Origin of the sequence: Micromonospora sp. NPDC049257, assembly GCF_040678915.1 — a bacterium.
Lineage (GTDB): Bacteria > Actinomycetota > Actinomycetes > Mycobacteriales > Micromonosporaceae > Micromonospora > Micromonospora antibiotica.
Window position 1 is genome coordinate 287,864 of record NZ_JBFAQU010000001.1, and the last position, 54,888, is coordinate 342,751.

General features: G+C 71.9%; 62 protein-coding genes and 2 pseudogenes (1 of these 64 running past the window's edge). 43 read left to right on the forward strand and 21 right to left on the reverse strand.

Features of this window, described 5'->3' with window-relative positions; all coding sequences use genetic code 11:
* The 4 genes from AB0K25_RS01150 to AB0K25_RS01165 all read left to right on the forward strand — a co-directional run.
* Positions 1–800, forward strand: an 800-nt coding sequence (locus AB0K25_RS01150; RefSeq protein ID WP_363817673.1) for a tetratricopeptide repeat protein, incomplete at its 5' end; no start/stop codon positions are given.
* Between the two features lie 172 nt (positions 801–972).
* Positions 973–1,782: a pectate lyase gene (locus tag AB0K25_RS01155; protein WP_219465280.1), complete on the forward strand. Its 810-nt coding sequence runs from the start codon at positions 973–975 to the stop codon at positions 1,780–1,782.
* Positions 1,783–2,050: 268 nt separating this feature from the next.
* A complete protein-coding gene (locus AB0K25_RS01160; RefSeq protein WP_088642370.1) occupies positions 2,051–2,248 on the forward strand; it encodes a hypothetical protein in 198 nt (65 codons plus the stop codon).
* The gene (locus tag AB0K25_RS01165; protein ID WP_219465282.1) at positions 2,245–2,649 is read left to right on the forward strand and encodes a type II toxin-antitoxin system VapC family toxin; all 405 of its coding nucleotides are present in this window, start codon (positions 2,245–2,247) and stop codon (positions 2,647–2,649) included. The genes AB0K25_RS01160 and AB0K25_RS01165 overlap by 4 nt, the downstream gene beginning before the upstream one ends.
* Positions 2,650–2,901: 252 nt before the next feature.
* On the opposite strand, the gene AB0K25_RS01170 is transcribed toward AB0K25_RS01165, so the two are convergent.
* The 3 genes from AB0K25_RS01170 to AB0K25_RS01180 form a co-directional block, all read right to left on the reverse strand.
* Positions 2,902–3,096, reverse strand: coding sequence for a DUF397 domain-containing protein (locus AB0K25_RS01170; RefSeq protein ID WP_363817678.1), 195 nt, complete (start codon positions 3,094–3,096; stop codon positions 2,902–2,904).
* An 8-nt stretch (positions 3,097–3,104) separates the two neighbouring features.
* Positions 3,105–3,308 (reverse strand): Scr1 family TA system antitoxin-like transcriptional regulator, encoded by a 204-nt coding sequence (locus tag AB0K25_RS01175; protein ID WP_363817681.1) that lies wholly within the window; start codon positions 3,306–3,308, stop codon positions 3,105–3,107.
* 85 nt (positions 3,309–3,393) lie between these two features.
* Positions 3,394–3,564 (reverse strand): DNA-binding protein, encoded by a 171-nt coding sequence (locus AB0K25_RS01180; protein ID WP_363817684.1) that lies wholly within the window; start codon positions 3,562–3,564, stop codon positions 3,394–3,396.
* 275 nt (positions 3,565–3,839) lie between these two features.
* Here AB0K25_RS01180 and AB0K25_RS01185 point away from each other — a divergent pair, with 275 nt between their 5' ends.
* From AB0K25_RS01185 to AB0K25_RS01195, 3 genes are read left to right on the forward strand one after another with little or no spacing between them, the layout of a single operon-like run.
* On the forward strand, positions 3,840–4,082 hold the full coding sequence (locus AB0K25_RS01185; RefSeq protein WP_067306496.1) for a hypothetical protein: 243 nt from the start codon (positions 3,840–3,842) through the stop codon (positions 4,080–4,082).
* Complete coding sequence (locus tag AB0K25_RS01190) at positions 4,079–4,249, forward strand: hypothetical protein (RefSeq protein WP_219465289.1); 171 nt, start codon at positions 4,079–4,081, stop codon at positions 4,247–4,249. Before AB0K25_RS01185 ends, AB0K25_RS01190 begins: the two co-directional genes overlap by 4 nt.
* Positions 4,236–5,435, forward strand: coding sequence for a helix-turn-helix domain-containing protein (locus AB0K25_RS01195; protein WP_363817688.1), 1,200 nt, complete (start codon positions 4,236–4,238; stop codon positions 5,433–5,435). The genes AB0K25_RS01190 and AB0K25_RS01195 overlap by 14 nt, the downstream gene beginning before the upstream one ends.
* A gap of 229 nt (positions 5,436–5,664) precedes the next feature.
* On the opposite strand, the gene AB0K25_RS01200 is transcribed toward AB0K25_RS01195, so the two are convergent.
* The 3 genes from AB0K25_RS01200 to AB0K25_RS01210 all read right to left on the reverse strand — a co-directional run bounded on the left by AB0K25_RS01200 (position 5,665) and on the right by AB0K25_RS01210 (position 7,692).
* Positions 5,665–6,057, reverse strand: a complete 393-nt coding sequence (locus AB0K25_RS01200; protein WP_219465291.1) for a type II toxin-antitoxin system VapC family toxin — start codon at positions 6,055–6,057, stop codon at positions 5,665–5,667.
* Positions 6,054–6,338, reverse strand: a complete 285-nt coding sequence (locus AB0K25_RS01205; RefSeq protein WP_308290950.1) for a type II toxin-antitoxin system Phd/YefM family antitoxin — start codon at positions 6,336–6,338, stop codon at positions 6,054–6,056. Before AB0K25_RS01205 ends, AB0K25_RS01200 begins: the two co-directional genes overlap by 4 nt.
* Positions 6,339–6,417: 79 nt before the next feature.
* Positions 6,418–7,692: a glycosyltransferase gene (locus AB0K25_RS01210; protein WP_363817691.1), complete on the reverse strand. Its 1,275-nt coding sequence runs from the start codon at positions 7,690–7,692 to the stop codon at positions 6,418–6,420.
* Positions 7,693–7,716: 24 nt separating this feature from the next.
* Here AB0K25_RS01210 and AB0K25_RS01215 point away from each other — a divergent pair, with 24 nt between their 5' ends.
* The 4 genes from AB0K25_RS01215 to AB0K25_RS01230 all read left to right on the forward strand — a co-directional run bounded on the left by AB0K25_RS01215 (position 7,717) and on the right by AB0K25_RS01230 (position 12,460).
* Positions 7,717–8,577, forward strand: coding sequence for a DNA-formamidopyrimidine glycosylase family protein (locus AB0K25_RS01215; RefSeq protein WP_357538171.1), 861 nt, complete (start codon positions 7,717–7,719; stop codon positions 8,575–8,577).
* Between the two features lie 328 nt (positions 8,578–8,905).
* Positions 8,906–10,417, forward strand: a complete 1,512-nt coding sequence (locus AB0K25_RS01220) for a sugar transferase (RefSeq protein ID WP_219465297.1) — start codon at positions 8,906–8,908, stop codon at positions 10,415–10,417.
* Between the two features lie 40 nt (positions 10,418–10,457).
* Entirely contained in the window at positions 10,458–11,681 is a 1,224-nt protein-coding gene (locus AB0K25_RS01225; RefSeq protein ID WP_208565080.1) for a histidine kinase, read from the forward strand.
* Positions 11,682–11,698: 17 nt separating this feature from the next.
* Positions 11,699–12,460 (forward strand): LytTR family DNA-binding domain-containing protein, encoded by a 762-nt coding sequence (locus tag AB0K25_RS01230; protein ID WP_363818253.1) that lies wholly within the window; start codon positions 11,699–11,701, stop codon positions 12,458–12,460.
* Between the two features lie 235 nt (positions 12,461–12,695).
* On the opposite strand, the gene AB0K25_RS01235 is transcribed toward AB0K25_RS01230, so the two are convergent.
* Positions 12,696–14,777 carry a choice-of-anchor D domain-containing protein gene (locus AB0K25_RS01235; RefSeq protein WP_219465298.1) on the reverse strand — a complete coding sequence of 694 codons (2,082 nt, stop codon included), beginning with the start codon at positions 14,775–14,777 and terminating at the stop codon, positions 12,696–12,698.
* A gap of 289 nt (positions 14,778–15,066) precedes the next feature.
* Positions 15,067–16,452 carry a hypothetical protein gene (locus AB0K25_RS01240; protein ID WP_363817698.1) on the reverse strand — a complete coding sequence of 462 codons (1,386 nt, stop codon included), beginning with the start codon at positions 16,450–16,452 and terminating at the stop codon, positions 15,067–15,069.
* A 320-nt stretch (positions 16,453–16,772) separates the two neighbouring features.
* Between AB0K25_RS01240 and AB0K25_RS01245 the strand changes: the two genes are divergently transcribed.
* The 5 genes from AB0K25_RS01245 (at position 16,773) to AB0K25_RS01265 (ending at position 21,878) form a co-directional block, all read left to right on the forward strand.
* The gene (locus tag AB0K25_RS01245; protein WP_208565788.1) at positions 16,773–17,123 is read left to right on the forward strand and encodes a hypothetical protein; all 351 of its coding nucleotides are present in this window, start codon (positions 16,773–16,775) and stop codon (positions 17,121–17,123) included.
* A gap of 1 nt (position 17,124) precedes the next feature.
* On the forward strand, positions 17,125–18,765 hold the full coding sequence (locus AB0K25_RS01250) for a cation acetate symporter (RefSeq protein ID WP_363817701.1): 1,641 nt from the start codon (positions 17,125–17,127) through the stop codon (positions 18,763–18,765).
* 157 nt (positions 18,766–18,922) lie between these two features.
* A complete protein-coding gene (locus tag AB0K25_RS01255; protein ID WP_208565085.1) occupies positions 18,923–19,687 on the forward strand; it encodes an ABC transporter ATP-binding protein in 765 nt (254 codons plus the stop codon).
* On the forward strand, positions 19,672–21,360 hold the full coding sequence (locus tag AB0K25_RS01260; RefSeq protein WP_363817704.1) for an ABC transporter permease: 1,689 nt from the start codon (positions 19,672–19,674) through the stop codon (positions 21,358–21,360). The genes AB0K25_RS01255 and AB0K25_RS01260 overlap by 16 nt, the downstream gene beginning before the upstream one ends.
* Positions 21,360–21,878, forward strand: coding sequence for an SRPBCC family protein (locus AB0K25_RS01265; protein ID WP_363817707.1), 519 nt, complete (start codon positions 21,360–21,362; stop codon positions 21,876–21,878). The genes AB0K25_RS01260 and AB0K25_RS01265 overlap by 1 nt, the downstream gene beginning before the upstream one ends.
* Positions 21,879–21,891: 13 nt before the next feature.
* Here the strand turns inward: AB0K25_RS01265 and AB0K25_RS01270 are convergent, their stop codons facing one another.
* On the reverse strand, positions 21,892–22,092 hold the full coding sequence (locus AB0K25_RS01270) for a DUF397 domain-containing protein (RefSeq protein ID WP_357538160.1): 201 nt from the start codon (positions 22,090–22,092) through the stop codon (positions 21,892–21,894).
* Entirely contained in the window at positions 22,089–22,937 is an 849-nt protein-coding gene (locus tag AB0K25_RS01275; protein WP_363817711.1) for a DUF5753 domain-containing protein, read from the reverse strand. Before AB0K25_RS01275 ends, AB0K25_RS01270 begins: the two co-directional genes overlap by 4 nt.
* On the opposite strand from AB0K25_RS01275, the pseudogene AB0K25_RS01280 reads away from it, so the two are divergent.
* The 13 genes and pseudogenes from AB0K25_RS01280 to AB0K25_RS01340 all read left to right on the forward strand — a co-directional run.
* A pseudogene (locus AB0K25_RS01280) lies at positions 22,826–23,356 on the forward strand (flavin reductase family protein); the annotation flags it as partial. The gene AB0K25_RS01275 and the pseudogene AB0K25_RS01280 sit on opposite strands and share 112 nt — an antisense overlap.
* 333 nt (positions 23,357–23,689) lie before the next feature.
* The gene (locus AB0K25_RS01285; RefSeq protein WP_208565091.1) at positions 23,690–24,061 is read left to right on the forward strand and encodes a DUF485 domain-containing protein; all 372 of its coding nucleotides are present in this window, start codon (positions 23,690–23,692) and stop codon (positions 24,059–24,061) included.
* Positions 24,039–25,712 (forward strand): cation acetate symporter, encoded by a 1,674-nt coding sequence (locus AB0K25_RS01290; protein ID WP_219465307.1) that lies wholly within the window; start codon positions 24,039–24,041, stop codon positions 25,710–25,712. The genes AB0K25_RS01285 and AB0K25_RS01290 overlap by 23 nt, the downstream gene beginning before the upstream one ends.
* 186 nt (positions 25,713–25,898) lie before the next feature.
* On the forward strand, positions 25,899–26,876 hold the full coding sequence (locus AB0K25_RS01295; protein WP_219465308.1) for an NAD-dependent epimerase/dehydratase family protein: 978 nt from the start codon (positions 25,899–25,901) through the stop codon (positions 26,874–26,876).
* 77 nt (positions 26,877–26,953) lie between these two features.
* Positions 26,954–28,186 carry an LCP family protein gene (locus AB0K25_RS01300; protein WP_219465310.1) on the forward strand — a complete coding sequence of 411 codons (1,233 nt, stop codon included), beginning with the start codon at positions 26,954–26,956 and terminating at the stop codon, positions 28,184–28,186.
* Between the two features lie 250 nt (positions 28,187–28,436).
* Complete coding sequence (locus tag AB0K25_RS01305; RefSeq protein WP_208565095.1) at positions 28,437–29,645, forward strand: LCP family protein; 1,209 nt, start codon at positions 28,437–28,439, stop codon at positions 29,643–29,645.
* Positions 29,646–29,841: 196 nt separating this feature from the next.
* Positions 29,842–30,783: an LCP family protein gene (locus AB0K25_RS01310; RefSeq protein WP_363817717.1), complete on the forward strand. Its 942-nt coding sequence runs from the start codon at positions 29,842–29,844 to the stop codon at positions 30,781–30,783.
* Positions 30,780–30,965: a hypothetical protein gene (locus tag AB0K25_RS01315; RefSeq protein ID WP_363817720.1), complete on the forward strand. Its 186-nt coding sequence runs from the start codon at positions 30,780–30,782 to the stop codon at positions 30,963–30,965. The genes AB0K25_RS01310 and AB0K25_RS01315 overlap by 4 nt, the downstream gene beginning before the upstream one ends.
* Before the next feature lie 11 nt (positions 30,966–30,976).
* Positions 30,977–31,312, forward strand: coding sequence for a rhodanese-like domain-containing protein (locus AB0K25_RS01320; RefSeq protein ID WP_208565789.1), 336 nt, complete (start codon positions 30,977–30,979; stop codon positions 31,310–31,312).
* A 10-nt stretch (positions 31,313–31,322) separates the two neighbouring features.
* Positions 31,323–32,114, forward strand: a complete 792-nt coding sequence (locus AB0K25_RS01325) for a glycerophosphodiester phosphodiesterase family protein (RefSeq protein ID WP_357538155.1) — start codon at positions 31,323–31,325, stop codon at positions 32,112–32,114.
* Between the two features lie 193 nt (positions 32,115–32,307).
* Positions 32,308–33,765: an ATP-binding protein gene (locus tag AB0K25_RS01330; protein ID WP_208565098.1), complete on the forward strand. Its 1,458-nt coding sequence runs from the start codon at positions 32,308–32,310 to the stop codon at positions 33,763–33,765.
* Between the two features lie 94 nt (positions 33,766–33,859).
* Positions 33,860–34,273 carry an ATP-binding protein gene (locus AB0K25_RS01335; RefSeq protein WP_307799007.1) on the forward strand — a complete coding sequence of 138 codons (414 nt, stop codon included), beginning with the start codon at positions 33,860–33,862 and terminating at the stop codon, positions 34,271–34,273.
* 152 nt (positions 34,274–34,425) lie between these two features.
* Positions 34,426–35,307: a DUF5926 family protein gene (locus AB0K25_RS01340; protein WP_219465315.1), complete on the forward strand. Its 882-nt coding sequence runs from the start codon at positions 34,426–34,428 to the stop codon at positions 35,305–35,307.
* 50 nt (positions 35,308–35,357) lie between these two features.
* Here the strand turns inward: AB0K25_RS01340 and AB0K25_RS01345 are convergent, their stop codons facing one another.
* Positions 35,358–36,575 carry an arginine deiminase gene (locus AB0K25_RS01345; RefSeq protein ID WP_208565101.1) on the reverse strand — a complete coding sequence of 406 codons (1,218 nt, stop codon included), beginning with the start codon at positions 36,573–36,575 and terminating at the stop codon, positions 35,358–35,360.
* Positions 36,576–36,739: 164 nt separating this feature from the next.
* Here AB0K25_RS01345 and AB0K25_RS01350 point away from each other — a divergent pair, with 164 nt between their 5' ends.
* The 4 genes from AB0K25_RS01350 to pheA all read left to right on the forward strand — a co-directional run bounded on the left by AB0K25_RS01350 (position 36,740) and on the right by pheA (position 39,704).
* Positions 36,740–37,477 (forward strand): hypothetical protein, encoded by a 738-nt coding sequence (locus AB0K25_RS01350; RefSeq protein WP_219465316.1) that lies wholly within the window; start codon positions 36,740–36,742, stop codon positions 37,475–37,477.
* Positions 37,478–37,653: 176 nt separating this feature from the next.
* On the forward strand, positions 37,654–38,115 hold the full coding sequence (locus tag AB0K25_RS01355; RefSeq protein ID WP_208565103.1) for a hypothetical protein: 462 nt from the start codon (positions 37,654–37,656) through the stop codon (positions 38,113–38,115).
* A gap of 52 nt (positions 38,116–38,167) precedes the next feature.
* On the forward strand, positions 38,168–38,737 hold the full coding sequence (locus tag AB0K25_RS01360) for a hypothetical protein (protein WP_363817726.1): 570 nt from the start codon (positions 38,168–38,170) through the stop codon (positions 38,735–38,737).
* A 10-nt stretch (positions 38,738–38,747) separates the two neighbouring features.
* Positions 38,748–39,704, forward strand: a complete 957-nt coding sequence (gene pheA / locus AB0K25_RS01365; RefSeq protein WP_357538151.1) for a prephenate dehydratase — start codon at positions 38,748–38,750, stop codon at positions 39,702–39,704.
* Positions 39,705–39,783: 79 nt separating this feature from the next.
* On the opposite strand, the gene AB0K25_RS01370 is transcribed toward pheA, so the two are convergent.
* From AB0K25_RS01370 to AB0K25_RS01380, 3 genes are all read right to left on the reverse strand, one after another.
* Positions 39,784–40,503 carry an AIM24 family protein gene (locus AB0K25_RS01370; RefSeq protein ID WP_208565106.1) on the reverse strand — a complete coding sequence of 240 codons (720 nt, stop codon included), beginning with the start codon at positions 40,501–40,503 and terminating at the stop codon, positions 39,784–39,786.
* A gap of 149 nt (positions 40,504–40,652) precedes the next feature.
* Positions 40,653–40,997 (reverse strand): metallopeptidase family protein, encoded by a 345-nt coding sequence (locus AB0K25_RS01375; protein WP_208565790.1) that lies wholly within the window; start codon positions 40,995–40,997, stop codon positions 40,653–40,655.
* 210 nt (positions 40,998–41,207) lie between these two features.
* Positions 41,208–41,639: an OsmC family protein gene (locus AB0K25_RS01380; RefSeq protein ID WP_208565107.1), complete on the reverse strand. Its 432-nt coding sequence runs from the start codon at positions 41,637–41,639 to the stop codon at positions 41,208–41,210.
* A 118-nt stretch (positions 41,640–41,757) separates the two neighbouring features.
* Between AB0K25_RS01380 and AB0K25_RS01385 the strand changes: the two genes are divergently transcribed.
* The 3 genes from AB0K25_RS01385 (at position 41,758) to AB0K25_RS01395 (ending at position 44,364) form a co-directional block, all read left to right on the forward strand.
* Positions 41,758–42,468 (forward strand): hypothetical protein, encoded by a 711-nt coding sequence (locus AB0K25_RS01385; RefSeq protein ID WP_219465318.1) that lies wholly within the window; start codon positions 41,758–41,760, stop codon positions 42,466–42,468.
* 262 nt (positions 42,469–42,730) lie between these two features.
* Complete coding sequence (locus tag AB0K25_RS01390; RefSeq protein WP_363817730.1) at positions 42,731–43,552, forward strand: Cof-type HAD-IIB family hydrolase; 822 nt, start codon at positions 42,731–42,733, stop codon at positions 43,550–43,552.
* Positions 43,552–44,364 carry an HAD family hydrolase gene (locus tag AB0K25_RS01395; protein ID WP_363817732.1) on the forward strand — a complete coding sequence of 271 codons (813 nt, stop codon included), beginning with the start codon at positions 43,552–43,554 and terminating at the stop codon, positions 44,362–44,364. The genes AB0K25_RS01390 and AB0K25_RS01395 overlap by 1 nt, the downstream gene beginning before the upstream one ends.
* A 105-nt stretch (positions 44,365–44,469) precedes the next feature.
* Here AB0K25_RS01395 and AB0K25_RS01400 read toward each other — a convergent pair whose 3' ends face one another.
* Positions 44,470–45,069: a bacterial proteasome activator family protein gene (locus tag AB0K25_RS01400; protein ID WP_208565111.1), complete on the reverse strand. Its 600-nt coding sequence runs from the start codon at positions 45,067–45,069 to the stop codon at positions 44,470–44,472.
* Positions 45,070–45,218: 149 nt separating this feature from the next.
* On the opposite strand from AB0K25_RS01400, the gene AB0K25_RS01405 reads away from it, so the two are divergent.
* The gene (locus AB0K25_RS01405) at positions 45,219–46,064 is read left to right on the forward strand and encodes an alpha/beta hydrolase (protein WP_208565112.1); all 846 of its coding nucleotides are present in this window, start codon (positions 45,219–45,221) and stop codon (positions 46,062–46,064) included.
* A gap of 29 nt (positions 46,065–46,093) precedes the next feature.
* A complete protein-coding gene (locus AB0K25_RS01410) occupies positions 46,094–47,308 on the forward strand; it encodes an ABC transporter substrate-binding protein (RefSeq protein ID WP_219465321.1) in 1,215 nt (404 codons plus the stop codon).
* Between the two features lie 182 nt (positions 47,309–47,490).
* Here AB0K25_RS01410 and ddaH read toward each other — a convergent pair whose 3' ends face one another.
* Positions 47,491–48,324, reverse strand: a complete 834-nt coding sequence (gene ddaH, locus AB0K25_RS01415; protein WP_357538147.1) for a dimethylargininase — start codon at positions 48,322–48,324, stop codon at positions 47,491–47,493.
* Positions 48,325–48,383: 59 nt separating this feature from the next.
* Here ddaH and AB0K25_RS01420 point away from each other — a divergent pair, with 59 nt between their 5' ends.
* Positions 48,384–48,842: an Lrp/AsnC family transcriptional regulator gene (locus tag AB0K25_RS01420; protein WP_208565114.1), complete on the forward strand. Its 459-nt coding sequence runs from the start codon at positions 48,384–48,386 to the stop codon at positions 48,840–48,842.
* Positions 48,843–48,984: 142 nt separating this feature from the next.
* Here the strand turns inward: AB0K25_RS01420 and AB0K25_RS01425 are convergent, their stop codons facing one another.
* From AB0K25_RS01425 to AB0K25_RS01435, 3 genes are all read right to left on the reverse strand, one after another.
* Entirely contained in the window at positions 48,985–50,097 is a 1,113-nt protein-coding gene (locus tag AB0K25_RS01425) for a YbjN domain-containing protein (RefSeq protein WP_219465322.1), read from the reverse strand.
* A gap of 170 nt (positions 50,098–50,267) precedes the next feature.
* Positions 50,268–50,564 (reverse strand): DUF6457 domain-containing protein, encoded by a 297-nt coding sequence (locus AB0K25_RS01430; protein WP_219465323.1) that lies wholly within the window; start codon positions 50,562–50,564, stop codon positions 50,268–50,270.
* Positions 50,561–51,334, reverse strand: coding sequence for an NTP transferase domain-containing protein (locus AB0K25_RS01435; RefSeq protein WP_363817739.1), 774 nt, complete (start codon positions 51,332–51,334; stop codon positions 50,561–50,563). Before AB0K25_RS01435 ends, AB0K25_RS01430 begins: the two co-directional genes overlap by 4 nt.
* A gap of 221 nt (positions 51,335–51,555) precedes the next feature.
* Here AB0K25_RS01435 and fdhD point away from each other — a divergent pair, with 221 nt between their 5' ends.
* Entirely contained in the window at positions 51,556–52,410 is an 855-nt protein-coding gene (gene fdhD / locus AB0K25_RS01440) for a formate dehydrogenase accessory sulfurtransferase FdhD (RefSeq protein WP_219465327.1), read from the forward strand.
* Positions 52,411–52,692: 282 nt separating this feature from the next.
* On the opposite strand, the gene AB0K25_RS01445 is transcribed toward fdhD, so the two are convergent.
* Together AB0K25_RS01445 and AB0K25_RS01450 are read right to left on the reverse strand one after the other, a co-directional pair.
* The gene (locus AB0K25_RS01445) at positions 52,693–52,947 is read right to left on the reverse strand and encodes a flavin reductase (protein ID WP_219465329.1); all 255 of its coding nucleotides are present in this window, start codon (positions 52,945–52,947) and stop codon (positions 52,693–52,695) included.
* 170 nt (positions 52,948–53,117) lie between these two features.
* Positions 53,118–53,297, reverse strand: a pseudogene (locus AB0K25_RS01450) (hypothetical protein); the annotation flags it as partial.
* 296 nt (positions 53,298–53,593) lie between these two features.
* Between AB0K25_RS01450 and AB0K25_RS01455 the strand changes: the two are divergent.
* The 3 genes from AB0K25_RS01455 to AB0K25_RS01465 all read left to right on the forward strand — a co-directional run.
* Positions 53,594–54,340: a helix-turn-helix transcriptional regulator gene (locus AB0K25_RS01455; RefSeq protein ID WP_363817742.1), complete on the forward strand. Its 747-nt coding sequence runs from the start codon at positions 53,594–53,596 to the stop codon at positions 54,338–54,340.
* On the forward strand, positions 54,328–54,522 hold the full coding sequence (locus tag AB0K25_RS01460; RefSeq protein ID WP_363817745.1) for a DUF397 domain-containing protein: 195 nt from the start codon (positions 54,328–54,330) through the stop codon (positions 54,520–54,522). Before AB0K25_RS01455 ends, AB0K25_RS01460 begins: the two co-directional genes overlap by 13 nt.
* A 303-nt stretch (positions 54,523–54,825) precedes the next feature.
* Positions 54,826–54,888, forward strand: partial view of a hypothetical protein gene (locus AB0K25_RS01465; RefSeq protein ID WP_363817748.1) — the 5' portion only. The gene runs 639 nt beyond the window's last position; only the first 63 of its 702 coding nucleotides appear in the window; its start codon is at positions 54,826–54,828; its stop codon lies off the right edge, out of view.

Below are 54,888 nucleotides of genomic sequence, written 5' to 3' on the forward strand. Positions count from 1 at the left end.
GGGAGGTCGGCGACCGGGCCGGCGAAGCCACCACCCTCAACAACATCGGCCACGTGTACGACAGCCTGGGGGATCGGCAGCGGGCCCTGGACCACTACCAGCAGGCCCTCCCCATCCAGCGGGAGGTCGGCAACCGGGCCGGCGAAGCCACCACCCTCAACAACATCGGCCACGTGTACGACAACCTGGGAGATCGGCAGCGAGCCCTGGACCACTACCACCAGGCCCTACCCATCCGGCGGGAGGTCGGCGACCGGGCCGGCGAAGCCACCACCCTCAACAACATCGGCCACGTGTACGACAGCCTGGGGGATCGGCAGCGGGCCCTGGACCACTTCCGCCAGGCCCTACCCATCCGGCGGGAGGTCGGCGACCGGGCCGGCGAAGCCGTCACCCTCCACAACATCGGCAGCGTGTACCACAGCCTGGGGGATCGGCAGCGAGCCCTGGACCACTTCCGCCAGGCCCTACCCATCCGGCGGGAGGTCGGCGACCGGGCCGGCGAAGCCACCACCCTCAACAACATCGGCCACGTGTACCACAGCCTGGGGGATCGGCAGCGGGCCCTGGACTACTTCGACCAGGCCCTATCCATCCAGCGGGAGGTCGGCAACCGGGCCGGCGAAGCCGTCACCCGGTTCAACATCGCGATGCTCCTCAGGGCAGGCGGTGACCTCGACCAGGCGATCCAGGAACTCGAACACGTCGTCGACCTCGACCGACAGGTCGACCACCCCGACCTCGAAGACGACACCCGTGTCCTCGAACAGCTCCGACAGGAACGCACGGAAAGCCAGTAGGGAAGCACTTCGGCCACGGCCGAGCGAGACCCTTTCGATACATCGAAAGGTGTCGTAGTGTGGCGGTCGCAGGCAAGCGCTTTCCTGTCGTGTACGACACGTCGGCGGGTGCTCCTGCGGCGCGGACGCCTGTCCGCCACCACCCCGTCCCATCACCCGTCTCGGAGGACACGTGAGCACACGTGAGAACGGCGCGACGTCGCGCCGCCGACGCTGGCAGGTCGCCCTGCTGCCGTTCGCCACCGTAGGGCTGGTCGCCGCCGGCCTGGTCGTCACCCAGACCGGCGCCCAGGCCGCCACCTGGCCCACCGCCAAGAGCACCACCACCGTCACCACCACCCAGTCGGTCAGCGGCACCAAGGACTACGGCCTGGTGCGCTACAAGGCCGGCGGCGCGATGGGCGACGGCGGCCAGAGCGAGAGCCAGAAGCCGATCTTCGAGCTGGCCGACGGCGCGACGATCAAAAACGTGATCATCGGTTCGCCGGCCGCCGACGGCATCCACTGCAAGGGCACCTGCACGCTGATCAACGTGTGGTGGGAGGACGTCGGCGAAGACGCCGCCACCTTCAAGGGCGGCTCGTCGGCGAACTACACGGTCGACGGCGGCGGTGCCCGGTCCGCCTCCGACAAGGTGTTCCAGCACAACGGCGGCGGCAAGCTGACCATCAAGAACTTCGACGTCAGCAACTTCGGCAAGCTGTACCGGTCGTGCGGCAACTGCTCGACCCAGTACAAGCGGACCGTCGTCATCCAGAACGTCACCGTGACCGCCCCCGGCAAGGTGCTCGCCGGCATCAACACCAACTACGGCGACACCGCGACGTTCTCGGGCATCACCATCTACGGCGACAGCAGCAGGAAGATCTCCATCTGCGACCGCTACACGGGCAACAGCTCCGGTGCCGAGCCGGTCAAGACCGGCAGCGGCCCCGACGGTACGTACTGCAAGTACACGTCGTCGAACATCGTCTACAAGTAGGGCCGACGCTCTTCAGGCATCGAAAGCTCAGCCCCTGCCGAGGCGGGCCGCGCACGCACCGAGGTGGGCGTGCGCGGCCCGTCGCCGTCGCTGGCACCGACGCCCCCAGCGAGCGGGCAGCCAGCTTGTCGCCCACGACAACAGGCCAGGTCACAGCCGCGCGGAGAGTATGACGGAAGACGACTGACAGTTGGCCGTGACATGCGGACGCCTGGACGTCGGAGGTGCGAGAATAGGCGACGATCCAAGACACAGGAGGTGAGCCGGGATGTCGAGCAGCGCCGAGCAGATGCCTGAGTGGCCGACCGCTGAGCACGTACCGGCCGAGGAGATTGCCCGTCGCCAGGGTGTCCGGCCGATCGCCTCCGTCGACGACCTCGCACGGCCGGGCCTGTTCGAGTCCGACGACGAGCTGGACGACTTTCTCGCTGATCTTTATGCCTCCCGCCGGGCCAACGCCGCGTGAGCCTGGTAGTCCTGGACACTGACGTCGCATCGGCCATTCTGCGCGGCCGGCTACACGACAGGCTCCGCACCCGACTGGTGGGTAAGACCCTGTGCATCACCTTCGTCACGCTCGGGGAGCTGACCAAGTGGACTGCGATGAGGAGTTGGGGGCCACGCAAGCTGGCCGACCTCGCGCAGTGGCGGTCCGGCGTGGTGCTGCTCCCCTTCGACGAGGCGGTAGCGACGACCTGGGGCCATCTTCAGGCTCGGGCGCAGCATCGCGGGCGGCCCCGGCCGACGAATGACTCCTGGATCGCGGCGTGCTGTCTCGTCGATCGGCTGCCGCTGGCGACCTTCAACGACAAGGACTACGCCGACTTCGCCGAGTACGACGGCCGCCGGCTCTTCGACGTCTCGTAGGTGGTACGGAAGCGGGAAGTCCGTAAACCCAGGTCAGGCCCAGATGTTCTTGGGCGTCTTCGACCGCCGCACCCACCTTGATCGACGCAGTTGGGGCGAAGTTGCGGTGTCGGCCGCGACGGGACACCGCTACTTCGGCCCACAGGTTTGCCGCTCAGCTCTCGGGCGGCGGTTCGTCCGCACCGCTGCGTGCCCCGGCTCCCGAGACGGGGCCGGGGCGTGCCACTTCCGCAGTCGGTACGACGGGTGGCGTCAGTTGTGCTTGAGGGAGTCGACGAAGGTGCGCCAGCCGTGGGTGTCGAAGGCGAGGGTGGGGCCGGACTTGTCCTTGCTGTCCCGGACGGCCACTCCGTTGCGGAGGTCGGCCACCTCGACGCACGCGCCACCATTTAGGTCGCTGCGGGTGGACTTGCGCCATACCGCGCCGGTGAGGTCCGGGTTCGACATGTCAGCCTCTACTTCATCTCGCCTACTATCCGCAGCATGAGCCTGCGGGACTCCGCCGGCCCCAAGGCCGCAGCCTGGAGACGACCCCACAGCCGATTGTAGGCCCGGAGCGCCTCGGGGCTGTCGAGGTAATCCGCGTCCGTGAACGTCTCCAGGTAGACGACATCCGAGGCGACTTCCTGCCCGAACCGGAGGGTGATTGCCCGCCGCACCAGCCTTGATCGACTCGGTTGGGGTGAAGTTGGGGTGTCAACCGCGCAGGGATACCGCTACTTCGACCCGCAGGTTCTGCTCCGCTCAGATCTCCGGCGGCGGCGGCTCGTCCGCGCCGCGCGCTTTCCACGGCTGGTGCTTGGTGATCCAAGCTTCCACGTCCTCCACGAGCCATACCGCCCCGCCGGCCAACCGGTCGAACGGCTCGGGGAAGTCGGTGCGGCTGGTGAGCTGGACGACGCGGACGCGCGACACCCCCAAGCGCTCCTGAAGCTCCGCGCTTCCGTACAGCCTCCGCCGCCAGCCCACTACCGAAGCATCCTGATTATGCCCCCTTCCTAACTTGGAAGTCCTAGCTGAATCACCGTTATGGGCTTCTAGCAGGTGATGTGAATGCGACCGGCCCCCTTGCGTACTTGACAGGGGGTTGCGAATCGGGTCTTCTGAGTGGGCGGTATACGGGCGCTCTGGCCACTTGCGGCACTCCGTGGCAGAGCCCCGTCCTGTCTCCGAAAGTTGTGGGAGGATCCATGGCTCGGCATGCGAAGGAACCGACGTACCCCGGCCTGCTGGCGCGGCTCTGGCGGCCGTTCCGGCGGCGGCGGGTCGACCCGCTCGACCGCCTCCGGCCGATGCCGAACCACGCGGAGCGCCTGGCGGCGTACCGCGTGAGGGGGGTGGCATCGGTGCCCCACCTGCCGCAACGGCCGCTGCTGCCGGAACGGCCGCTGTTGACGCTGGCGGGGGAATACCGGGCGGGGTGCTGGTCGTGACGGCGCGGCGCGGGCCCGACCACGACGACCGGGGCGAGCAGATCCAGGCGGCGGAACGCGAGGCGGCCCGGCAACGGATCCTCGCCCAGGCCGAGGCGGAGCGGATACCGGCCGAGGAGACCACCCGGGCGGTGCCGGACCGGCGGTGGCGTCGTGGACAGCAGTGAGCTGCTGCCGGTCGGCCGGCGGGTGGCGTACTGGCGGGGGCGGCGGAAACTGTCGCAGCAGGTGTTCGCCGATCGGCTCGGCCGGTCGAAATCGTGGGTCGACAAGGTCGAGCGGGGTGTCCGGTCGCTGGACAAGGTGTCGACGTTGCGGGACATCGCCGCCGTGCTGAGAATCGACACCGCCGTGCTGCTCGGCCGGGACGCCCGACCCGCCACGACGACCGCCCGGATCGAGGGGGTGGAGCGGATCCGGGAGGCCCTGTCGGCGTACGACATCGCGCTCGGTCGCCCGGCGACCCGACCGGCGGCGCCGGCCGGCCGGGTGGTGCGGGACGTCGGGCATGCCTGGGTGCTGTTCCAGCATGCCCGGTACCCGCAGGTGACCACCGTCCTGCCTGGTCTGCTGGCCGGCGTGCAACGGGTCGCCGCCGACGATCACGAGCGGAGCCGCCCGCTGCTGGTGGAGGTGTACCGGCTCGCCGCAGCGCTGCTGGTGAAGCTCGGCGAGGCCGACCTGGGCTGGCTGGCCGCCGATCGGGCCATGGCCACCGGGGCCGGCGATCCCCTGTTGGTGGCCGCCGCCACGGTGCAGCTCGGCCAGGTGTTCCGCGCGTCGGGGCGGGCCCGGGCGGCGCAGTCGGCGGCGCTCGCTGGCGCGTACCGGATCGCCCTGCTCGGACCCGGCGATGGTGGCCCTGGTGAGTTGTCGTTGTGCGGGGCGCTGCTGGTGCAGGCCGCGTTGGGGGCGGCCCGCCTGGGTGACGACCGGGCCGTCGCCGACCTCCTCGACGAGGCCGCCGGGATGGCCGCGCAGGTCGGTGAGGGCCACGACCACCACCGGACCGCGTTCGGGCCGACGGCGGTCGACCTCGCCCGTACCGCCGCCGCCCTGGAGCTGGGCCACGCGGGTGAGGCGGTGGCCTGGCACGAGCAGACGACCCGGCGGGACGCCTGGCGGTGGCTGCCGCTGGAGCACCGGGCGGCGCACCTGATCGATGCGGCCCGCGCCTACCTCCAGGCCGACGACCCGACCAACGCGGGCCGGGTGCTGGCCGACGCCGACCGGATGGCACCCGCCGAGGTACGCCACCGGCCCGCCGCCCGGGAAGTGCTCGGCCAGGTGGCCCGCGCCCCGCACGCCCCGGCCACGATCGTCACGCTCGCCGCCGCCCTCGGGGTGACCTGACCATGACCGCGCCGCACCTGTCGTTGGCGCAGATCCGCAATCGGCTGGTCCTCACCGCCTGCGCGGTCCTCCGCGACCACCGGCCCGACCCGGATGGCCGCTGCCGGGTCTGCCGGGTCGCGGGCTGCCGGGTGTCGGCCGCCGCCCGCGACGTCCTCGCCGCCGCCGCTGCCTGCCGGGAAAACCCTGGCCGGCAAGCCGGCTCCGCCCGGCCAGGAATGCAGGCTGGCTAATCGGTGCCGGGAGCCGCCACCGGCAGGCCCACCGAGGCGGCGATATCCGCCATCCGCTTGTCGTATGTGACCAGCACGTCGAGCGCATCGCCAAGGATCTGGGCGCTTGCCACGTGCAATGCGTCCAATGTTCGAATCCCGGCAGGAAGCGCTGCTGCGGAATCCCGGACCTCCTCGGTCAAGAGGATCTCGGTGAAGTTACGAGCCAGCATCTGCATGGCGTCCGGATAGTCTCCGATCCGGTCGAGGGTGCGTACCGTCTCGACGAACCCGACAGAGCTGGTCGCCATCGGCATGCCGGCCCGGTCTGCCAGAAACTCCTTCAGCTGCGTCACGTGGGTGCGGCCGGAGAGCAGCGTGATCAAGGCGGACGAGTCGAGGTAGATCACCGATCATCGTCCTCACGGTCTGCCAGGAGCAGATCGAGAGGCGACACGTCGGACGGCACGTCGTAACGGGGCAACCGATCGAGATCGCTCGTGGTGGTCGCCTTGAGGCGGATCGCGCCTTTGGCCACCAGGGACGCGTATCTGCCGAGTGTCCCTGAACCCGGCAGCAGGACGGCGATCACGCTGCCGTGCCGCGTCACCTCGATCGACTCGCCCCGCTCGACCCGGGCGAACATCGCGCTCGGGTTGTAGGAGAACTCACGCACGGAAACGGTGCTCACAACACGCCTCCCTTGTGCCGACAACGCCATCATTGTACCTACACGGCTGGCCGCTTGCCTGCACGCCGCGCGATCGGAGTCAGTTGGCGCGGGTGAGGGAGGCGTAGATGGCCAGGTGCCGCTTGAGGACCACGTCCGGATGGAAGGTCTGCTCGTACCGCAGCCGGGCCGGGGCGGAGAGCAGCGCGGCACCGGCCCGCGCGACCGGGAGCGCGGCGGCCAACGCGGCCGGGTCCGGCGGGACCACCCAGCCGGCGGTGCCGCCGAGCAGGCCGGCCGGGACCGCCGGCGGACCGACCGGCGGCGGGGCGTGACCCGCGACCGCCGAGGCCACGGCAGCCGGACCGGTGCCGGCGGGCTCGTGCGGGGCGTCCGCGCCGACCAGGTACGGGATGCCGCCGAGCGCGGTACCGAGCACCGGCCGTCCACTGGCCAACGCCTCGATGATCACGGTGGGCAGCACGTCGTGCCACATCGAGGCGGCGATCACCACGGCACTCGCCTCGACGGCGGCGCGTACCCCGTCCCGGTCGAGTTGGCCCAGGTAGACGACGTCGGCGCGCTCGGCGGCGGCGGCCTCGACCAGTGGGCGCAGCTCACCGTCACCGGCCACCCGCAGCGTGCCGAGGCTGCCCACCGGGTGCCGCCGCCACGCGTCCAACAGCAGGTTGACACCCTTCTCCGGGGTGAGTCGGGCCAGGAAGAGAAAGCCGTCGCCGAGCGGGGTAGGTGCACCCGGGTCGGGCACCGCGTTGGGCTTGACCACGATCCGCTCGGCCGGGATGCCGTAGTCGGTCAGGTGGTCGGCGATGGCCGAGGTGAGCGCGATGAACCGGTCCACCGAACGCCAGGTGCCCCGGTGCACGGCCAGGGTGGCCGCCATCAGCGCGCTCTGCGCCCGCGAGTCGCGGTAGCAGCGGTGCACGATCGACGGCACGGCCAGCGCCCGGCCCTTGCAGTCCTGGCAGATGACGCCGTCGCGGAAATAGATCCCCGACGAGCAGACCTGCCGGTAGTTGTGCACCGTCTGCACCACCGGCACCCCGTGCTTGTGCGCGGTCCGCACCACCCACGGCGACAGCAGCGGGTACGGGTTGTGCAGGTGCAGCACGTCCGGCCGGTGCTCGGTGAGCAGCCGGGACAGCTCCTGCTGGGCGCGCGGGGCGTAGATCGGTGAGATCGGCAGCAGCGCCTTGGCCGACTTCGGCATCGACGGGATCTCATCCGAGCTGCGGATGAACGGCAACACCTCGACCCCGGCGGCGGTGAGCTGCCCGATCTCCGAGTCCACCATCGTGTTCTCACCCGACGGCTGGGCTTCCCGGTACCGGTTGTGCGCCACCACGATTCTCACGGGAACGAAGGCTACCGTGAGGGGGTGCCCGAACTACCGGAGGTGGAAGCGCTCGCCGGCTACCTACGTGAGCGTGCCGTGGGGCGACGCGTCGACCGGGTCGAGGTCGCCGCGATCAACGCCCTCAAGACGTACGACCCGGCGCCCACGGCGGTGTCGGGCCAGGCGGTCGTGGACGCCCGGCGACACGGCAAGTACCTCGACGTGATCTTCGACGGTGACCTGCACCTGGTGGTGCACCTGGCCCGCGCCGGCTGGCTGCACTACCGCGAGGCGTTCCCGTCGACCACTCCGCTGCGCCCCGGCAAAGGTCCGATCGCCCTGCGGGTACGCCTCGACGACGGCTCCGGGTTCGACCTCACCGAGGCGGGCACCCAGAAGAAGCTCGCCGCCTACCTGGTGACCGACCCGGCGCAGGTCCCCGGGGTCGCCAAGCTCGGGCCGGACGCGCTCGACGCCGACCTGGCCACCTTCACCGAACGGCTACGCAGCCGACGGGGGCAGGTCAAGGGGGTGCTGACCGACCAGGCGGTGCTGGCCGGGGTCGGCAACGCGTACTCCGACGAGATCCTGCACGCGGCGAAGCTGTCCCCGTTCGCGATCACCGACCGGCTCACCGACGACCAGCTCGCCACCCTGCACGCGGCCACCCGGGCGGTGCTCGGCGAGGCGGTACGCCGCTCGGCCGGGCACCGGGCGGCGGAGCTGAAAGGCGAGAAGCGCTCCGGACTGAAGGTGCACGCCCGCACCGGGCTGCCCTGCCCGGTCTGTGGCGACACGGTACGGGAAGTGTCGTTCGCCGACTCCAGCCTCCAGTACTGCCCGACGTGTCAGACCGGCGGCAAACCGCTCGCTGACCGTCGGTTGTCTCGCCTCGTACGCTGAGTCACAACCCGCCATTGTTACGGAGAGGTATCGCCTGCGGCGCGTGGAACCTCCCCGTCCGCGCTCTACCCCGGTGGCCGTCCATCGGTATAGTGGCTCGGTCCCCGGCTTCGAAAACTGACGTGAAGTCGGCCGGTTCCTCGTTGGCGACCCCAGACGCAAAGCCCCCCGGCTCCGCGTTTGACCCGCCGCCAGCGTGGGAGACTGGAACGGTGGGCGACCCGGGCCCCTCACGGCGAGTGAGCGGCGCGTGTCATGCGGGAGGACATGGGTTGAGGTGACGACAAGCCTCCAGCGCCCGGTAACCAACACAGGCCGGAGCAGACTCGTGCGGCACGTGGACAGCTTCGAGATCCAGCCGCCGACACCGCCGTCACACAACGGGGTGCCCCGGTCGGCCTGGGCTCGCGCCCGACGCCGGGTGTCCCGCTGGCACCGCCCGTACATCGCCGCGCTGTTGCTGCTCGACTTCGCCGCCGTGGTGTTGGCGGACTGGGTCGCCCAGGAGGCATTCGGCCAGGCACGCGCGGGCTTCTACAACGCGCAGGCGGACCCGACCTGGTTCTACACGGTGGTCTTCCTGCTGGTGCCGCTCGGCTGGTTGGTGGCCCTCTGGGGCAACCGGGCCTACGACCGGCGTTACCTCGGACTCGGCCCGGAGGAATACAAGCGGGTCATCCGGGGTGGTGTCGCGGTCGCCGCGACCGTCTCGTTCGTCGCGTTCGCCACCAAGACCGACCTCTCGCGTTACACGGTGGGGTTCGCCCTCGCCGGGGCCTTGGTGCTGGTCCTCCTCTTCCGGATCACCGCGCGGTTCGTGCTGCACCGCATCCGGGGTCGGGCCGGGCACGCCGGGCACCGGATGGTGCTGGTGGGCACCCTGCCGGAGTGCCTGGAGGTCTACATCGCGGTCACCCGCAACCCGAGCGCCGGCCTGGTGCCGGTGGCCATCCACATCACCGACGGGTACGCCGCCGCCCGGGGCATCGAGACCCCCGTCCCGGTGTACGCCGGCCGGGACGTGCTGGCCCTGGTCCGGGAGGTCGGCGGGGACACCATCGCGGTCTGCGGCTCGGCCAGTGCCGAGCCGGGTGAGCTGCGCCGGCTGGCCTGGCAGCTGGAAGGCTCCGGTGTCGACCTGGTGGTCGCCCCGCAGCTCACCGACATCGCCGGCCCCCGGGTGCACATCCGCCCCATCGAGGGCCTGCCGCTGCTGCACGTGGAGGAGCCGACCCTGTCCGGGCCGGCGCTGCTGGCCAAGAACCTGATGGACCGGGTCGCCGCCGGGCTGGGCCTGCTGCTGCTGGTGCCGGTCTTCCTCGCCGTCGGGCTGGCCATCCGGCTCTCCGACCCCGGGCCGGTCTTCTTCCGCCAGCCCCGGGTCGGCCACGAGGGGCGGACATTCCGGGTCTGGAAGTTCCGCACCATGTACGTCAACGCCGAGGAACGACTGGCCGGCCTGGTCGACCAGAACGAGACCGACGGCATGTTGTTCAAGATGAAGCAGGACCCCCGGGTGTTCCCGGTGGGCCGTTTCCTGCGGGCCTCCTCGCTGGACGAGCTGCCCCAGCTGATCAACGTGCTGTGGGGGGAGATGTCGCTGGTGGGGCCGCGTCCGCTGCCCGCCGACGACGGCGACTTCCTCGGCGACGTACGGCGTCGGCTGCTGGTCCGCCCCGGGATGACCGGGCTGTGGCAGGTGTCCGGCCGCTCCGACCTGTCCTGGGACGAGGCGGTCCGGCTCGACCTCTACTACGTCGACAACTGGTCGCTGGCGTACGACCTGAGCATCCTGTGGCGCACGGTCGGTGTGGTGCTGGCCCGCAAGGGCGCGTACTGAACCCCTTGGCGTGGCGGCCCGGACAGGTCAGGATCGCGGGGTGGGTGGCAACCTCTCCGCCGTGGTCGGCGTCGTCTCGCTGGTGACCGCGCTCGCCGCCGCGCTCTGGGCGGCGCTGCGGCTACGTGGTCGACGGGGCATCGCCACCGCCACCCAACGGGCCACCTACGAGGTGCTGCACACCGCCGGGCTGGCCGCCGAACCACTGCGTACCGGGCTGCACCCGGCGGGCGCGGCGAAGGCCGTACGCCATCTGCGGGCGTTGGTGGGGGCGGCCGGGCTGGCGTTGACGGACGCCGACACGCTGCTCGCCCTCGACGGGCGCGGCGGGCACCACGGCGACCAACTGCTCGCGGCGGCCCGGCGGGTGGCCGAAACCGGGCGGTCGACGGTGCTGGGCGAGTCGGAGCTGCACTGCGACCGGGTGGACTGCCTGGTCCGGGGGGCGGTGGTGGCACCACTGTCAGCCGACGGCCGGGTGGTCGGGGCACTCGTCGCGGTGGCCGACGGGCCACCCGAGCCGGGCCTGGTGCAGGCCACCCTGGAGACCGCGCACTGGGCCGGCAACCAGCTCTCGCTGGCCGAGCTGGACTCGTCCCGGGAGCGGCTGGCCCGCGCCGAGATCCGGGCGTTGCGGGCACAGATCAGCCCGCACTTCATCTACAACGCGTTGACCGCGATCGGGTCGTTCGTGCGCACCGACCCGGAGCGGGCCCGGGAGCTGATCCTGGAGTTCGCCGAGTTCACCAGGTATTCCTTCCGGGCGCACGGGGAGTTCACCACCCTCGCCGAGGAGTTGCGCTCCATCGACCGCTATCTGACCATCGAACGGGCCCGGTTCGGTGACCGGTTGCAGGTGCGGTTGCAGATCGCCCCGGAGGTGCTGCCGGTGACCCTGCCGTTCCTGTGCCTGCAACCGTTGGTGGAGAACGCGGTGCGGCACGGGTTGTCGCGCAAGCCCGGTACCGGCATGGTGAGCATCGAGGCCCGGGACGCGGGTGCCGAGTGTCACATCACGGTGGAGGACGACGGAGTGGGGATGGACCCGGCCACGCTGACCGCGGGGATCGCCGAGCTGACCCGGGCCGGCAGCGACCCGACCGACGACCCCGGCCAGCACGTCGGCCTGTCCAACGTCGACGAGCGGCTCCGCTCGGTCTTCGGCGACGGGTTCGGCCTGGTCGTCGAGACGGGACCCGGCTCGGGTACGAAGGTGAGCCTGCGGATTCCGAAGTTCCACCCGGGCGTACGGGCCGGCGCGTGAACGAGCGGGCCGGCACGGTGAACGCGTCCGGGTTCCTGCGGGTGCTGGCCGTCGACGACGAACCACCGGCGCTCGACGAGTTGGCGTACCACCTGCGGGCCGATCCCCGGGTGGCCCGGCTGCACACGGCCGGGGACGCCACCGAGGCGTTGCGGGTGCTGCGGGACACCGACGTGGACGTGGTCTTCCTCGACATCCGGATGCCCGGACTGGACGGGATGGAGTTGGCCCGGGTGCTGCGCCGGTTCGCCCGGCCGCCCGCGATCATCTTCGTCACCGCGTACGACGACGGGGCGGTCGACGCGTTCGACCTGGGCGCCACCGACTACGTCCGCAAGCCGGTACGCGCCGAACGGCTCGCCGAGTCGCTGCGCCGGGTGATGGGCTCCCGGGTGGTGCCGTCGCATCCGGCGGCGCTGGCCCGCGCCGAGGAGGACCCGACCATCCCGGTGGAGCTGGCCGGGACGACCCGGATGCTGCCCCGCTCGGCGGTGCGCTGGGTGGAGGCGCAGGGCGACTACGCCCGGCTGCACACCGCCGACGGGTCGCACCTGGTCCGGGTGTCGCTGGCCACCCTCGCCGAACGCTGGGCGGACGCGGGTTTCGTGCGCATCCACCGGTCGTACCTGGTGCAGTTGCGGCTGATCGCGGAGCTGCGCCTGGTCAACTCGGGGTACGTGGTGCTGATCGACGCCGCCGAGTTGCCGGTGAGCCGCCGGCACACCCGGGAGCTGAAGGACAAGCTGGTCCGCGCCGCCAAACAGGACTGGAACCGCTGAGCAGGCCCGCGCTGCCGCCACCGCACGGCCGGCCCTGATCGTCGCGCTGTCGGCGAGGTCGCGGTGACGGCCGACCCCTATAACCCGCGCTGTCGGCGAGGTCGCGGTGACTGCCGGCCCGGAACACGCGACGTCGGTGACGGAGTGCCCGGGAGGCCGCGACTTCAGCCCCCTGGCCTGGGGACGGCGAAGGGCGCCCCGGTCTGGCCGGGGCGCCCTTCGCCGTTGGGGCGGGTCAGCGCGGGGAGTGGGTACCCACGCCTGAGTCGATCACCTTGAACCTGCTGCCGGGGGACGTGGCTCGGCCCGTGGGCGGGGTGGCCGTGCCCGGGTAGACCCAGAGCGTGCCGACCACATCGGCGACCACATGTGTGTTACCGGAGTGGTTGTAGACGTTGAATCCCTGCGTGGGGCCGAGGATGCCCAGCACCGCGTTGGAGACCGTCTGCCCGGCGGCCGGGTTGAGGTTGCTCGCCGTGGGCCGGGTCATCGCCGAGTCGGCCGGCCACACCGTGAGCACGGTGTTGCTGGTCGGGGTGACCGCGGTGACGTTCATCGCGAGCACCTGCGTGCTGGGGGTCAGCATGCTCGCCGGCGCGGTGACCTTGCCGACCGCGGTCGGCCCGAGCACGCTCGGCAGGCCCTGGCCGATCCGGCTGTCCGCGATCCGGGTCGGCGACATCGGCGTGAACCGCAGGCCGTCCGGAACCGTGCCGTCGTCGATCACGCCCACCACGTCCACCACCAGGTGGGTGGTCTGCGAGGTGTAGATCGCGAACTGCGGGGCCCGCTTGCCACCGCACTCGGTGCACTCGACCGTCTCCACGATCGCGAGGTTCGGCACCACCTTGCCCGCCGGGTAGTTGACCGTGGACGCGGTGGGCACGTCCCCCTGCCCGGTCCAGGCCGTCAGGTAGCCGGCCTTGCGGGGCGAGACGGCGGTGATGTTGACGACGAGCGCCCGGATGTTGGCGTTGACGTTGCCGAAGCTGAGCCAACTCTCCATGTAGTAGGTGGCGGGCAGGGGAGCGCCGTCGTCCCGGGTGTCGTAGAGGCGGTACGGCTTGATCCACTGGTACTGGCCGCCCGGCCCCCGGCTGGAGAGCGAGTTGTTTCCCGCCCAGACGCCCGCCACGTCGACCACGACGTCCGTCGACCCGGCGTGGTTGTAGACCGACACCTTGCCGCCCGAGCCCACCTTAACGGTGACGCTGTTCGAGCCGAGCCACGACTTCGCGAAGTTGATCGAGGAAGCGGTGGGGCGGCTCTGGCCGGCAGGGTAGAGAGTCAGAAAGCTCCCCGCCGTCGGGCCGACGACTGTCACGTTCAGCACGACCGAGCCGACACCGCTGCTCGGCACGCCGCCCCGACCGGTGACCTGGAGGTCGACCTTCTTACCCGGGCCGATCTTGGCCTTGGGCGCACCCAGCCCGGAACGGGTGTCCATCAACCGCTTCGGCGTCAGCGGGTAGTAGCTGCCGGTGACACCCCGGAAGCCCTCCACGGCCAACTGCACCCGGCGGGTGCCGGAGGCGCTGTCATCGGCGAGCAGCAGGCTCGCCTGCTGCACCCCCTCCTTTGTCGGGTTGGCCGCGACAGAGACGGTGCAGGTCTGGCCCGGGGCCAGCGTCCGACCGGTGCAGTTCGAGCCGAGCAGCGCGAACGCCCCGGGCGTCGGGCCGCCCAGGCTGGCCGCCCCGAACGTGACAGGCGCGCTGCCGACGGACCGGAAGGTCACCGTCCGGGCCGCGCTGGGCACCGCGATCTCCTGGTAGTTGAAGCTCACCGGGTTGGGCTCGCCGTGCGCGACCGCGTAGTCCACGGACGAGTTCCAGCGCAGCTCACCGCTGACCGTGCCGGTGTAGTTGGTGCTGTCCCGGCAGCTGTACTCGTACGCGGCGGCGAAGGCGTCGACCCGGCCGGTGTCGCTGTCCCGGTCGGCCTGCCGGACCTTGATCCAGCCGGAGACGTGGCCGCAGCCGCGCCCGTCGGAGGCCAGGTCCATGGCGGCGGTGCCGCCGTCGCCCTGCCAGGTCGCCTGGTAGGTCTGACCGGCGGTCCACTGCTCGCCGGCCGGCGGCTGGATGCTGAGTCGCACGTAGGAGCCGGCCCGGGTGGTATCGACGGCCAGCCGGTCGTTGCTCTGCGCGACCACGGAGATGGTGGAGTTGTCGCGGTCGAAGACGTCGGACTGGTAGATCGGATAGCCGCCGGTCTGGTCGCCGACGTCGACGGTGAGGACCGTGTACGGCGCGGTGGGCGCGGCCAGCGCCATCCCCGGCAGTACGGCCAGCGCACAGGCCCCGGCAATGCTCATGCCGAGTAGAGCGCGAAAAATGCGCATGAATACCCCGTGAAGAAGGAAGAGTGATTGTGGACCACACACTATGGGCGGTGATCACGAGCGGCAAGGCCGAATCGACGGAATGCCAAGAAAGGGCATTGCGCCCTTACCGGATCGACGACCGGCACCGTGTCCGAAGCCCGTTCACCCTGCATGGCAGGCGCCTGCCATTCATCGTCGGAAAACGCGAGAGCGCCCCGACCGGGTGGTCGGGGCGCTCTGCGGGTGACGACTGACGGTCAGCCGTCGGGGTGGCTGTCGGTCAGCTCCGGTTCGCGGCCGGGACCGCGCTCGGCTTGGCCTTGCCGCCCTTCAGCGACGTGGCCGACTTGGCCGTGGACGCCGGCGGGTAGTAGAACGTGCCCACCACGTCGGCGACCAGGTGCGTGCTGCCGGACAGGTTGTTGACGTTGAACGCGTACTCCGGGCCGATGACGCCGAGCACGCCGTTGGAGACGACCTGGCCCGCGTACGGGTTCAGGTTGCTGGTGGCGGGCTTGCCGATGTCGTCGAAGTCGGCCGGCCAGGTGGTGATGACCGTGTTCTTGGTCGGGGTGACGGCGGTGACGTTCATCGCCAGCACCTCGGTGTCGGGCGTGACCAGCGCGCCCGGGGCGGTGACCTTACGGGTGCCGTTGGCCGGGATGGCCCCGGAGATACCCAGGTTGGAGCGGCTGTCCACGATCCGGGTCGGGCTCAGCGGCGCGAACCGCATGCCGTACGGGGACTCACCGTCGTCGACCACACCGACCAGGTCGACCAGGACGTGCGCCGCCTGCGAGGTGTAGATGTGGAACTTCGGCGCACCCGTGGTGCACCAACCGTTCAGCTCACTGCCGGTGCAGGGGGTGGTCTGCACGAAGGTCAGGTTGGGCACGTTCGTGCCGGCGAGGTAGTTCACCGTCGAAGCGGTCGGCCGGGCGCCCTTGCCGGACCACGCGGTGAGGAAGCCGGACTTGGCCGGCGACACCGCGGTGACGTTGAAGACGAACGACTTGACGTGCGGGTTGTAGTCGTCGCCGAAGTCGAGCGAGTATTCCAGCACCTGACCCGCCGGGGGCTTACCCTCCGGGTCCTCGCGGCTGTCCCACATGCGCTCCGGCAGGTACCACTCGTACTGGCCGCCGGCACGGTTGGTGAGGCTGTTGTCGCCCGCGTAGAAGCCGACCACGTCGACGATCACGTCGGTCGAGCCGCTGTTGTTGAAGACCGAGACCTTGCCACCGGAGCCGAGCTTCACGGTGACGTTGTTGGAGCCCAGCCAGCCCTTGGCGAAGTTGACCGAGGAGGCGGTGGGGCGGGACTCACCGGTCGGGTAGGCGGTGAGGAAGCTGGCGGCGCTGGGACCGGTGACGGTCACGTTCAGCACGACCGCGCCGACGCCGCTGGCCGGTACGCCACCACGGCCGGCGACCTGGAGGTCGACCTTCTTGCCGGCACCGATCTTGCCGATCGGGGCACCCGTGCCGTTACGGGTGTCCAGCAGGCGGGCCGGGGCGACCGGGTAGTAGGCACCGGTCACGTCGTCGAGGGCCGCCGCCTTCTGCAGCGGTGCGGAGACGGGAGCCGCGGAGGCCGTACCCGGCACCACGGCCAGTGCACATGCTCCGGCGAGAGTGACGCCGAGGATAGTGCGAATTTTGCGCATAGAGACCCCGTGTTCGAAGAGGAAAGGATTGGCCGCCCCAGCGTAGGGGCCCGGGTCAATGCCGGCAAGGCCGATACAGATGACCGCCCGGTGACGTTCCGGTGAGGACGAATCACACGAAATGCCACCGGCATCCTCGGCCCGCCGCTGTCGTCCACAGGATGGCCGCCTTGTCCACAGGTTGTCCACACCCCCCGGTGGACGACACTTGACATTCGGGCCGGGCCCGCGAGACTGCCCGGGTGACCGCCCACCACGAGCCCGAACCGACACCCCGGGACCCCGGGCCACCGGCCGCCCGGCCGACCGGGCGGGTACGGATCGTGCTGGCCGGCGTCTCCCGCCGGGACACCCGGGCCGACCACACCCGCACCGAACTGGCCCAACAGACCCGGGTCGGTGAGGCGCTGGTGCGGGGCCTGGTCCGGGCGCAACTCACCCTCGCCCTGCGACTGAGCCTGCTGGTGCTGGTCGGGCTGGGCGGGCTGCCCTGGCTGTTCGCCATCGCACCCCCGGTCGGCCGGGTCACCGTGCTCGGGGTCAACCTGCCCTGGCTGCTGCTCGGGGTGGTCTCCTTCCCGTTCCTCATCGCCGTCGGCTGGGCGTACGTGTGGCTCGCCGAACGCAACGAACAGGACTTCGTCGACCTCGTCCAGCGGCCGGAACGCTGAGATGGGCAACGGGTACGTCGTCCCGGCGATCGTCGCGGTCACCCTGGTCACCGTCGGTATCGGCTTCTACGGCCTGCGCCTGGCCCGGACCACCTCCGACTTCCTGGTGGCGTCCCGGACGGTCAGTCCGACCTGGAACGCCGCCGCGATCGGCGGGGAGTACCTGTCGGCGGCGAGCTTCCTCGGCATCGCCGGGCTGATCCTCAAGTACGGCGTCGACGTGCTCTGGTACCCGGTCGGTTTCGCCGCCGGCTACCTGGCGCTGCTGCTCTTCGTCGCCGCGCCGCTGCGCCGCTCCGGGGCGTTCACCCTGCCCGACTTCTGCGAGCTGCGGCTCGGTTCCCGCCGGCTGCGCACCCTCGCCACCGTGTTCGTCATCTTCATCGGCTGGCTCTACCTGGTGCCGCAGTTGCAGGGCGCCGGGCTGACGCTGGCCACGGTGGCCGGCTCGCCCTACCCGGTGGGGGCGCTGCTGGTCGCGGCGGTGGTCACCACCAACGTGGCGTTCGGCGGAATGCGCGCGATCACCTTCGTCCAGGCCTTCCAGTACTGGCTGAAGCTGACCGCGCTCGCCGTACCCGCGATCTTCCTGGCCCTCCAGTGGCAGGCCGACGCCCGCCCGGCGGTGACCCCGCCCGACGGGCCGGCGTTCCGCACCGCGACCACCGTCGTGGTCGAGCACCGCGCGGCCCTCACCTTCCCCGACGGCACCATCCGGGAGGTACGCCCCGGCGACGAGCTGAGCTTCGCCGCCGGTGACCCGGTGCCCGAGGTGTCCGGGGCCGCCACCGGGGCGGCCGACTGGCTGCTGCCCAGCGCCGCCGGGGACGACGACCGGGGGCTGTTCGCCACCTACTCGCTGATCCTGGCGACCTTCCTCGGCACCATGGGACTGCCCCACGTGCTGGTGCGCTTCTACACCAACCCCGACGGCGCGTCGGCCCGGCGGACCACCCTGGTGGTGCTGGCGCTGGTCGGCGTCTTCTATCTGCTACCCACCCTCTACGGCGTGCTCGGCCGGATCTACACCCCGCAACTGCTGGTCAGCGGGCAGACCGACGCGGTGGTGGTGCTGCTTCCCGAGGCGGCGCTCGGTAGCGGCGTCACCGGGCGGCTGCTTGCCGCTCTGGTCGCCGCCGGGGCGTTCGCCGCCTTCCTGTCCACCTCGTCCGGGTTGCTCACCAGCGTCGCCGGGGTGATCTCCACCGACGTGCTGGGACGCGGCTCGGTACGCGGCTTCCGGCTGGCCACGGTGATCGCCGGCGGAGTGCCGGCGGTGCTCGCGCTGAACGTCTCCGGGCTGGACGTCTCCCAGGTGGTCGGGCTGGCCTTCGCCGTCGCCGCGTCCAGCTTCTGCCCGCTGCTGGTGCTCGGCATCTGGTGGCGCGGCCTGACCGACCTCGGTGCGGCGGCCGGGGTGCTGGTCGGCGGCGGGGCGGCGATCGGCGCGGTGCTGGTCACCGTGCTCGGCCCCCCGTTGTCCGGCTGGCCGGCCACCCTCACCACCCAACCGGCCGCCTGGACGGTGCCGCTCGCCTTCACCGTGATGATCGCCGTGTCGATGGCGACCCGCCGTCGCACCCCCGTCGACGTCGGGGCCACCATGCTCCGCCTGCACACGCCCGAGTCACTGCGCTCCTGACCGTTTCGTCCCGGTCGTCCGGGGCCATGCCAGGATCGACGGGGCGGTCACGTCACGTCTCGGATCCTTCACCGTGCGCGACCGTCCGTCTCGGGGATGAGCCGGGATCGTCCCCCGGCGGGAGCAGCCACTCGCCCGGCCCGGATACGGTCGACACATGACTGGTGAACACCCTGCGCTGGCACTCCGCGGCCTGGCCAAGCAGTTCGACGGCAAGGTGGCGGTCGCCGGGGTGGACCTGGCCGTCCCCGCCGGCTCGTTCTACGGCCTCCTCGGCCCCAACGGCGCCGGCAAGACCACCACCCTGTCGATGGCCGTCGGACTGCTCCGACCCGACCACGGCAACGCGTGGGTGCTCGGGCACGACGTCTGGGGTGACCCGGTCGAGGCGAAACGGCTGCTCGGCGTCATGCCCGACGGCGTCCGGCTGTTCGACCGGCTCACCGGCGCGGAGCTGCTGGCGTACCACGGGCTGCTGCGCGGGATGGACCCGGCGGTGGTCGACCAGCGGGCGGCGGAGCTGCTCGACGTGCTGGCCCTCACCGACGCCGGCCGGACCCTGGTCGTCGACTACTCCGCCGGCATGAAGAAGAAGATCGGCCTGGCCTGCGCGCTGCTGCACGGCCCCCGGCTGCTGGTGCTCGACGAGCCGTTCGAGGCGGTCGACCCGGTGTCGGCGGCGCTGATCCGCGACATCTTGCACCGGTACGTGGTCGGCGGCGGGACCGTCGTCTTCTCCAGCCACGTGATGGAGGTCGTCGAGCGGCTCTGCTCGCACGTGGCGATCCTCGCCGACGGCACCATCAAGCGGGTCGGCACCCTCGCCGAGGTGCGTGGCGAGCGTTCCCTGGAGGACGTCTTCGTCGAGGTCGTCGGCGGCCGGACCGCTACCGGTGAGGAGCTGGCGTGGCTGTCCCGGTGAGCACACCCGCCGAGCGGGTCCGCCCGGTCTCCCCGCGCCACTTCGTCCGGCTCAAGCTGCGGGTGATGGGCAACAACTTCCGGGGCCAGGGCTGGCGGATCGCGCTCTTCGTGGTCGGGGTGGTGGTCGGGCTCTGGTTCGCGGCCGGCGGTTTCCTGATGTTCGCCGCCCCCGGCTTCGCCGACGAACCCCGCTACGCGGTGATGGCGGCGGCGTTCGGTGGCGGGGTGCTCGTCCTCGGCTGGCTGCTGCTGCCACTGGTCTTCTTCGGTGTCGACGAGACCCTCGACCCGGCCCGGTTCGCCCTGCTGCCGCTGTCCCGCCGCACCCTGGTCACCGGCCTGTTCGCGGCGGCGCTGATCAGCGTGCCGGTGTTCGCGGTGCTGGTCGCGGTCGCCGGGCTGGTGGTCAGCGCCGCGCTGCTCGGCGGCGCGGCGGCCGGCGTCGTCGCCGCCGTCGGCGTGGTCGCCGGGGTGCTGCTCTGCGTCGCCGCCAGCCGCGCGGTGACCAGTGCGTTCGCCACCATGCTGCGGTCCCGCCGGGTCCGTGACCTGGCCGCCGTGCTGCTCGCCGTGGTCGCCGCGCTGCTCGGCCCGTTGCAGCTCGTGGTGCTGGCCGCCGTACGCACCGCCGACTGGGACCGGCTCGTCGGGGTGGCCCGGATCGTCGGCTGGACCCCGTTCGGCGCACCCTGGACGATCGGCCTGGACGTGGCCGAGGGCCGGACCTGGGCGGTGCCCGTCAAGCTGCTGATCACCGCGGTGACCATCGGGGCGCTGCTGCTCTGGTGGTCCCGGTCGCTGGAGTCGGCGATGGTCGGCGCGGCGAGCGCCGCCCCGACCAAGACCCGCCAGGCACCGACCGGCGGCGCGATCGCCCAACTCTTCCCCCGCGCGGTCGGCTGGGCCCGCCGGGACCGGTTCGGCGCGCTGGTGGCCCGCGAGTGCCGCTACTGGTGGCGCGACGCCCGACGGCGGGCCAACCTGATCACCATCGCCGTGGTCGGGATCTTCGTCCCGGTGATGGTCAACCTCGGTGGCGCGGGCTTCGCCGTCGGCCAGGAGGGCTTCGAATCCACCGGGGACCCGTCGCCGGTACTGCTCAGCATCTCGATGATCTTCGTCGGCGTGCTCGCCTCGGTGACCCTGGCCAACCAGTTCGGCTTTGACGGCAGCGCCTACGCGGCGAACGTCGTGGCCGGGGTCCCGGGTCGGCTGGAGCTGCGCGCCCGGATGACCGCCTTCTCCGTGTACGTGCTGCCGATGCTCGGTCTCGTCTCCCTGATCATCAGCGGGGTGCTCGGCCGGCCGGAATGGTTCGGGGTGGCGGCGGGCGCACTGCTCGCCTCGTACGGGGTGGGGTTGGCGATCAACGGGTTCATCTCGGTGCTCGGGGCGTACTCGCTGCCGGAGACGAGCAACCCGTTCGCGATGAACGGCGGTTCCGGGGTCGCCAAGAGCATGCTCACCCTGCTGTCCATGGTCGGCTCGGCGGCTGCCGCCGTACCGATGGTGGTGGCCGCCGGGCTGCTCGGCGACGTCTGGCTCTGGCTGGCCCTGCCGGTCGGCGCGGCGTACGGGGTGGGGGCGGCGCTGCTCGGGGCGTACCTGGCCGGGGACGTGCTGGACCGCCGGATGCCGGAGTTGCTGTCGACCGTCACCCCCCGCCGCTGATGCCGGTCGTCGAGGCGGTCACCACCGTCGCGGTCCCGCCGGAGGTGGCGTTCGCGGTGTCGCAGACCGTCGCGCCGGTGCGCTACCGGTGGGACCCGTTCGTCCGCGAACAGCACTTCGTCGACGGTGCCACCCGCCCCGGCAAAGGCGTGCGCACCTTCACCCGGTCCCGGCACGGCCTCGTGATGATCAGCGAGTACGTCTCCTTCGCCCCGCCGACGAACGTGGGGATGAAGATGGTGCGCGGCCCGTGGTTCTTCGAGATGTTCGCCGGTGGCTGGCGGTTCGCACCGGCACCCGAGCCGGGCCACACAGTCGCCACCTGGCGGTACAGCTTCCGTTGCCGGCCGGCGTTCCTGCGCCCGGTCGCCGACCGGGTCGGCGTCTGGCTGCTCACCCGGGACATCCGCCGCCGGATCGCCGGTTACGCGGCCGGTTGCGCCGACCCGCAGGTGCTGGCCGCCGCCCGTGCCGCCCTGTCCGTCGACCCTCCACCCACCGGCCCGGGTACGCCCTAGCGCCGCACCGCCGTCACGGGCGGCGGGTACGGCCGACCCTGACGGTGCCGACGAAGGAACGCCAGGTGTCGGGGGTGAAGTGGAGCGTCGGGCCAGCGCGGTCCTTGCTGTCCCGGACCAGCACCACCCCGGGCAGATTGTCCGCCACCTCGACACAGTTGCCGGAGTCGTCGGAACGCGACGAGGTCCGCCAGCGTGGCTCGTCAGGGGTCATGGCGTCACCTTCAGCTTGTTGACCAGATCGAGCGAGGCGCGCTCGGCCAACGCCTCACCCAACAGACTCTCCCACTTGCGCAGCATCAGTCGAATCCATTCCGGATGGTCCGCGATCTGCCCTCGGGCGGTGTTGTCCAGACACAGGACCTGCTCGCTCCCGGGCAGTTCCGCCAGCACGAACCCACCGCCCAGCGAGACGTGCGCACCGGCATCGAGCGGCAGCACATGGAGCCGCACATGAGGCAGCTCAGCAGCCTCCAGTAGCCGTCCGAGCTGCCGGTCCATCACCGCCGGCCCACCGATCGACCGCCGCAGTGCGCTCTCGTCGATGACGAAGACACACTCGGGTGGGTCGTCCCGCCCCAGTACCGCCTGTCGGCTCATCCGGAGCGCGAGGAGTTCCTCCACCCGCTCGTCGCGCTGGAGCCCGCCGGCCGAGAAGACGGCCCGCGCGTAGTCCTCCGTCTGGAGCAGCCCGGGCACCAGACACGGCTCGAAGTTGCGCAGCCGGGTTGCCTGAGCCTCGTAGCTCTGCCAGGGCAGGAACCATGACGGTGCCCGCTCCCCCTCCTGGTCTCTGGGCGCGCGCCCGGTCGGCGGGAAGGTCCGACGATCGTCTACGCGTGAGCGGCACCGAACCGGCGTGTCGTAGTCGTTTACCCGTGGACGATCATGAAAGCGAGGCCGTCTCTCGCCCCGACCTGGCAACGCGGGACGGGGCGGGGGCCACAATGTTTCACGTGAATCCAGAACCGGGTGCCGAGATCCACCACACCGACCCGTTCGCGGTGCCGACCGGGCAACGCTCGCCGGCCCGTCGGCTGCGGGGACGGCTCGCCGCACCGGTGACGCTCTGGACCGCACCCGGCCCGGCCGGGCTGACCGTGTCGTCCACCCTGGTCGCCGAGGGGGAGCCGGACCGGCTGCTCGGCCTGATCGACCCCGAGGCCGACCTCTGGGCGGCGATCGAGGAGGCCGGCCGGTTCGCGGTGGCCCCACTCGGGCCGTCCCACCGGCAGCTCGCCGACCGGTTCGCCGGGCTCTTCCCCTCGCCGGGCGGCCTGTTCGCCACCGACACGTGGACCGACACGCCCTACGGGCCGGTGCCCGCCGACGCCGGGAGCTGGGCCGGCTGCCGCCTGGACACCGCCCGGGAGTACGGCTGGGCGCTGCTCGTCGAGGCCACCGTCGAAACGGTCGAGATCCTGACCGACACCCCGCCCCTCCTGCACCACCGGGGCCGCTACCACCAACTCCCCTGACCGGGCGGGGTGGCGTCGCAATGTCACCGATATAGCGGCTTCCTGGCCGGCGGATACTGCTATATCGACCCAAGAGAGTGGATCATGGCCGGCCGGGCGGGGCCAGGGCGGCCGGCGGGGCGGGGTCATGGTCCCGGGCGCGGGGCGGGTCGGGGCGGGCGGCGGGAAGCGGGCGGCAGGGGCCGGTGAGCGGGGTGACGTGGGTCACTGGGCGCAGGTGGGGGACCGTTCGGCGCAGGGGACTGCCGGGATCGATCTGCACCTTTTCTCGCAGGCAGGCCGCTCTCTACGGTGCGCGAAACTCCCGATGCCTGTGAAGGTGGTGATCCACAGATGTCCACGGACACACCCACGCCCGCCCCGGCCGAGTCGGCGGCGGAGCGTTATCTGGCCGTACAACGGTCGGACGAGTTCGTCGGGTTGCGCCGCGCGCTGCGCAGCTTCGTCTTCCCGATGACCGTCGCGTTCTTCCTGTGGTACGCGCTCTACGTGATCCTCTCCGCCTACGCGCGGGACTTCATGGGCACGAAGCTCTTCGGCAGCAACATCAACGTGGCGCTGATCTTCGGGCTGCTCCAGTTCGTCTCGACGTTCCTCATCGCCTGGCTCTACTCGCGGTACGCCGACCGCAAGCTCGACCCGACCGCCGACCGCATCCGCGCCGAGATCGGGGAGGTGACCCATGAACACGGTCCTCGCGGTTGAGGCGGGTGGCGGCACCGCCCGCAACCTGACCATCACGCTGTTCCTGGTCTTCGTGGCGGTGACCCTGGCGATCACGATCTGGGCCAGTCGGCAGACCAAGACGGCCACCGACTTCTATGCCGGCGGCCGGTCGTTCTCCGGTTTCCAGAACGGCATGGCGATCGGCGGCGACTACATGTCGGCCGCGTCGTTCCTCGGCATCGCCGGCATCATCGCGCTGTACGGCTACGACGGCTTCCTCTACTCGATCGGCTTCCTGGTCGCCTGGCTGGTGGCGTTGCTGCTGGTGGCGGAGCTGCTGCGCAACTCGGGCCGCTACACGATGGCCGACGTGCTGGCGTTCCGGATGCGGCAGCGCCCGGTGCGTACGGCGGCGGCGGTCTCCACCATCACGGTGTCGATCTTCTATCTGCTGGCCCAGATGGTCGGGGCGGGCGCCCTGGTCGCGCTGCTGCTGGGGATCAAGCCGGGCACCACGTTCCTCGGCATGGACGCCGACACCGCCAAGATCGCCACCATCATCATGGTCGGCGCCCTGATGATCATCTATGTGACCGTGGGTGGCATGAAGGGCACCACCTACGTCCAGATCGTCAAGGCGTTCCTGCTGATGACCGGCGCGCTGGTGATGACCGTGCTGGTGCTGGCCAAGTACAACTTCAACCTGTCGGCGCTGCTCGGTGACGCCGCCGCCACGTCGGGCAAGGGCAGCGCGTTCCTCGAACCCGGGCTCCGCTACGGCGTCGAGGTGGCCGGCAACTCGACGCAGACCTTCTATAACAAGATGGATCTGCTGTCGCTGGGCATCGCCCTGGTGCTCGGCACCGCCGGCCTGCCGCACATCCTGATCCGCTTCTACACCGTGCCGACCGCCAAGGCGGCCCGCAAGAGCGTGCTCTGGGCGATCGGCATCATCGGCACCTTCTATCTGTTGACGCTGGCGCTGGGCTTCGGCGCGGCGGCGCTGGTCGGCGGCAAGGCGATCGTCGCGCAGGACAAGGCCGGCAACACGGCCGCGCCGCAGCTCGCCGAGGAGTTGGGCAAGACCTTCCTCGGCGGCAACCTGGGCGGGGCGACCCTGTTGGCGATCATCGCGGCGGTCGCGTTCGCCACCATCCTGGCGGTGGTCGCCGGCCTGACCCTGGCCTCGTCGTCCAGCCTGGCGCACGACTTCTACGCCAACGTGATCAAGAAGGGGCAGACCTCCGAACGCCAGGAGGTCCGGGTGGCCCGGATCTCGGCCCTGGTCATCGGCGCGGTCTCGATCGCCCTGTCGATCTTCGCGCAGAGCCTCAACGTGGCCTTCCTGGTGGCGTTGGCGTTCGCGGTGGCCGCCTCGGGCAACCTGCCGGCGATCCTCTACAGCCTGTTCTGGAAGCGGTTCAACACCTCGGGCGCGGTCTGGGCGATCTACGGCGGCCTGATCTCGGCCGTGTTCCTGGTGTTCTTCTCGCCGGTCGTCTCCGGCGCACCGACCTCGATGTTCCCGGAGCACGACTGGCAGTGGTTCCCGCTGTCGAACCCGGGGCTGCTGTCCATCCCGTTCGGGTTCCTCTGCGGCTGGATCGGCACGGTCATCTCCAAGGAGCACGACGAGGACAAGTACGCCGAGTTGGAGGTGCGTGCCCTCACCGGCGCGGGTGCGCACTGAGCAACCGGCACCACGAGGCCCCCGCCGCGAGCGATCGCGGCGGGGGCCTCCGCCGTCGCCCGGGGCCCGCCGACCCCGACGGCCGCGTCGTGGCAGGCCCCGAGGCAGAGACGGGCAGGGTACGGGGCACGGGCGTCACCCAGGTCGAAATGACCTGCGGCGGTCGCGCTGAGTAGGCTGACCGCCATGAAGGTTGCCCAGCGGTTCGGTAGCGGTCACCGCGTCCTCGTCACCGGCGGTGCCGGGTTCGTCCCGTCGCACCTGGTGGACGCCCTGATCGAGCGCGGGTGCACGGTCGTCGCGCTGGACAACTTCGTCACCGGCTCCAAGGACAACGTCGCGCACCTGGCGGAGCACCCACGGTTCACCCTGGTCGAGGCGGACATCTCCGAGGGTCTGCCCAGCCACCACCCGGCCCTGGCCCAGCGGTTCGACGCGATCCTGCACATGGCCTCCCCGGCCAGCCCGACGGACTTCGCGAAGCTGCCGGTGGAGATCCTCCGGGTCGGCTCGGTGGGCACCCTGCACCTGCTCGACCGCGCGGTCACCGACGACGCCCGGTTCCTGATGGCCTCCACCTCCGAGGCGTACGGGGACCCGAAGGAGCACCCGCAGCGGGAGACCTACTGGGGCAACGTCAACCCGATCGGGGTGCGCAGCGTCTACGACGAGGCGAAGCGGTTCTCCGAGGCGGCCACGATGGCGTACCACCGCAGTCGGGGGCTGGACGCGGCGATCGTCCGGATCTTCAACACGTACGGCCCCCGGATGCGACCGGACGACGGCCGGGCCATCCCGACGTTCATCTCCCAGGCGTTGCGTGGCGAGCCGATCACCGTGCACGGCACGGGTGAGCAGACCCGGTCGATCTGTTACGTCGACGATCTGGTGCGCGGCATCCTGCTGCTGCTCGACTCGACGCAGACCGGCCCGATCAACTGCGGCACCGAACACGAGCTGACCATGCGGCAACTCGCCGAGACGATCGCGTCACTCTCCGGCAGTACGTCACAGGTGACCTACGTCACTCGCAGCTCGGACGATCCGGAGATGCGCCGCCCCGACCTGACCCTCGCCCGGGACCTGCTGGGATACCAGCCGCAGGTGTCGCCCGACGAGGGCCTGCGACGCACGATCGACCATTTCCGCAGCCGGCTAGGGTAGCTCTCCCACGCCACGCGGGGCGCTCGGGAGGCTTCACATTCAGCGAACGCTCGACCCGCCTACGTACGCTGAAACGCATGTCAGCGACCTCGTCAGCCGGCGCCTCGCTCCCGTACCTGCACCGCAGCGCGGGCCGTGCCTCGGTGCCCGGCTCCGACCGGGGCGCCACCGGGCGCACCCGCCAGTCCGACGCGCAGTGGTACCCCTCGCACCAGGAGAGTCAGCCCCGGTCGGGCGGGCCGGGTGGCCCCGGCACACCCTCGGGGCCGGGCGGGCCGGGGAACTACGGCCGGCGTGGGCCGCGCCCGCGCTGGGGGCGGATGGCCCTGGTGGCCGGCGTGACGGTGCTGGTGGTGGCGCTGCTCGGCGGGATCGGGGCCTGGTTCTACACCCGTAACCTCAACGAGGACCTGGCCCGCACCGACCCGTTCTCGGAGATCACCGGTGGGCGGCCGGCGAAGGCGGTCGACGGGGCGCTCAACATCCTGCTGGTCGGCACCGACTCGCGGGACCCGGACGCGGCGGTCGACAAGCCGGGCGAGTGGCGGGCGGACACGCTGATCGTCATGCACATCCCGGCCGACCACAAGTCGGCCTACCTGGTCTCCGTCCCGCGTGACCTGTACGTGCCGATCCCCGAGAGCGCGGGCGCGGCCTGCGACTCCGGTCGGCGTGCCAAGATCAACGCTGCCTTCGCCTTCGGTGGCCTGCCGCTGGCGGTACGCACCGTGGAGTGCTTCACCGACGTCCGGATCGACAACGTGATGGCGATCGACTTCGGCGGCTTCAAGGAGGTCACCGACGCGCTCGGCGGGGTCGACCTGAAGGTGGAGCGGAGCATCACCTCGATCCACAAGCCGTACCGGAAGTTCACCAAGGGCACCATGCACATGGACGGCGCGACGGCCCTGGACTGGATCCGCCAGCGCAAGCAGTTCCCCCAGGGCGACTTCGCCCGGATGCGCCACCAGCAGGAGTTCCTGCGGGCGCTGATGGACAAGGCGGCGAGCACGGGCACGCTGACCAACCCCAAGAAGCTGAACGCGTTCCTCCAGTCGGTGACCGCCGCGGTGACCGTCGACAACGACTTCTCCCTCGGCGACATGGCGATCCAGTTCCGCAACCTGCGCGGGGAGAACCTGACCTTCCTCACCAGCCCGAACACCGGCAGCGACACCATCAACGGCGAGTCGGTGGTGGTGTCGGACCGGGAGAAGGCGCTGGCGATGTACAAGGCGATGTCCGCCGACACGATGGCGGACTGGGTGGCCGCCGACAAGAAGGCGGACACGCCGGGCAACGGGAACTGAGCCGGCCCGGCATCCGGGGTCGGCCCGACCCCGGATGTCGGGCAGATTTCGACGAGCGTCATCAGAGGTCTTTACCGAAGGCTTGATCATCAAAAGCCAACAGCCGTCCGGTCTCATCGATTCATCCGTTCGGACAAATCGCGGAGGAAAAGGTCGGGTTGTCTGGGATTTGTGCGTGTGACGACCTCGCCTTGACGGGAAGCGGTACGTAAAGTGGTCCCGCCCCCCGATCACGCGAGCTGGAGCATGCATGCCGGTTCAGACCAGCCCCCGCCCTTCGTCGCTGAACGCCGACCCCTACCGGGCGTCGGCCGCCGTCCCGTCACCGGGCGGTCGCGGCGGTCGGCCCTCCGGCACGGCCCGCAAGCGCACCCGGCGCAAGGACCCGCTCTGGGCGCGGCTGACCGTCATCTTCGGCGCGGTGCTGATGGTGACCAGCGGCATCGCGATCGTCGGCAGCAAGGCGCTGATCAGCCAGGCCACCGGCAACATCGCCCAGCGCAACCTGCTCGGCGGGGCGGGGAAGACCGAGGCGGAGGGCGGCGCCAACCTGGACGGCCCGATCGACATGCTGCTGCTCGGCGTGGACGCCCGGGAGCGCTGGGCCGCCGACGACGTCCGGTCGGACAGCATCATCGTGCTGCACATCCCGGCCAGCCACGACCAGGCGTACCTGATCTCGATCCCCCGCGACACCGAGGCACAGATCCCCGCGTTCAAGAAGAGCGGGTTCAAGGGCGGCACCGACAAGATCAACGCGGCGTTCCAGGCCGGCGCGCGCAACGGCGGCGGCTGGGAGGGCGGCGCGCAGCTGATGGCCCAGACCATCAAGAACATGACCGGAGTCAGCTTCGACGGGGCCGCGATCATCAACTTCGGTGGCTTCAAGAACGTCATCGACACCCTCGGCACGGTGCGCATCTGCGTCAGCCACGAGGTGAAGTCGCACCACATGATGATGGTCGACGGCAAGCAGATGTGGAACGCCGACGCCAAGAAGACCGGCCGGCCGATGACCCCGGTGGTCTACAAGAAGGGCTGCCGGGAGATGAACGGCCTCCAGGCGCTCGACTACTCGCGGCAGCGTTACGGCCTGCCCAACAGCGACTACGACCGCCAGCAGAACCAGCAGCAGCTGATCAAGGCGATGGCCCGCAAGGCCACCGACAAGGGCATGATGACCAACCCGGTCAAGGTCAACCAGCTGATCAAGGCGGCCGGCAAGGCATTCATCCTGGACACCGGCGGGGTGCCGGTCGCCGACCTGGTCTTCACCATGCGCGGGGTCACCGCCAACGAGTTGACCATGCTGCGCACCAACGGTGGCACGTTCAACGGCAACGCCAACAACCGTGAGGCGCTCAGCCAGCAGACGCTGGACATGTTCCAGGCGATCAAGGAAGACAAGCTGGCCGAGTTCGTCTACGCCAACCCGAGCGTGCTGTCCACCCGGAAGTGACCCGCCGGTAGTCCCGGCGAACCGCCCCGGGGACCCGTGGTCCCACCGTAGCCTGACGTGAGAAGCACTCACGTTTCGGCCACGGGAGGGCGTCACGGCCAGGTCAGCGCGATCCGTTCGGGGGCGGGGCACACCGCCTCCCGCCCGGCGCGGGACACGCTGGTCGCGGATCCTGCTCGGCGTCGGCCTGACCCTGGTGCTGCTCGCCGGGTTCGCCGTCGTCGGGGTACGGCTGCTCGCCCACCGCTACGACCGGACGGTCAGCCGGGAACAACTACTCTCCCCCGACGCCCGGCAGGCCCGCACCGAGCTGGACACCGGGCTGAACTACCTGATCGTCGGCTCCGACCGACGCCCCGGCGCAGCCGGGGCGGACCAGCGGTCGGACACCATCCTGATCGTGCACGTTCCGCCCGGCCTACGGCAGGCGTACCTGATTTCCGTCCCCCGCGACCTGCTGGTCGCGATCCCACCCGACGCCGCCGGCTACGGCGGGGGCCAGGACAAGATCAACGCGGCGTACGAGCACGGCGGTGGCGGCGAGGGCGGCACCCGACTGCTCTCGGCCACCCTGACCCGACTCACCGGCATCCGCTTCGACGGCGCGGCGCTCGTCGACTTCGCCGGCTTCCGCCAGGTCATCGACCTGCTCGGGGGCATCCGGATGTGCGTCGACACCGAGGTCCGGTCGATCCACACCGGGACGAACTTCCCGGTCGGCTGCCAGCAGATGGACGGCGCCAGGGCGCTGGACTACGCCCGGCAACGCTACGACCTCCCGAACGGCGACTACGACCGGCAACGACACCAGCAGCAGATGCTGCGGGCGATGCTGGACCGGGCCGCCCAGTCCCACCTGCGCAGCGACCCCGTGCAACTGGACCGGGTGCTGCGGGCGGTCGGCAGCTCGCTCACCGTCGACACCAACGGGGTGCCCCTGGACGACCTGGTGTTCGCGCTGCGTTCCCTGCCCGCCGACGCGCTGCACGGGGTGCAGTTGCCGTCCTACCCGCAGACCATCGACGGCATCTCCTACGTGGTGCTGGACCAGGGCGGCGGCGGGCTCTTCGACGCCGTCCGCACCGACCGGCTGCCCGACTGGTCGCGGGCCAACCCGCGCTGGGTCAACCGGCTGTGACCACCACCCCGACCACCGGATCCCGCGCCCCCGGGGTCCCGGAGGCCACCGGGGTCCCGGAAGCCACCGGCATCCCTGGAGCCACCGAGGTGCCGGGAGCCGCCGAGGTGCCGGGAGCCGCCGAGGTGCCGGGAGCCGCCACGCCGGCTGCCGACGTGCCGTCGGCGGCACCGAGGATCTAGGCTTGGTGACCGTGTTCGGATCCCAGGTTCCCAGCGTCCCCGTGACCGCGATCGACGACGACACCTACCTGCTCGACGTCCGGGAGGACGACGAGTGGGCGGCGGGCCACGCGCCCGGCGCCCACCATGTGCCGATGATGGAGCTGCCGGCCCGGCTCGCCGAGGTGCCCACCGACCGCGAGGTGGCGGTGATCTGCCGCTCCGGCGGGCGCTCCGCACAGGTGGTCGGCTACCTGCTCGGCAACGGGTGGGAGCAGGTGCGCAACGCCGACGGCGGGATGCGGCAGTGGGTGGCCGTCGGCAAACCGGTGGTCACCGGGGACGGGCAACCCGGCCAGGTCATCTGAGCGACCGAGCATGGGTGATCCACTGGTCTTCGCGCACCGTGGCGCGTCGGCCGACCTCCCCGAACACACCCTGGCGGCCTACCTACGGGCCCTCGACGAGGGTGCCGACGGGTTGGAGTGCGACGTCCGACTGACCCGCGACGGGCACCTGGTCTGCGTACACGACAGGCGGTTGAACCGGACCAGCAACGGTCACGGCCTGGTCAGCGCCCGCACCCTGGCCGAGTTGGAGACGTTGGACTTCGGCTCCTGGCATCCCGGGTGCACGCCGGCCGACGGCGACGAGGCGCTGGACGACGCGCACACCCGGCTGCTCACCCTGGACCGGCTGCTGACCGCCGTACGGGACGCGGGCCGCCCGGTCCGGCTGCTGGTGGAGACCAAACACCCGTCCCGCTACCGGGGGGACGTCGAGCGCCGGTTGGTGACCATGCTGCGGCGGCACGGGCTGGCCGAACCGGGCCCCGACGACCCGGTCCAGGTCACCGTGATGTCGTTCTCCCCCCTGGCCGTCCGCCGGGTCCGTGAGCTGGCCCCGGCGCTGCCGACGGTGCTGCTGCTGGAGGTGCTGCCCCGCTGGCTGCCGCTCGGCCGGCTACCGTTCGGGGCCCGGATCGCCGGGCCGGGCATCGGCCTGGTCCGGGCCCGCCCGACGCTGGTGCCCGCGCTGCGGGCCGCCGGCCACCCGGTGTACGTCTGGACGGTCAACGAACCGGCCGACCTGGACCTGGTCCTCGACGCGGGGGTGGACGGCGTGATCACCGACCGGCCCGCCCACACCCTGGCCCGGCTCGGCCGGTGAGGCCCGTCGCCGCCCGACCGGTGAGGCCCGTCGCCGCCCGACCGGCTCGGCCGGTGCGGCCCGTCGCCGCCTCACTGGCCCGGCCGGTGCGGCCCGTCGCCCGACCGGCCCGCTCGCGCCCGGGGCGTCCCAGCGGCGGGTCGGCCCCCGCCCGGGGATGTCCGACGGGCGGTGCACCGGGCACACTCGGGGCATGCCGGAGCGCACCGATCTCGCCGACCTCATCACCGACCACGGCGCGGTGATCGAGATGATCAACTCGGGAGAGGCCGGGTTGCCGGTGCTCACCGCGCTGCTGCGGGCAGCCCGACCCGCGCTCGGCGCGGCCTGCGTGGCCTTCGTCGAGTTCGCCCCGACCGGGGGACGGGTGATCGCCGCCAGCGGCTGCGCCGAGTGGACCATCGGCCGCCCGTTGCCCGCCTCCGACCCGGCCACCGTCTGTCTGCTCACCGGTCCCCGGGTCCGGCAGACCCGGCTGGACCACCTCGACGGTCCGCTCGCCGGAGAGCTGGCCGAGCGGGGCCTGCGCCGCATGATCGTCGCCCGCGCCGAACTCAACGGCCTGACCGTCGGCAGCCTGCACGCCCTCTACGCCGACGGCGAGGACTCCGAGGACCGGGTCCAGCACGCCACCCTCGGCTACCTCGCCTCCTGCATCGCCCACATGTACGGCGACCAGAGCGGCCTGCCGGTGCACGGCGACGGCCCGGTCGTGGCGGCGCTCGCCGACGGTCTGGCCGTGGTCGACCGGGACGGCCGGGTCCGGCTCTGGAACCCCGCCGCCGCCCAGGTCACCGGCCGCAGCGCCGGTGAGGCGCTGAACCGCCCACTGCCGTTCCCGCTCCCCCCGACCGGCCAGGTGCTCGACCACCAACTTCCCGACGGGCGGTGGCTGCGGATCACCTCCGGCGAGCTGGTCGACCCGGGCACGTTGCGGGTGGTCACCTTCCGCGACATCACCGACCAGCAGCGCCGGGACTCCGACCGGGACCTCTTCGTCGCGGTCACCAGCCACGAGCTGCGTACCCCGGTCACCGTCATCAAGGGGTACGCGGACACCCTCACCGACCACTGGGAGTCGCTGACCGACCACGACCGGCGGCAGGCGGCCCGGGTGATCGGTCAACGGGCCAACGAACTGGCCCGGCTGGTCGACCGGCTGCTCGCCTCAGCCACCGACGTACGCCCCGGCGACGAGCCGGCCGTGCCGTTCGACCTCGGCGGGGCGTTGCGCGCGGCGGTGCTGGACCTCCCCGGTGACCTGCGCCGCCGCCTGCTCCTGCACGTCCCCGTCGACCTGCCCAAGGCGCTCGGGGACCGGCACAGCCTCACCACCGTGCTGACCGAGCTGTGCACCAACGCGGGCAAGTGGTCACCTCCGGACGCCGTGATCGAGGTGTTCGCGGCCGCCGACGGGCAGACCGTGTCGTTCCGGGTGACCGACCGGGGGGTGGGCATCCGGCCGGAGCACGTGGAACGCGCCTTCGACCGGTTCTGGCAGGGCGAGTCCGGCGACCGGCGGGGTTATCCCGGGGCCGGGTTGGGTCTCTATCTCGTCCGCCGGATCGTTGAACAGCAGAATGGATGGGTATCCCTACGTCCACGAGATGGTGGCGGTACCGTCGCAGAGGTGCGGCTGCCGCGCGGGTGAGCCGTCGGTGGACCCGGGGTGGTCCACCCCGCCAGCAGGCACGGGTCGAGAAGGAGCCGGGGTGTCGACGGGACGGGTCGAGCGTTCGTGGTGTGTGGTGGTTCCCCACCACGCCACCGGCGCGCGGCTGGCCCGGCACCGGCTCGCCGACGAGTTGGCCGGCCTGGTGCCCCCGCCGCTCCTCGCCGACCTGGTGGCGGTCCTGGCCGAACTGGTCGGCAACGCGGTCCGGCACGCCGACCCGCTGCCCGGCGGGGTGGTCCGGGTCGCCTGGCGGCTGCGGCCCACGTCGACCGGTCCGGGTCTGTCCGTCCGGGTGACCGACGGCGGCGCCGGCGTGGGGCCCCGGATGCGGGCCGCCGGCACGGACGCGGTCGACGGCCGGGGCCTGCACATCGTCGCCGGCCTGGCCAGTCGGTGGGGGGTCGACCGGGACGGTCTGGGGCAGAGCGTCTGGGCCGAGTTCGACCCGGCCGACTGCCGCCCGGATCTGATCGCCGCCGGCTGACCCGTCACCGCCGTCGGCCGCCGGCCGAGCCGGTCCGCCTGTCCCTCCACCAGCCGGGTCGGGATCGGCGACGTCGGCGGCACCGGCGACCCGGCAGGCGCGGGGCGGGTCCTGCCCCCACCGCCGCCGATCGGGCTCTAGGCTGTCTCGCCGTGAGCAAGCGTCGAAAGAACCAGCGCGCCGAGGCCGCCCCCCGCCGGGAGAAGATCCGGGACGTGTTCGTCCCCCGTCCGTTCGAGGGGCTGGTGGACGAACCGGAGTGGATCGCCCTGCGCGAACTCGTACCGGCCGCCTCGGCACCGCTGCGACTCACCCCGGACCTCGTCGAGGAGCACGGCGACCGCCCGGTCACCCTGGCGACCGTGCTGCCGATGGCCGCCCCGGCGATGACCAAGCCGGACGGTCGGGTGTTCATCGGTCTCCAGCGCCACCAGCAGTCCGGTGACGTCTCCCGGGACCTGGCCGACGCGCTGCTCTGCGCGTTGCGTACCGAGCCGGGTGGGGCGGTGACGGTGCCGCCGTTGCCGGGCCCCGGCCCCCGGCTCCAGGACATCCTGGTCGACGGCACGCTGGACATCACGATGCACGAGGGTTTCGAGTTCTGGCTCGATCCCGGCGCCGCCGACGACCCGACCGTGCAGGCGTCCCTGGAGCGGGCGAACGCCGCGATCTATCCGACCGTGAAGCTGGCCGCCGCCCGGGCCGCCTACTGGTGTCAGGTGCCGGAGAAGGCCCACGTGCGCTGGGTGCTCGGCGACGACGAGGACGCCGCGTTGGACGCGCTCTCCCGGCTCTCCGCCGCCGGTGCCCTCCCCCTGGGCGAGGGCACGAAGTTCGCCGGCATGTTCCGGGCGCACGGCCGGCTCGCGCCGGTCTGGGACCTGCCGGAGGACGTTCCGGCCGCCGAGTGGGAGGAGCCGGTCGCCGCGTTCGCCAAGCGGTACGCCGACGCGCTGGCCGAGAAGGAGCCGTTGGACGCCGCCGGTCGCCGGGCCCGCCAGGGCCTGCTCGGCCGCCAGCTCACCCTCCGCTGAGCCACCCCCACCGGTCCGGGGCGACGACGCCGGGGGAGGCGGACAGCGGGTCAGCCGGCGGGCGGTCGCAGTGGCTCGCGGACCAGCGGACAGGACATGCAGCGCGGGCCGCCCCGGCCGGAGCCCAGCTCCGAACCGGCGATCGGGATGACCTCGATGCCGGCGCGCTCCAACTGGGCGTTGGTCTCCACGTTGCGTTCGTAGCCGACACAGAGCCGGGGGGCCAGCGCGAGGGTGTTGTTGCCGTCGTCCCACTGCTCGCGTTCGGCGGTCACCGGGTCCAGGCCGGTGTCGATCACCCGGAGCTGGTCGAGGTCCATCGCGTCGGCCGCCGCGCGTAGGAACGGCGCGGGGCCGTCGACCCGGGGCTCGCCGTCCGGGCCGGCGATCACCGTGTACGCCGACAGCGTGCTGGCCACGTTGGGGTACATCAGCACCGTGTCGACGTCGACCATGGTGCAGACGGTGTCGAGGTGCATGGTGGCCCGTTCCTGGGCGATCGGCACCACCAGCATGGTGTGCGCCAGGCCGGCGGCGAAGACCTGCCGGGCCAGCCGCTCGGCACCGGCGGGGGTGGTTCGCTCGCCCACCCCCACGGCGAGCACCCCGGGGGCGAGCAGCAGCACGTCGCCGCCTTCGAGGTGTTCCAGGCCCGGGTGGTAGACGGCCCGGGTGCCGACGAAGCGGGGGTGGTAACGGTAGATCGCGTCGGTCAGGGTGGTCTCCCGGCGGCGGGCCGGCATGGCGAGGCTGGTGACCCCGACCCGGTCGCCGATCCACAGTGACGAGTCGCGGGTGAAGAGCAGGTTGGGCAGCGGGTCGATGACGAACTCGTGCCGGTCCATCATCGTCCAGACCAGACCGCCGGGGCGCTCGGCGCTGATCCGTACCTCCTCGTGGGCGAGCCCGGCGGTGAGCACGTCGGCGAGCGCGGCGGGGTCGAGGTAGGCGAGGTGGTCGGCGACCCGGCGGCGCAGGGTGTCGCCCAGCCGGGGCGAACCGAGCACCTGCTCGGTCAGCTCGGCGCGGGCCTCGGGGACGGCGAGCGTCTCGGCGAGCAGGGTGGCGAGGTAGAGCACCTCCACACCGCGCCCGCGCAGCTCGGCGGCGAAGGCGTCGTGCTCCTCCTGGGCCCGGCCGACCCATGGGATAGCGTCGAAGAGCAACGAGTCGTTGTTGCGGGGGGTGAGGCGGGCAAGTTCCGGACCCGGCCGGTGCAACAGCACCGTGCCGAGTCGACCGACCTCGCTGTCCACGTAGTGGGTCACCTCCGCAGCGTAGGGCAGTGATGAACGATCTTCAGCGGAAGAACAGCGGATGAATATGGCATTCATCCGCACTCATTCCGGCGTTCCAACTTGCCGTACCCCCACAGTGGCGACGTAGGGTAGTGAGACCATAACTTTCGAGGGACCTTTTGCCGGAGGTCGCGATGACTGTCTTTCCCGCTCGTCGAGCCGTACCCACCCGGGCACTGCCGCCCGTGGCGGTGCCGCACCCCCGTCCCGACGGGTCCGCGGCACTCGATCCGGCCCGTCCCACCCCACTGGAGTGGGCGCGTCGACGCCGCGCCGAGCGTGGCGCCCGCCGGCTGGAGGCCGCCGGGGCGCGGGCGCTCGGTCAGCTCGACCACCTGGGCCCCGCCTGGCACGTCATCGAGTGGCCGCGCACCGACGTCTCCGACGTCCTGCGCGACCACGGCCAGGACGAACGCGCCGGGTTCCTCGCCATCGGCCCCAGCGGGCTGTTCGCGGTGAGCATCGCCGACCACGGCCGGGCCCGGGTGCTGGTCGCCGGGGACGTGGTGCAGATCAACGGCAAGCGCCCGCCGTACGTGGCCGAGGCCCGCAAGGACGCCAAGCGGGCGAGCAAGGCCCTCACCGCAGCGGTCGGCCTGCCGATCCCGGTGACGCCGGTGCTGACCTTCGTCGGCTCCGGCGTCATCAGCGTCTACGGCCTGCCCAAGGACTGCATGATGGCGACCCACCGGGAGCTCGACCGGCTCCTCGTCGCCGGAGGCAACCGGATCAGCCCGGCCACCGCCGAGAAGCTGTCCCGGGTCGCCCAGGCACCGCAGACCTGGCACAACGGCACCTACCGTCCCACCGGCGACTACCGGTGGTACGACGAGGGCCGAACGGCCGCTGACAAGCCGGCAGGTCGCCGGTAACGTCACCGGCGACGCCCCGCGGCACCGGTCCCCCCGACACCTCCGGTCCGCGCCGTCGCCGGCCGCCCACCAAGGCACCCGATCCACCCACCGGCGGCCGGTGGCTCCCGCGCGGTCGGCGACCGTCATCAAGACCGGCTAGCGTGGACAGTCCGTCGGTGTACCTAGGAGGCGCGGTGGCCCACGTCGAACTCTCGCTCTCGGACGTGTTCGTGCCGGCCGCACGGACGACGCCGACAGGGCCGGGAGGCGACAACGTCGGGCAGTGGTCAGCCACCGTCTCCCACGCCGAGGAGCCCTGCCTCCTGATCGCCGCCGACACCCGGGTGGTCGCCATCTCCGCCGCCGGCTGCGAGCTGCTCTGTCTCGGCGCTCCCGAGGAGGTGGTCGGCCTGCCGCTGCTCGAAGGGGGCCTGCGGCTGCTCGACTTCACCGCCGCCCGCCACGAGCTGCCCGAGCAGGAGACCGACAAGATCCCGCCGTTGCTGGCCCTGCACTCCGGTCGACTCGCCCGGGGGCTGCTGAGGGTGCAACCGGCCGGCGACGACACCACCTACGCCACCGTCGACGCGATCTCCACGCCGATGCTCACCGACGGGTCGGTCGCCGGCTCACTCACCTTCTTCTCCGCGATCTGACCGGCTCCCCCGTCCCGACGCCCCCGCGCGCGACTCCCCCGAGGATCGGCCCGTGCCGCCCTACCCCGCACACCGTCCCCCGTGCCACCGGCCGGTCACCGGTCGGATCGTCGTGGCCCTGCTCGCCGTGCTGCCGGCCACCGGCTGCGCCGCACCGCCGCCAGACCCGCCACCGGTCCCCCTCGCCCCACCGACACCCGCCGTCAGCGCGCCGCCGGCAACGTCGCCCGGCATGCCGCCGGTGACCCCCACGCTGCCGGTGATCCCGACACGGCCGTCGACCCCGCCGCAGCCGACCCCCACCGCCGCGACGGTCGCCACGGCCTGCGCCGGCCGGCCCTCCGCCAACTCGGTGATCGGGCTGCTGCGCAGCGACGTGCTGCCGGGCGACGTGTCGGTGCGGGCAGTCGAGGGGCCGCTCTGCGCCGACGGCTGGCACTACACCGTGCTGGCGGTCAGCGGGCACGAGGAGCTCCAGGCGGTCAGCCGGGGGGAGCCGGGGGCGCTGCGGCTGGTCACCGCCGGCACGGACGTCTGCTCGATCGAGGTCAAGGCCGTCGCACCGTCCGCCATCCGGACGTTGGCCTGCGACGCCGGGACCGGGCTGCCACCGGGTGCGTAGGCTGGGCGACATGCCCGGAACACCGCCGACCCGATACGTCTACCTGGGCCCGGAGGGCACCTTCGCCGAACAGGCGTTGCGTACCGTCCCGGCCGCCGAGCACGGCAGTCGTACGCCCGCCCGCAGTGTCGGCGAGGCACTGGAGAGCGTCCGGGCCGGCGAGGCGGACGCGGCGCTGGTGCCGATGGAGAACTCGATCGGCGGCGCGGTCGGGGTGACGCTGGACGAGCTGGCCGAGGGAGGCCCGCTGGTGATCACCCGGGAGGTGATCCTGTCGGTGGAGTTCGTGCTCGGCGCGCGCCCCGGCACCGAACTCGCCGGGGTGCGCAGCGTGGCCGCCCACCCGCAGGCGTCCACCCAGTGCCGCAACTGGCTACGCGCCCACCTACCCGACGCCACGGTGATCGACGTGCTCTCCAACGGCGCGGCGGCGGCCGGCGCGGCCAACGGCGAGTTCGACGCGGCGATCTGCGCCCCGATCGGGGCGGCCCGGCACCGCTTGACGCTGCTCGCCGACAAGATCGCCGACCACCCGGACGCGGTGACCCGCTTCGCCCTGCTGTCCCGCCCCGGCCCGCCCCCGCCGCCCACCGGCGACGACCTCACCTCGCTGGCCGTCTACATCGCCCACGACCGGGTGGGCGCCCTGCTGTCGGTGCTGATGGAGCTGGCCGTCCGGGGGGTCAACCTGACCCGGATCGAGTCCCGCCCCACCGGTGAGGCGCTCGGTCGGTACGTCTTCTTCCTCGACTGCACCGGTCACGTGGCGGACGCCCGGCTCGGTGAGGCGTTGCAGGGGCTGCGTCGGGTCTGCGCCGAGGTGCGCTTCCTCGGGTCGTACCCCCGGCACCGGTGGACCGACGCGGTGGGTGACCGGCCGGTCCCGGCACCGGCCGGCCTGTCGGACGCCGACTACACCGACGCGGCGGCCTGGCTGGCGCGGCTGCGCTCCGGCGAACTGAGCTGACCCCGCCTGCCGCAGCGCCCGACGGCACGCAGACGGATGGGGGCGGTCCCGGCCGGGACCGCCCCCATCTCGGCGAAGGTCAGCTGAGCAGGCCGCCGAGCAGGCCCTGTTGCTGCTGCTGGCCGCCGCTGCCCTGGACCGGCGGCTCCTCCGACGGCTGGACCACGACGAAGCCCTGGCCGGCGAAGCTCATGGTGAACGCCTCACCGGTGCTGCGGCCGAGCAGGGTGCCCAGGCCGAGCTGCTCGGCGCGGTGGTAGCCGGTCTGGAGGTTGGCCGACCAGCAGACGGCGGCCTGCGGGTCGACGTAGGTGGGGGCGTCGACGTTGAGCACGACCGGGGTGCCCTTGGTGGTGATGGCGATCCGGCCGTGGCCGCTGAACACGCAGTTGAACAGGCCCGACGAGGCCATCCCCGCGCCGCCGACCATCTTGATGTCGTACGACAGGCTGGAGTCGAAGGCCAGCACGCTGGACCCGTTGATCGACAGGGCGTCGCCCGGCTCCAGGTCGATGATGTGCACGTCCTTGGCCAGCTCGGCGAGGAAGACGTCGCCGTGGCCGCTGAGCTTCATCAGCGGCACTCCCTCGCCGGTGAGCCGCTGCTTGATGAACTTGCCGATGCCGCCCGAGCCGAGCGCCTGGAACTGCACCTGCCCCTGGTAGGCGACCATGGACCCGACCCGGGCCATCGCCTCACCGTTGAGTTCGATCTTGAGCATCTTGGAGTTCTGCAGCCGCATGCCGGGCTGGGCGGACTCCTTCTCCAGGTTCTCCGCGGAGAACAGCGCGCTGCGCATTGGGTTTTCCTCCTGATTGGGGGTGTGCTCGCCCCACGGTAGGCAGCCCCCGCAACAGCCGCATCGGCCGGGTGGAGCACAAGCCCGGCTCCACGCACCGAACCGGTCACCTGTGCGGAGGTGACCGGCCGGAGCAGCGGGTGGCGGGCTCAGCCCCAACCCAACGCGTGCAACCGCTCGTCGTCGATGCCGAAGTGGTGGGCGATCTCGTGCACCACCGTCACCGCCACCTCGTCGACCACGTCGTCCTCGGTGGCGCAGATGTGCAGGATCGGCCGACGGTAGATGAAGATCCGGTCGGGCAGCACACCCGAGTAGCTCCAGCCGCGCTCGGTCAGCGCGTGCCCCTCGTAGAGGCCGAGCAGGTTCTCACCGGCGGGCGGGTCGTCCTCGACCAGGATGACCACGTTGCTCATCAACCGGAGCAGCTCCTCGGGCACCTCGTCGAGGGCCTCGCCGACCAGCTCCTCGAAGCGTTCACGGCTCATCTCCACGGGCACCTCACCCATTGTGCCCGACCCGCCGCCCACCCACCGGCCCGATCACCCACGCTCGGACCGCCCACCGGGAGCGCCTCGAACCACCGCACCGTGATCTCGCTCGATCCTGGTCACCGGGCAACGAATCGCCCGGATACCACGACGACCGGGATCGAGGGTGAGCCCCGACCCCACCCCAGGGCGGGGTGGGGCCGGGGCTCGGGGTCAGGAGGCGAGGCGGGCGGTGAGGCTGATCTGCGCGCCGGGGGAGAGCAGCCGGGAGATCGGGCAGCCCTCCTTGGCGGCCTGGGCCAGCTTGGTGAACTGGGCCTCGTCCAGGCCCGGGGCCTGACCGACGGTCTCCAGGTCGATCCGGGTGACGGTCATCCCCGCGTCGGTCTTGTCGAAGTGCACCTTGGCGGTGGTCTCCACCGAGGTGTCGGACAGGCCGGCGTCGGCGAGCTGCTTGGAGAGCGCCATCGAGAAGCAGCCCGCGTGGGCGGCCCCGATCAGCTCCTCGGGATTGGTCCCCTCGCCCTCCTCGAAGCGCGACTTGAAGGAGTAGTTCCCCTCCAGGCCACCCTTGCCGGTGCGGACGGTCCCGGCGCCCTCGGTGAGGTTGCCCTGCCAACGTGCGGATGCGGTACGGATAGGCATACCCGAACGCTAGTCGAACCCGCACCGCACTGCCGACCTTCCGGGGGCGGGCGCTCCCGGCCGGTGGCCCTCCGACGTGGGATGATGCGGGTCAGGCCCGCGACGCGGAAGGTAGCCGATGTCCCAGGATCTCCCCATCCCGAGACAGGACGACCGCTCGGACGACAGCCCCGTGCCGCAGTGGGACGCCCCCGAAGGACCCACCGGCCGGCGATTCGGGCCCTGGCCCACCGCGCTGCGCCGCGACCACCGGCTGCCCCCGGTGCTGACCCTGCTCGGCGCGGTCGCCGCCACGGCGTCGGCGGCCGGGGAATGGCTGGTGATGACCCTCCCGAACGGTGGTCCGGAGGGCAGCGGCACCATCCGGGTGCCCGGTGGGGTCGCCGAGGTGGGCGGCTTCGGCATCGCGTACCTGGTGGGACTGCTACTACTCAGCGCGGCGGTGGCGCTGACCCTGCGGGGGAGCGCGGCGGTCCGGCACGACGCCCGGGTGGCCGGACTGGCCGTGGCGGGTGCCCTGCTGGTCCTGCTCACCGTCACCGCCTTCTCGTTGGACGACTCCGGGCAGCGGGCGGTGTTCTACTCCGCCGAGGACGGGTTCCGGGTGGACTACGGCCGGGGCCTGGTGATGGCCTTCGTGGCCGTCACGCTCGTCGGGGCGGCACTGCTCACGGTCGTCCCGCAGCAGCCGGCCGAACGGCCGGACGGCGACGGCGACGTGGCGGAGCGGACGGGCTTCGGCCCCGGCGGGGACGACCGGCCGGCCGTACCCGCCGACCTGACCGTCACCCCGACGGTCCCGTTCGCCCGTCGCGAACCCGACGCCTGAGCGCCCCACCCACCGCGGCCCACCCCGCCGGTCGCCGGGAGCGGAGGTCGACCAGGTCCCCCGTCGGCCCTGCCACCGGCCACGACCCGCTCCCGCCCGGCGCCGGAACCGGCACGCCGGGTGGCGGTCCGGCGGCCATCGGACGTTGCCGCCCGGTTCGCCGGGAAGCCGTGGTGACGACCTTTCCGGCGAGGTACGGTTGCTGCCCGCCGTCACACCGGGTCGGACGACCGGTACGGACGGCGGCGGGCAAGGAGGAACGATGACCCGCCCGGGACTACCGAAACTCATCGCCACCGACCTCGACGGCACGCTGGTGCGCAGCGACGACACCGTCTCGGCGTACACCCACGGGGTGCTCGACCGGGTGCGGGCCGCCGGCATCCCGGTGGTCGGCGCCACCGGCCGGGGCCCCCGGTTGAAGGAACTCACCCATAACGACATCCGGGCCGCCGACTACCTGGTGATGGCCGGCGGCGGCTGCGTGGTCGACCAGAGCGACCCGGCCGGCCCGGTGGTGCTGCGCGACGAACGGCTCTCTGCCGAGGTGCTGGCCGGTTTGCTGACCGACCTGGAGGCCGCCGTCGGCCCGCTGACCGTCATGGTCGAGGGCTCCGACGAGCACGACGCGCCGCTCTGGGGCGACTACCACCCGGCCTGGCCCTACCCCGAGCGGTTCGAGGCGCGCACCCGGGCGGAATGTCTCGCCCTCGACGTGATCAAGGCGTTCGTCCGGACCGCCGACCACGACGTGGACGAGCTGCTGGCCACCGCCCGCCGGATCGTCCCGCCGCAGGTCGCCACCCTCACCCAGGCCGGTCTCGGCTTCGTCGAGATCACCCCGGCCGGGGTGGACAAGGCCAGCGGGCTGACCGTGGTCGCCGAACGGCTCGGCGTCGACCCGGCCGACGTGCTGGTCTTCGGGGACATGCCCAACGACCTGCCGATGTTCGCCTGGGCCGGCTGGTCCCGGGTGGCCGTGTCGAACGCCCACCCGCTGGTGCGGGCCGCCGCCGACGAGGTGACCCTGCGCAACGACGACGACGGGGTGGCGGTCTACCTGGACCGACTACTCTCCCGGTGATGGGAGAGACACCACGGCTGGTCGCCAGCGACATCGACGGCACCCTGCTCGGCGACGACCGCCGGCTCAGCGCCCGCACCACGGCGGTGCTGGAGCGGATCGCCGCGGTGGGCACGCCGGTCGTGCTGGTCACCGGCCGCCCGATCCGCTGGCTCCAGACGGTGTACGACCAGCTCTCCGCCCCACTGCCGGCGATCTGCGCCAACGGCGCGGTGGTCTACGACCCGGACACCGACCAGGTGCTGCGGGCCGACCCGCTGGCCCCGGAACTGCTCGCCGAGGTGGCCCGGCGGTTGCGGGCGGCGGTGCCGGAGGTCAGCTTCGCGGTGGAGATCGTCGACAGCCGGGAGATGCGGCACGAGGCGCACTACCCCCTGCGCTGGGACGCCGACCACGATGCCATCCGGGCCGTCGAGTCGCCCGAGGAGCTGGCCTCGGTGCCGGCGGTGAAGCTGCTGGCCCGCGCCGGCACCCAGGACCCGGACGCCTTCGTGCAGGTGGTGGCGGGGGCGCTGGAGGGGCTGGCCGAGGCGACCCACTCGTCGTACAGCGGGCTGGTGGAGATCTCCGCCGCCGGGGTGACCAAGGCCGCCGGGCTGGCCTGGTACGCGGCCCGGCTCGGGGTGGCGCAGGCCGACGTGCTCGCCTTCGGTGACATGCCCAACGACGTGCCGATGCTGACCTGGGCGGGGCGGGCGGTGGCGGTGGCCAACGCGCACCCCGCCGTGCTGGAGATCGCCGACGAGGTGACCGGGGCGAACACCGCCGACGGCGTGGCGGCGTACCTGGAGAAGGTCTTCGGGGTGGGCTGAGCGGACCGGGGCGTCACCGCGCGGCGACGCCCCGACGCCCGCCCCCGACCCGGGGGCGGGCCACCGACCCGGAGGCAGGGCCGAGGGTCAGAGGCCGGCCGGGGGTCAGAGGTACTGGCCGGTGTTGTGGCCCTCGCCACCGGGCTGCTGCCCCATGCCGGGCATGCCGGGGATCATCGCGCCGGGGCCGCTGGGCAGGGCGGGACGGCCACCGGAACGCATCTGCTCCAACTGCACCCGGGCGGCCATCTGCTGGGCCACCAGGGCGGCCTGGATGCCGTGGAAGAGCCCCTCCAGCCAGCCGACCAGCTGGGCGTGGGCGATCCGCAGCTCACCCTCGCTGGGGGCCTGGTCCTCGGCGAACGGCAGCGAGAGCCGTTCCAGCTCCTCACGCAGCTCGGGGGCGAGGCCGTCCTTCAGCTCGACGATCGACCGAGCGTGGATCTCCCGCATCCGGTGCCGGCTGGCGTCGTCGAGCGGGGCGGCCTTGACCTCCTCCAGCAGCTGTTTGATCATGCTGCCGATCCGCATCACCTTGGCCGGCTGCTCCACCAGGCGGGTCGGGTCCTCGCCGGTCTCGTCGGTCTGCACGGTGCCGACCGGGCGGCCGTCCGGGCCGACCACCACCACGGTGCCCGACTGCCCGTCCGCGCGGCCCGGCTCGTCATCTTGTCCAGTGGAATGCGCTTCGGTCATGGCACCCATCTTTACCCACCCGGTCCCGCCGCACGCGCCCGGACCGCCACCGGCCCCGACATCGCCCATGGGCAGCGGGAACACCCTCGGTGAGGTCGCTCACGGGGCGCGGCCGGCGGGGACGCCGTCGCGGCGGTGGCCGCGCTACCGTCGCCGGCATGCCCACCGACCCGCGTGCCGTGCTCACCCGGCCCGCCCCACCGCCGGACCTGACCGTCCGCTACGGCGACCGGCCGGAGCAGCTCGTCGACCTGCGCCGGCCGGCCGGGGGTGGTCCGGTCCGCCCGCTGGTGGCGGTGCTGCACGGCGGTTTCTGGCGGGCCGGGTACGACCGCACCCACACCGGCCCGCTCGCCGCCGCGCTGGCCGACCTGGGGTGGCCGGTGGCCCAGCTGGAGTACCGGCGCACCGGTCAGCCCGACGGGGGGTGGCCGAACACCCTCGCCGACGTGCGGGCGGGGGTGGCGGCGCTGCCCGGGTTGGCGGCGCGCGCCCTGCCGGGACAGGTCGCCGAGGGGCCGCCGCTGCTGCTGGGGCACTCGGCGGGCGGGCAGCTCGCGCTGCACGTGGCGGCACACGTCCCGCAGGCCGTGGGCGGGGTGCTGGCGCTGGCACCGGTCGCCGACCTCGTCGAGGCGTACCGGCTGGATCTGGATTCGGGGGCGGTGGCCGCGCTGCTCGGCGGCGGCCCGGCCGAACACCCGCAGCGGTACGCGGTGGCCGACCCCCGCAGCTCGGTGCCGGCACGGACGCGGACGGTGATCGTGCACGGGATGCGGGACCGGCAGGTGCCGATCGCTCTGAGCAGGTCATATGCTGCCACCGCACAAGCTGCCGGAGCCCCGGTCACCCTCGTTGAGCTGCCGGAATGCGAGCACTTCGGGTTGATCGACCCGCTCTCGGCGGCCTGGCCCGAGGTAAGGGCTGCGTTGCAGTCGCTGCTTGAAGATCAAGATCCATTGACGCAAGGCCGCTCACCAGGTAGAACGCCGGAGGGGCGGTGACGCCCGGCAATGCTCCCGGAAGGATTTCGGTGTCGCAGATGAACCGCAGGCGGGCCCTCCAACTGTTGGCCGCGCTCGGTACGACCGGACTGGCCGCCGCCTGCGGCACGGACGACACCGAGACGCCGGTCGTGGGCAAACCGATCAAGATCGGGCTGATCCGGCCGGAGAGCGGCGTCGGCAAAGCCATCGGCGAGGACATCGAGAACGGCTTCCAGCTCTTCCTGGCCATGAACGGGCAGCAGCTCGGCGGGCACCCGGTGACCGTGGTGACCGTCGACGAGGGGGACAACGCCAAGAGCGGCCAGGCCGCCGTCGACTCCCTGCTCGCCCAGAACGTGCTCGCCATGAGCGGCGTGGTCAACTCCACCGTGATGTCCGGCATCCGCGACGCGGTGGAGAAGGCCCGGGTGCCGCTGATCGGGTCCAACGCCTCCCCGCCCAGCCTCCAGAGCGTCGTCTACATCTGGCGGACGTCGTACGTGCTCGACGAGCCGGGCCGCGCGCTCGGGTCGTACCTGCGGCGAACACTTCCCGCCGGCAGCCGGCTCGCCATCGTCACCCCGGAGGGCACCGCCAGCCAGGACGTGATCAACGGGTTCCGGGACGGCTTCGGCACCGACGACCCCCGGATCATCGGCGACCCCATCCTCACCACCGCCAACCCCACCCCGGGCGAGAACGAATTCAGCGCGCAGATCAACGAGGCGCTCAGCCGCCAGCCCGACGGGATCTTCTGCTTCTATTCCGGCACCGCGGGTGAGCAGTTCATCAGGCAACTGCGCCGCAGCCGCTGGTTCGGCGACATCTACGCGCCCGGCTTCCTGACCGAGGGCAACATCCTCACCGACCTGCGCTCGACCCTGGTCAACGCGGACGACAGCCTCAAGGCCGGCACCATCCAGACCTCGCTGAACTACTCGGCCGACCTCAACAACAACGCCAACCGGATCTTCGCCTCGGCATACCGCAAGACCTACAACGTCTCGCCCACCACCTACGCGATGGCCTCGTACGACGCCGCGCAGGTGCTCGACAAGGCGATCCGGCTGGCCGGCGCGGAACCCACCGCGCAGCAGGTCAACCTGGCGCTGGGCAAGATCGGCCAGATCGACAGCCCGCGCGGGCCGTGGCAGTTCAACCAGCCGCGTACCCCGCAGCAGAAGTGGTACCTGCGCAAGGTGCAGTTCGACGGCCGGCTGCTCTCCAACGTCCTGATCAACGAGATCGCCACCCTCGGCTGAGCCGCCCCACAGCCGGCCGCGGCATGGCAGGCGGTGGCGGGCAGGCCAGGCCGTGGCGGGGCAGGCCGTGGCGGGGTCGGCCGTGGCGGGGTCGGCCGTGGCGGGGTCGGCCGTGGCGGGGTCGGCCCTTCGCGGCATGGCACCGGTCAGGGCAGGCCGTGGCGTGGTGGTGGGCGCGGCGGTCAGGGGCGCAGCTCGGCGATGCAGCACTTGACGCTGCCGCCGCCCTTCTTCAGCTCGGCCAACTCCACCGGCACCGGGGTGTACCCGGCCGCCTTGAGCTTCCCGGCCAGCCGGGTCGCCTCGCTGTTGAGCACCACGTTCGCCCCGTCGCTGACCAGGTTCAGGCCGAAGGCCAACGCGTCCTCGTCGTCGGCGAGCACCGCGTCCGGGAAGAGCTGGGTGAGCACCCGCTGGCTGGCCGCCGAGAAGGCCCCCGGGAAGTACGCGACGTTGCCGTCGTCGATCGAGGCGAGCGCCACGTCCAGGTGGTAGAAACGCGGGTCGACCAGGCGCAGCGACACCACCGGCCGGCCCAGCGCCTCCTGCGCCTCGGCGTGCGCCGGCAACTCGGTGCGGAACCCGTGCCCGGCGAGGATCAGCCCGCCGTGCGCCTCCGGCAGATAGGCGAAGTCGCCCTCCCCCTCGTTGGTCTCGCTCGGCGCGATGAAGTGCCAGCCGTGCTCCTGGTAGAACGCCCGGTGCGCGGCGGCCTCGGCGGCCCGCTGCTCGTGCTTGAACTGCGCGCCGTAGACCGTCCCGTCCACCACGAAGGCACCGTTGGCCGCGAAGACCATGTCCGGCAGCCCCGCCTGCGGGGTCAGCACGTGCACCTCGTGCCCGAGCCCGACCAGCGTGTCCCGCAGCCGGTCCCACTGTTTGACCGCCAGTGCCACGTCGACGCCGACGGTGACGTCCATCCACGGGTTGATGGCGTACTCGACCGCGAAGTGCTCCGGGGCACACATCAGATATGTCCGCTTTCGCGGGGCGCGCTGCTGGTTCACGGTCACCAAGGGTAGGTAGCGTAGAACGTTGGTAACAGCCACAACCATTGCTTCCACGAGGCGGAACGTTGCAGATAGACGCGGTCGACCAGCGAATCATTGCGTTGCTCGTGGCGGACGCCCGAACCTCGTACGCGGACATCGGCAACCGGGTGTCACTCTCCGCTCCTGCGGTCAAGCGACGGGTGGACCGGCTGCGGGCCACCGGGGTGATCCGGGGCTTCACCGCCGTGGTGGACCCGGCCGCCGTCGGCTGGACCACGGAGGCGTTCGTCGAGTTGTTCTGCGCCGGCCGGACCACACCCACCCAGCTGGGGGTGGCCGCCCGCCGGCACCCCGAGGTGGTCGGCGCCTACACCGTCTCCGGTGAGGCCGACGCGCTCGTGCACCTGCGGGCCGCCGACATCTCCCACCTGGAGGAGGCACTGGAACGGCTCCGGGCGGAGCCGTTCGTCACCTCCACCCGGAGCACCATCGTGCTGTCCCGACTGGTCGAGTCGCCCGGCGTCGGCCCGTCCACCCCCTGACCGCCCGCGCCGCCCATGCCGGTCGGGCCGGTCGGGCCGGTCGGGCCGGTCGGGCCGTACCCGGCGGCGTAGCCAGCAGCCGGGCAGCAGCGCGGCGGCAGGCCGCCGGCGGCGGCGGCGCGGTTGTCTGGTGGGCGGAGGATCAGAGGTACATGCCGGTGCGGTGTTCGCTGTCGCCCCGGCCCGGCTTGTCACCCTCGCCGAAGAACCGCTTCCCGCCGAACTCACCGTGCAGCCGGTCGTCCAACTCGTCGGCGAGCCCCGTCATCACCTGCACCGCCAGCATCAGGTGGGTAGCCTGGAAGTTGCGCCCGAAGACCGGGATGGACGCCCACACCGTGTCGTCGGCGCAGTACAACCGGCCGATCGGCATCCGGTTGGTCAGCTCGGAGAGTTTCACGTACAGCCGCTCGGTCGGCTCGACCTCGGTCAGCACCGGCGAGAAGACGTCGACCAGCGGCGGGTTGTCCCGCACCCGGACGAAGACCATCGCCGACCCGGCCCGGATGTTGATGTCGCCGTCGGAGTCGATCTGAAGGTGGTCGGAGGTCGACTTCAGCATGGTCGACACCACCGTGCGGACCCGTTCGGGCAGGTCCAGGACCTCCTGCTCACCGTTCTGCGCGCTCGCCGCAGCGGCCAGTGCCTCGTCGAGGTCGGCCTCGACGTCCTGGTCGGGGCCGAACTCGCTGCGTGCGGTGCCGAGCGCCTCGATCGGCAACGACTCACCCTCGGCGTCCTGGCTGAGATAGACCAGGAAGGCCGGGTGCGGTGCGCCGTACACGTCCCGCAGGGTGCGGGAGAGCAGCCCGGCCAGCTTGCTGGCGTCGTCGGCCACCCCGTCCAGGCCGAAGTGTTCGCCGGAGCCCGCCACCACGCCGGGCGGCGACCAGCCGAGCGCGATCATGTCGGCCACCGCCGCACGGTCCAGCCGGAAGCCCTGCGGCAGGGTGGCGTTGCCCACCGCCCGGGCGGAGATCCGGCCCCCCTCGTCGATGCTCACGCTGATCGAATAGACCGCGTCACCCGTGCCGGAGGCGGTCGGGTCCAGGGTGAGTTCGAGCTGCGCCCCGGCGGGCAGCTCACGCAGCCGCGCGGCCAGCGCCCGGGCGAACTCCCGCCACGCCTCGGTGACCTTGGCCCGCAGATCGGCCGTGCTCGGCTCGTCCAGCAGGACCGACTCGTGGTGGTCGTGGTGCGCCGGCGAGGTGCCGGGCTGATCACCGGTCGGCTTCGAGGGGTGGTCCGCCGTCATGATCGCCTCCGTCCGTCAAGGTCACCCTACCCAGGCGGGCCGGAGAACGAATCCACCGCGACCGGCATCGGACACCGTCGCCGACGATCGTGGCGGCGAGAGATCACGACGTGACGGGATCACCGGTGGGGCGGCCGGTCAGCCGGCCGCGACGGTCATTGCCGGGCCGCTCAGGGTGCCGGCGGTGCCTGCCGGCCGACCTCGGACGCCAGCCGGTCGGGGCGCTCGCCGCCCAGCTCCACCGGCCACTGGGCGGCCAGTCCGCTGAGCCGGGCCGCCGCCGCTGCCGGGTCCGCACCGCGCCCGACCGCCACCCCCAGCAGGTACGCGGTGACCGGCGCACCCGGCCGCAGCACCTGGTGGGCGACGTCCCGGGCCAGGTCCAGCACGGTCGGCACCGACACCTCGGCCGGGTCGAGACCCAGCTCGGCGCAGGCCGCCGTCACCCAGTCGTCCAGCACCGTCATCGCGTCCACTCCTCCGCCCGGCGAATGTCGGAGTCAGTGTCGCAGTCGAACCACGGTGGGGGGCCGGCAGCGGACCAGACCAACTCGCGTACGGTCAGCTCACCCAGGAGTTCCCGCATCGACGCCCCGGCGAGGGCTTCGGCTCCCCCGCCGCCGCCGGCCCGCCCGACACCCCGGACGCCCCCGGTCCCGCCGGCCCTTCCGGGCAGCTCGGCGTTCCCGGGCAGCTCGGCGTTCCCGGGCAGCTCGGCGTTCCCGGGCAGCTCCGCGACCCCGGCAGCCCCGACACTCCCGGCGGCCTCGGATCGGCGGGCGGCCACGCGGGCCAGCGCGGCACGTAGCGACGGCACCCGCCACACCCCGCACAACGGTTGCCGCCGGCCCCGGTCGTCGAGGAGACAGACGCCGTCCGGTGCCTGCGGGCCGGACTCGGCGGCGAGCGCGTCGAGTAGCACGCCGACGGCCGGGCGGGTGAGCAGCGGCAGGTCGGCGGCGAACAGGGCGACCACCGTCGTACCCGGGTGGAGCAGGGCCAGTCCGGCCGCCGTCGCGGCCACCGGGCCACCGCCCGCCGGCTCCTCCCGGGTCACCAGCACGTCGACCGGCAGCGACCCGCCCGGCCCGACCAGCACCCGGGGCGTGGCGTCAGCAACGGCGGCGAGCACCCGGTCGCGCATCGACAGCCCGTGCACCGGCACCGCCGGCTTGTCCCGCCCACCCATCCGGCGGGCCGCACCACCGGCCAGCACCACCGCCGCGTACGCCGTCATCCGGTCACGGTAGCGGTCCGGCTCCCACCCGGCCCGGCATCATGATCCGGTCACTGCCCTCATCGGTCGATCCTGTCGCGTTCCACGGTCGCCGGCGCCGGCACCGGGTGCCCCGCCGGACGGGCACCCGGCAGGCCGACGGGGTCACCGGCCGAGCATGCGACCGCGCAGCCAGGGTGGTCACCGTGCGGGAGGCCGGGTGGGCGGGGCAGGATGGCGGGATGGGACGGGCCACTGACCGGCGGAGCGTGCTCCGGATCGACCTCGACGCGGCGGACGACGCCCGGGTGGCGCTGCGCCGGCCCGACACGCTCGCCGTGGAGGAACCGCTGGAGATCCGGGTCGGTCCGGGTGGCCCGGGTCGACGCCGCCCGCTGGCGGTGACCATGCGTACCCCCGGTGACGACCTCGACCTGGCCATCGGTTTCCTGCTGACCGAGGGGCTGATCCGCAGCGACGCCGACGTGCACACCGCCCAGCTCTGCTCCGGGGCGGAGACACCGAACACGTACAACGTGGTCGACGTGGTGCTCTCCCCCGGTGTGCCGGCACCGGAGACGGACCCGACACGCAACTTCTACACCACCAGTTCCTGCGGGGTGTGCGGCAAGGCCAGCATCGACGCGGTGCGTACCCGGTCCCGTTTTCCCGTCGCGGACGACCCGCTCACCGTTCCGGCGAAGCTGCTGGCGGAGCTGCCGGACCGACTGCGCGCCGCGCAGCGTGCCTTCGACCGCACCGGCGGCCTGCACGCGGCGGGCCTGTTCACCCCCGACGGTGAGCTGGTGGTGCTGCGCGAGGACGTCGGCCGGCACAACGCCGTGGACAAGGTGATCGGCTGGGCGGTGCGGCAACGGCGGCTGCCGCTCGCCGGGCACCTGCTGATGGTGTCCGGCCGGGCGAGTTTCGAGCTGACCCAGAAGGCGTGGATGGCCGGGGTACCGCTGCTGGCGGCGGTCTCCGCCCCGAGCACCCTGGCCGCCGACCTGGCCGACGAGGCGGGCCTGACCCTGGTGGGCTTCCTGCGCGGCCGGACGATGAACGTCTACACCGGCGCGCACCGCGTCACATCCTGATCTCTCATGGGGATCCGATCGCTGCCCGTGTCGCGACCGGCGGCCCCACCGGGGTCGGCGTTGCGGTCGGCCCGGCACGGCGTCGGCGGTGCGGCGTCGGCGGTGCGGTCGGCCCGGCACGGGGTTGGTGGGAGTGGGGCGAGGATTGTGGAGATTTCTTGTCGCCAGGGCAGCAACAACTCTCCACAATCGATGGACAGCCGAGCCCCGCTACCGCGATCGAGGCGGCGAGGAACCCGCGCAGCGCCGGCCTGCTGCGCCGACCCGGACCGGCGGGGAGAATCAACGACCCGGCGGGCGGGCCCAGCTCAGGAAGCGGTCGGTCACGTCGATCTGGCGACCGTTGTCGAGCTGCGTCAGATGATCGGTCGCCTCCGTCGACAACCGGGCCAGCAGGGCGAGCAGGCCCGGCCGGTCGCCGTCGTACCTGGCGAGGAGGGCGATTTTCGCCGCCCCGCACGGCCACGGGTTCGCATCGACCCGGCACAACCAGATCGGCCGCAGCGGCGTGTGCCGGCCGGGCAGCGGCCCGGTCACGGTGTCCCCGCCGACCGGGACGCCCGCCCCCGGCCGGGCCGCGCGTCCCGGGGGACCGCCATCCCCCGCCGCGAGACCGTCGCCCCACCTCGCCGGGCCGGGGGAGCCGGGACGGTCCGGGTGGGGGCGCGGTCCGACTGCGGGGCGGGCCGGCGCGCACCCGCCGGCATCAGGAACAGGGTCCGCCGCCGCACCGCGTCGCCGACAGCATTCAGCTGGTACGCATCGATCCACACCCACCCGTCGTACGTGTGCCAGTCGGTCAGCACCCGGATGACGCGGACCGTGATCGGCCGGATGAACTGCACGCTGGCGGTACGCGACAGGTGCAGCACGTCTCCCGACCTGATCTCCGGCGGAGTCACCGTGGCCCTGGGTTCCGGCTGACCGCCCAGCGGTGCGTCGGCACGACGCCGGTCATCCGCCCCGGCCCCCGGTACGGCGGAACGAACGGCCCGATCGGTCCGGGCACGATCGGGCCGTCCCGCCCTCCCACGGGACGGCCCCTCCGGCAGACGCCGTCGCCAGCTCTCGACCACTACCGACAGCGCCGCCCCGAATAGACCTTGCCCAGGGTTGCGGATCGATGACACCGCGTAGCAGTCTGTACCGCAGACATTCGGGACGTTCACTCGGAGGAGCGTGGATGAATCGGGCAGTTCAGAGAGCGATGGCTGCGGTTGGCGAGACCGCCGAAAGCCTCGCCTCTCAGATCGGAGTTGATCCGAAGACGGCAGCCCGGTGGGTGAACCAGGGACGGATTCCCCAAACGCGCCACCGCGCCAAGGTTGCCGAGATCCTGCGTAAGGACATTGAGGAACTTTGGCCGGACATTCTGAAGAAGCTCGAGCCGGCATGGTTCAGACCGTGGGCCGAGATCGAGCGGGAGGCGTCCGGCCTGCGGTGGTTCGAGAATGCCGTCCTGCCAGGCGTACTCCAGACCCCTGATTACGCCCGCGCCATCATCGCCAGCGGCCCGCTCGCCGCCGATGCCGAAGATCACGTGGAATCTCGCCTACAACGGCAGGCGGCCGTGCTCAACCGAGCACGGCCGCCCTTGCTCGTGTTCGTGATCGACGAGGCGGCTCTACGCCGGGGAACCCCAGACGTCATGAATGCCCAGTTGGACCACCTGGTAGAGCTTGCCCAGCGACCGAATCTGATGGTCCACGTCCTGCCGCTACGCGCCGGACTTCATCCAGGTCAGGCAGGACCGTTCATCATCGCGAACACACCGGAGGGTGAAGAGGTCGGCTATCTGGACGACCAGGCCGCAGGACGCATCACCAAGGACGTTGCTTCCCTTTGGGAGGTCTGGGATACAGTCAGGTCGGTAGCGTTGCCGCGCGACCAGACCATCGAATTTCTGAGGGCACGATCATGGATGAGCTGACCGGCGCGCGCTGGCGTAAGAGCAGCCGCAGCAGCTCCAATGGTGGAGCTTGTGTCGAGGTCGCCGACGATCTTCCCGGCGCGGTCGCCGTGCGGGACTCCAAGGACCCGGACGGGCCGGCCCTGACGTTCGCCCCGACCTCGTGGCGCACGTTCGTCGCCGGGTTGGCCGATCGCGCCTGACCGACATACCCGGTGAGGTGCCTGCTCCGAGTTGCGGGGCAGGCACCTCACGCCCACTGCCAGGAACTATGCGCATCGCCGGGTACCGACGTCTGTAGTAGGATCGGCGTTGAACGCTCTGGGCGCCCTCGGGCCACCAGAGTTCTGGCTTCACCAATGAATGGCACCTCCCGGGGTCGGGCGGGTGCCATTCATTTTTGGCTCGGCCCACCGGCACGCCTGGCGCACGGGCCGCCCACCACGCCATACGCTGCGGCAGCACAGGAATTCGGGTACCTGGCCCCCGTCGGTGAAGTGGGATGCGTGTCTGAGGCGACAGCACAGCTACTACGACAACGGTTCTCCGTGGAACGGCTGGGCACCTAC

What these genes read in the sequence shown, in the direction of transcription:
- AB0K25_RS01255 (WP_208565085.1), top strand. Translation starts at nt 18,923, where the DNA reads ATGACTGGTGAACACCCTGCGCTGGCACTCCGCGGCCTGGCCAAGCAG.
- AB0K25_RS01330 (WP_208565098.1), top strand. Translation starts at nt 32,308, where the DNA reads ATGCCGGAGCGCACCGATCTCGCCGACCTCATCACCGACCACGGCGCG.
- pheA (WP_357538151.1), top strand. Translation starts at nt 38,748, where the DNA reads ATGCCCGGAACACCGCCGACCCGATACGTCTACCTGGGCCCGGAGGGC.
- AB0K25_RS01405 (WP_208565112.1), top strand. Translation starts at nt 45,219, where the DNA reads ATGCCCACCGACCCGCGTGCCGTGCTCACCCGGCCCGCCCCACCGCCG.
- AB0K25_RS01455 (WP_363817742.1), top strand. Translation starts at nt 53,594, where the DNA reads ATGAATCGGGCAGTTCAGAGAGCGATGGCTGCGGTTGGCGAGACCGCC.
- AB0K25_RS01300 (WP_219465310.1), top strand. Translation starts at nt 26,954, where the DNA reads ATGTCAGCGACCTCGTCAGCCGGCGCCTCGCTCCCGTACCTGCACCGC.
- AB0K25_RS01185 (WP_067306496.1), top strand. Translation starts at nt 3,840, where the DNA reads ATGGCTCGGCATGCGAAGGAACCGACGTACCCCGGCCTGCTGGCGCGG.
- AB0K25_RS01400 (WP_208565111.1), bottom strand. Translation starts at nt 45,069, where the DNA reads ATGGGTGCCATGACCGAAGCGCATTCCACTGGACAAGATGACGAGCCG.
- AB0K25_RS01460 (WP_363817745.1), top strand. Translation starts at nt 54,328, where the DNA reads ATGGATGAGCTGACCGGCGCGCGCTGGCGTAAGAGCAGCCGCAGCAGC.
- AB0K25_RS01425 (WP_219465322.1), bottom strand. Translation starts at nt 50,097, where the DNA reads ATGACGGCGGACCACCCCTCGAAGCCGACCGGTGATCAGCCCGGCACC.
- AB0K25_RS01265 (WP_363817707.1), top strand. Translation starts at nt 21,360, where the DNA reads ATGCCGGTCGTCGAGGCGGTCACCACCGTCGCGGTCCCGCCGGAGGTG.
- AB0K25_RS01350 (WP_219465316.1), top strand. Translation starts at nt 36,740, where the DNA reads ATGACTGTCTTTCCCGCTCGTCGAGCCGTACCCACCCGGGCACTGCCG.
- AB0K25_RS01385 (WP_219465318.1), top strand. Translation starts at nt 41,758, where the DNA reads ATGTCCCAGGATCTCCCCATCCCGAGACAGGACGACCGCTCGGACGAC.
- AB0K25_RS01295 (WP_219465308.1), top strand. Translation starts at nt 25,899, where the DNA reads ATGAAGGTTGCCCAGCGGTTCGGTAGCGGTCACCGCGTCCTCGTCACC.
- AB0K25_RS01370 (WP_208565106.1), bottom strand. Translation starts at nt 40,503, where the DNA reads ATGCGCAGCGCGCTGTTCTCCGCGGAGAACCTGGAGAAGGAGTCCGCC.
- AB0K25_RS01305 (WP_208565095.1), top strand. Translation starts at nt 28,437, where the DNA reads ATGCCGGTTCAGACCAGCCCCCGCCCTTCGTCGCTGAACGCCGACCCC.
- AB0K25_RS01240 (WP_363817698.1), bottom strand. Translation starts at nt 16,452, where the DNA reads ATGCGCAAAATTCGCACTATCCTCGGCGTCACTCTCGCCGGAGCATGT.
- AB0K25_RS01435 (WP_363817739.1), bottom strand. Translation starts at nt 51,334, where the DNA reads ATGACGGCGTACGCGGCGGTGGTGCTGGCCGGTGGTGCGGCCCGCCGG.
- AB0K25_RS01235 (WP_219465298.1), bottom strand. Translation starts at nt 14,777, where the DNA reads ATGAGCATTGCCGGGGCCTGTGCGCTGGCCGTACTGCCGGGGATGGCG.
- fdhD (WP_219465327.1), top strand. Translation starts at nt 51,556, where the DNA reads ATGGGACGGGCCACTGACCGGCGGAGCGTGCTCCGGATCGACCTCGAC.
- AB0K25_RS01395 (WP_363817732.1), top strand. Translation starts at nt 43,552, where the DNA reads ATGGGAGAGACACCACGGCTGGTCGCCAGCGACATCGACGGCACCCTG.
- AB0K25_RS01390 (WP_363817730.1), top strand. Translation starts at nt 42,731, where the DNA reads ATGACCCGCCCGGGACTACCGAAACTCATCGCCACCGACCTCGACGGC.
- AB0K25_RS01250 (WP_363817701.1), top strand. Translation starts at nt 17,125, where the DNA reads ATGGGCAACGGGTACGTCGTCCCGGCGATCGTCGCGGTCACCCTGGTC.
- AB0K25_RS01325 (WP_357538155.1), top strand. Translation starts at nt 31,323, where the DNA reads ATGGGTGATCCACTGGTCTTCGCGCACCGTGGCGCGTCGGCCGACCTC.
- AB0K25_RS01270 (WP_357538160.1), bottom strand. Translation starts at nt 22,092, where the DNA reads ATGACCCCTGACGAGCCACGCTGGCGGACCTCGTCGCGTTCCGACGAC.
- AB0K25_RS01160 (WP_088642370.1), top strand. Translation starts at nt 2,051, where the DNA reads ATGTCGAGCAGCGCCGAGCAGATGCCTGAGTGGCCGACCGCTGAGCAC.
- AB0K25_RS01430 (WP_219465323.1), bottom strand. Translation starts at nt 50,564, where the DNA reads ATGACGGTGCTGGACGACTGGGTGACGGCGGCCTGCGCCGAGCTGGGT.
- AB0K25_RS01380 (WP_208565107.1), bottom strand. Translation starts at nt 41,639, where the DNA reads ATGCCTATCCGTACCGCATCCGCACGTTGGCAGGGCAACCTCACCGAG.
- AB0K25_RS01285 (WP_208565091.1), top strand. Translation starts at nt 23,690, where the DNA reads ATGTCCACGGACACACCCACGCCCGCCCCGGCCGAGTCGGCGGCGGAG.
- AB0K25_RS01290 (WP_219465307.1), top strand. Translation starts at nt 24,039, where the DNA reads ATGAACACGGTCCTCGCGGTTGAGGCGGGTGGCGGCACCGCCCGCAAC.
- AB0K25_RS01170 (WP_363817678.1), bottom strand. Translation starts at nt 3,096, where the DNA reads ATGTCGAACCCGGACCTCACCGGCGCGGTATGGCGCAAGTCCACCCGC.